50 protein-coding genes are annotated in these 57,671 nt (G+C 34.0%); 24 read left to right on the top strand and 26 right to left on the bottom strand.

Going from position 1 to position 57,671, the window contains the following annotated elements:
• Nucleotides 1–251: 251 nt before the first annotated feature.
• From VB776_RS13945 to VB776_RS13935, 3 genes are all read right to left on the bottom strand, one after another.
• Entirely contained in the window at nt 252–1,991 is a 1,740-nt protein-coding gene (locus tag VB776_RS13945; protein ID WP_323697322.1) for a hypothetical protein, read from the bottom strand.
• 30 nt (nt 1,992–2,021) lie between these two features.
• Complete coding sequence (locus VB776_RS13940; RefSeq protein ID WP_323697320.1) at nt 2,022–2,708, bottom strand: hypothetical protein; 687 nt, start codon at nt 2,706–2,708, stop codon at nt 2,022–2,024.
• 441 nt (nt 2,709–3,149) lie between these two features.
• Nucleotides 3,150–3,827 (bottom strand): helix-turn-helix transcriptional regulator, encoded by a 678-nt coding sequence (locus VB776_RS13935; protein ID WP_323697318.1) that lies wholly within the window; start codon nt 3,825–3,827, stop codon nt 3,150–3,152.
• A gap of 571 nt (nt 3,828–4,398) precedes the next feature.
• Here VB776_RS13935 and VB776_RS13930 point away from each other — a divergent pair.
• From VB776_RS13930 to VB776_RS13915, 4 genes are all read left to right on the top strand, one after another.
• A complete protein-coding gene (locus VB776_RS13930; RefSeq protein WP_323697317.1) occupies nt 4,399–5,478 on the top strand; it encodes an LptF/LptG family permease in 1,080 nt (359 codons plus the stop codon).
• Between the two features lie 117 nt (nt 5,479–5,595).
• Nucleotides 5,596–6,486, top strand: coding sequence for a DMT family transporter (locus tag VB776_RS13925; RefSeq protein WP_323697315.1), 891 nt, complete (start codon nt 5,596–5,598; stop codon nt 6,484–6,486).
• A 202-nt stretch (nt 6,487–6,688) separates the two neighbouring features.
• Nucleotides 6,689–7,396 carry a glycosyltransferase family 2 protein gene (locus tag VB776_RS13920; RefSeq protein WP_323697314.1) on the top strand — a complete coding sequence of 236 codons (708 nt, stop codon included), beginning with the start codon at nt 6,689–6,691 and terminating at the stop codon, nt 7,394–7,396.
• A gap of 143 nt (nt 7,397–7,539) precedes the next feature.
• Nucleotides 7,540–8,487 (top strand): glycosyltransferase family 2 protein, encoded by a 948-nt coding sequence (locus VB776_RS13915; protein WP_323697312.1) that lies wholly within the window; start codon nt 7,540–7,542, stop codon nt 8,485–8,487.
• Between the two features lie 72 nt (nt 8,488–8,559).
• Here the strand turns inward: VB776_RS13915 and VB776_RS13910 are convergent, their stop codons facing one another.
• Both VB776_RS13910 and VB776_RS13905 read right to left on the bottom strand, forming a co-directional pair.
• Nucleotides 8,560–9,519, bottom strand: coding sequence for an AAA family ATPase (locus VB776_RS13910; protein WP_323258697.1), 960 nt, complete (start codon nt 9,517–9,519; stop codon nt 8,560–8,562).
• Nucleotides 9,520–9,644: 125 nt separating this feature from the next.
• A complete protein-coding gene (locus VB776_RS13905; RefSeq protein ID WP_323697311.1) occupies nt 9,645–10,856 on the bottom strand; it encodes a hypothetical protein in 1,212 nt (403 codons plus the stop codon).
• A 254-nt stretch (nt 10,857–11,110) separates the two neighbouring features.
• Here VB776_RS13905 and VB776_RS13900 point away from each other — a divergent pair, with 254 nt between their 5' ends.
• From VB776_RS13900 to VB776_RS13865, 8 genes are all read left to right on the top strand, one after another.
• Complete coding sequence (locus VB776_RS13900) at nt 11,111–11,737, top strand: ABC transporter ATP-binding protein (protein ID WP_323697310.1); 627 nt, start codon at nt 11,111–11,113, stop codon at nt 11,735–11,737.
• Nucleotides 11,738–11,740: 3 nt separating this feature from the next.
• Entirely contained in the window at nt 11,741–12,994 is a 1,254-nt protein-coding gene (locus tag VB776_RS13895; protein ID WP_323697309.1) for an ABC transporter permease, read from the top strand.
• 206 nt (nt 12,995–13,200) lie between these two features.
• A complete protein-coding gene (locus VB776_RS13890) occupies nt 13,201–13,668 on the top strand; it encodes a DUF3299 domain-containing protein (RefSeq protein ID WP_407653831.1) in 468 nt (155 codons plus the stop codon).
• Nucleotides 13,669–13,972: 304 nt separating this feature from the next.
• Nucleotides 13,973–15,592, top strand: coding sequence for an acyl-CoA carboxylase subunit beta (locus VB776_RS13885; RefSeq protein WP_323697307.1), 1,620 nt, complete (start codon nt 13,973–13,975; stop codon nt 15,590–15,592).
• A 317-nt stretch (nt 15,593–15,909) separates the two neighbouring features.
• A complete protein-coding gene (gene rpmG / locus VB776_RS13880) occupies nt 15,910–16,092 on the top strand; it encodes a 50S ribosomal protein L33 (protein WP_184135005.1) in 183 nt (60 codons plus the stop codon).
• Nucleotides 16,093–16,214: 122 nt separating this feature from the next.
• Complete coding sequence (locus VB776_RS13875; RefSeq protein WP_309924211.1) at nt 16,215–16,367, top strand: DUF4295 domain-containing protein; 153 nt, start codon at nt 16,215–16,217, stop codon at nt 16,365–16,367.
• Between the two features lie 194 nt (nt 16,368–16,561).
• On the top strand, nt 16,562–17,533 hold the full coding sequence (gene ftsY / locus VB776_RS13870; protein ID WP_184135001.1) for a signal recognition particle-docking protein FtsY: 972 nt from the start codon (nt 16,562–16,564) through the stop codon (nt 17,531–17,533).
• 53 nt (nt 17,534–17,586) lie between these two features.
• Nucleotides 17,587–18,099: a carboxypeptidase regulatory-like domain-containing protein gene (locus VB776_RS13865; RefSeq protein ID WP_323697306.1), complete on the top strand. Its 513-nt coding sequence runs from the start codon at nt 17,587–17,589 to the stop codon at nt 18,097–18,099.
• Between the two features lie 68 nt (nt 18,100–18,167).
• Here the strand turns inward: VB776_RS13865 and VB776_RS13860 are convergent, their stop codons facing one another.
• The gene (locus VB776_RS13860) at nt 18,168–19,841 is read right to left on the bottom strand and encodes a glutamine--tRNA ligase/YqeY domain fusion protein (RefSeq protein ID WP_323697304.1); all 1,674 of its coding nucleotides are present in this window, start codon (nt 19,839–19,841) and stop codon (nt 18,168–18,170) included.
• A 304-nt stretch (nt 19,842–20,145) separates the two neighbouring features.
• Here VB776_RS13860 and VB776_RS13855 point away from each other — a divergent pair, with 304 nt between their 5' ends.
• Nucleotides 20,146–20,430, top strand: a complete 285-nt coding sequence (locus VB776_RS13855) for a TIGR03643 family protein (protein ID WP_323697302.1) — start codon at nt 20,146–20,148, stop codon at nt 20,428–20,430.
• A gap of 293 nt (nt 20,431–20,723) precedes the next feature.
• Nucleotides 20,724–21,191, top strand: a complete 468-nt coding sequence (locus VB776_RS13850) for an Lrp/AsnC family transcriptional regulator (protein ID WP_184134994.1) — start codon at nt 20,724–20,726, stop codon at nt 21,189–21,191.
• An 80-nt stretch (nt 21,192–21,271) separates the two neighbouring features.
• On the opposite strand, the gene bshC is transcribed toward VB776_RS13850, so the two are convergent.
• A complete protein-coding gene (gene bshC, locus VB776_RS13845; RefSeq protein ID WP_323697301.1) occupies nt 21,272–22,819 on the bottom strand; it encodes a bacillithiol biosynthesis cysteine-adding enzyme BshC in 1,548 nt (515 codons plus the stop codon).
• A 514-nt stretch (nt 22,820–23,333) separates the two neighbouring features.
• Between bshC and VB776_RS13840 the strand changes: the two genes are divergently transcribed.
• Complete coding sequence (locus VB776_RS13840) at nt 23,334–24,365, top strand: PorP/SprF family type IX secretion system membrane protein (protein WP_323697300.1); 1,032 nt, start codon at nt 23,334–23,336, stop codon at nt 24,363–24,365.
• A gap of 2 nt (nt 24,366–24,367) precedes the next feature.
• On the opposite strand, the gene VB776_RS13835 is transcribed toward VB776_RS13840, so the two are convergent.
• Genes VB776_RS13835 through VB776_RS13825 form a run of 3 tightly spaced genes read right to left on the bottom strand, consistent with a single transcriptional unit; the run spans nt 24,368 to nt 25,827 of the window.
• On the bottom strand, nt 24,368–24,703 hold the full coding sequence (locus VB776_RS13835; protein WP_323697299.1) for a hypothetical protein: 336 nt from the start codon (nt 24,701–24,703) through the stop codon (nt 24,368–24,370).
• Between the two features lie 12 nt (nt 24,704–24,715).
• Nucleotides 24,716–25,183 carry an NADH-quinone oxidoreductase subunit A gene (locus tag VB776_RS13830; protein ID WP_323697391.1) on the bottom strand — a complete coding sequence of 156 codons (468 nt, stop codon included), beginning with the start codon at nt 25,181–25,183 and terminating at the stop codon, nt 24,716–24,718.
• A 26-nt stretch (nt 25,184–25,209) separates the two neighbouring features.
• Nucleotides 25,210–25,827: a DedA family protein gene (locus VB776_RS13825; protein ID WP_323258711.1), complete on the bottom strand. Its 618-nt coding sequence runs from the start codon at nt 25,825–25,827 to the stop codon at nt 25,210–25,212.
• A gap of 283 nt (nt 25,828–26,110) precedes the next feature.
• On the opposite strand from VB776_RS13825, the gene VB776_RS13820 reads away from it, so the two are divergent.
• Complete coding sequence (locus VB776_RS13820; RefSeq protein WP_323697298.1) at nt 26,111–26,620, top strand: DUF192 domain-containing protein; 510 nt, start codon at nt 26,111–26,113, stop codon at nt 26,618–26,620.
• 103 nt (nt 26,621–26,723) lie between these two features.
• Here the strand turns inward: VB776_RS13820 and VB776_RS13815 are convergent, their stop codons facing one another.
• On the bottom strand, nt 26,724–27,275 hold the full coding sequence (locus VB776_RS13815) for a hypothetical protein (protein WP_323697297.1): 552 nt from the start codon (nt 27,273–27,275) through the stop codon (nt 26,724–26,726).
• A gap of 120 nt (nt 27,276–27,395) precedes the next feature.
• Here VB776_RS13815 and VB776_RS24575 point away from each other — a divergent pair, with 120 nt between their 5' ends.
• The 3 genes from VB776_RS24575 (at nt 27,396) to VB776_RS13805 (ending at nt 29,880) form a co-directional block, all read left to right on the top strand.
• Nucleotides 27,396–27,803, top strand: coding sequence for a MerC domain-containing protein (locus VB776_RS24575; protein WP_407653829.1), 408 nt, complete (start codon nt 27,396–27,398; stop codon nt 27,801–27,803).
• Entirely contained in the window at nt 27,770–28,978 is a 1,209-nt protein-coding gene (locus VB776_RS13810) for a GTP-binding protein (RefSeq protein WP_323697296.1), read from the top strand. The genes VB776_RS24575 and VB776_RS13810 overlap by 34 nt, the downstream gene beginning before the upstream one ends.
• 491 nt (nt 28,979–29,469) lie before the next feature.
• Nucleotides 29,470–29,880 (top strand): RrF2 family transcriptional regulator, encoded by a 411-nt coding sequence (locus VB776_RS13805; RefSeq protein WP_323258715.1) that lies wholly within the window; start codon nt 29,470–29,472, stop codon nt 29,878–29,880.
• 398 nt (nt 29,881–30,278) lie between these two features.
• Here the strand turns inward: VB776_RS13805 and VB776_RS13800 are convergent, their stop codons facing one another.
• Together VB776_RS13800 and panB are read right to left on the bottom strand one after the other, a co-directional pair.
• Nucleotides 30,279–31,004: an RluA family pseudouridine synthase gene (locus tag VB776_RS13800; RefSeq protein ID WP_323697295.1), complete on the bottom strand. Its 726-nt coding sequence runs from the start codon at nt 31,002–31,004 to the stop codon at nt 30,279–30,281.
• Between the two features lie 50 nt (nt 31,005–31,054).
• Entirely contained in the window at nt 31,055–31,870 is an 816-nt protein-coding gene (gene panB / locus VB776_RS13795; RefSeq protein ID WP_323697294.1) for a 3-methyl-2-oxobutanoate hydroxymethyltransferase, read from the bottom strand.
• 352 nt (nt 31,871–32,222) lie between these two features.
• Here panB and VB776_RS13790 point away from each other — a divergent pair, with 352 nt between their 5' ends.
• The gene (locus VB776_RS13790) at nt 32,223–33,962 is read left to right on the top strand and encodes a hypothetical protein (protein ID WP_323697293.1); all 1,740 of its coding nucleotides are present in this window, start codon (nt 32,223–32,225) and stop codon (nt 33,960–33,962) included.
• Nucleotides 33,963–34,385: 423 nt separating this feature from the next.
• Here the strand turns inward: VB776_RS13790 and typA are convergent, their stop codons facing one another.
• From typA to VB776_RS13765, 5 genes are all read right to left on the bottom strand, one after another.
• Nucleotides 34,386–36,194 (bottom strand): translational GTPase TypA, encoded by a 1,809-nt coding sequence (gene typA / locus VB776_RS13785; RefSeq protein WP_323697292.1) that lies wholly within the window; start codon nt 36,192–36,194, stop codon nt 34,386–34,388.
• A 331-nt stretch (nt 36,195–36,525) separates the two neighbouring features.
• Nucleotides 36,526–38,364 carry a sensor histidine kinase gene (locus VB776_RS13780; protein WP_323697290.1) on the bottom strand — a complete coding sequence of 613 codons (1,839 nt, stop codon included), beginning with the start codon at nt 38,362–38,364 and terminating at the stop codon, nt 36,526–36,528.
• A 153-nt stretch (nt 38,365–38,517) separates the two neighbouring features.
• The gene (locus VB776_RS13775) at nt 38,518–39,360 is read right to left on the bottom strand and encodes a phytoene/squalene synthase family protein (RefSeq protein ID WP_323697288.1); all 843 of its coding nucleotides are present in this window, start codon (nt 39,358–39,360) and stop codon (nt 38,518–38,520) included.
• Between the two features lie 24 nt (nt 39,361–39,384).
• Nucleotides 39,385–40,854, bottom strand: a complete 1,470-nt coding sequence (locus VB776_RS13770) for a phytoene desaturase family protein (protein ID WP_323697287.1) — start codon at nt 40,852–40,854, stop codon at nt 39,385–39,387.
• 276 nt (nt 40,855–41,130) lie between these two features.
• Nucleotides 41,131–41,637 carry an RNA polymerase sigma factor gene (locus tag VB776_RS13765; protein WP_323697285.1) on the bottom strand — a complete coding sequence of 169 codons (507 nt, stop codon included), beginning with the start codon at nt 41,635–41,637 and terminating at the stop codon, nt 41,131–41,133.
• Nucleotides 41,638–42,007: 370 nt separating this feature from the next.
• On the opposite strand from VB776_RS13765, the gene VB776_RS13760 reads away from it, so the two are divergent.
• Nucleotides 42,008–44,332, top strand: coding sequence for a TonB-dependent receptor (locus VB776_RS13760; RefSeq protein WP_323697284.1), 2,325 nt, complete (start codon nt 42,008–42,010; stop codon nt 44,330–44,332).
• A 411-nt stretch (nt 44,333–44,743) separates the two neighbouring features.
• On the opposite strand, the gene VB776_RS13755 is transcribed toward VB776_RS13760, so the two are convergent.
• The 4 genes from VB776_RS13755 to VB776_RS13740 all read right to left on the bottom strand — a co-directional run bounded on the left by VB776_RS13755 (nt 44,744) and on the right by VB776_RS13740 (nt 47,638).
• Nucleotides 44,744–45,256, bottom strand: coding sequence for a hypothetical protein (locus VB776_RS13755; RefSeq protein WP_323697282.1), 513 nt, complete (start codon nt 45,254–45,256; stop codon nt 44,744–44,746).
• Nucleotides 45,257–45,276: 20 nt separating this feature from the next.
• Nucleotides 45,277–46,341, bottom strand: a complete 1,065-nt coding sequence (locus VB776_RS13750) for an AAA family ATPase (RefSeq protein WP_323697280.1) — start codon at nt 46,339–46,341, stop codon at nt 45,277–45,279.
• A gap of 272 nt (nt 46,342–46,613) precedes the next feature.
• Nucleotides 46,614–47,213, bottom strand: coding sequence for a TlpA family protein disulfide reductase (locus VB776_RS13745; RefSeq protein ID WP_323697278.1), 600 nt, complete (start codon nt 47,211–47,213; stop codon nt 46,614–46,616).
• A 296-nt stretch (nt 47,214–47,509) separates the two neighbouring features.
• Entirely contained in the window at nt 47,510–47,638 is a 129-nt protein-coding gene (locus VB776_RS13740) for a DUF2256 domain-containing protein (RefSeq protein WP_407653833.1), read from the bottom strand.
• A 128-nt stretch (nt 47,639–47,766) separates the two neighbouring features.
• Between VB776_RS13740 and VB776_RS13735 the strand changes: the two genes are divergently transcribed.
• From VB776_RS13735 to bla, 3 genes are all read left to right on the top strand, one after another.
• On the top strand, nt 47,767–48,345 hold the full coding sequence (locus VB776_RS13735) for a YdeI/OmpD-associated family protein (protein ID WP_323697390.1): 579 nt from the start codon (nt 47,767–47,769) through the stop codon (nt 48,343–48,345).
• A gap of 213 nt (nt 48,346–48,558) precedes the next feature.
• On the top strand, nt 48,559–49,098 hold the full coding sequence (locus tag VB776_RS13730; RefSeq protein WP_323697276.1) for an NADPH-dependent FMN reductase: 540 nt from the start codon (nt 48,559–48,561) through the stop codon (nt 49,096–49,098).
• Nucleotides 49,099–49,140: 42 nt separating this feature from the next.
• Nucleotides 49,141–50,034, top strand: a complete 894-nt coding sequence (gene bla, locus VB776_RS13725; protein ID WP_323697275.1) for a class A beta-lactamase, subclass A2 — start codon at nt 49,141–49,143, stop codon at nt 50,032–50,034.
• Between the two features lie 143 nt (nt 50,035–50,177).
• On the opposite strand, the gene VB776_RS13720 is transcribed toward bla, so the two are convergent.
• From VB776_RS13720 to VB776_RS13705, 4 genes are all read right to left on the bottom strand, one after another.
• On the bottom strand, nt 50,178–51,947 hold the full coding sequence (locus tag VB776_RS13720) for a RagB/SusD family nutrient uptake outer membrane protein (RefSeq protein ID WP_323697274.1): 1,770 nt from the start codon (nt 51,945–51,947) through the stop codon (nt 50,178–50,180).
• Between the two features lie 85 nt (nt 51,948–52,032).
• Complete coding sequence (locus VB776_RS13715) at nt 52,033–55,437, bottom strand: TonB-dependent receptor (RefSeq protein ID WP_323697273.1); 3,405 nt, start codon at nt 55,435–55,437, stop codon at nt 52,033–52,035.
• A 204-nt stretch (nt 55,438–55,641) separates the two neighbouring features.
• A complete protein-coding gene (locus VB776_RS13710; RefSeq protein ID WP_323697272.1) occupies nt 55,642–56,763 on the bottom strand; it encodes a FecR family protein in 1,122 nt (373 codons plus the stop codon).
• A 90-nt stretch (nt 56,764–56,853) separates the two neighbouring features.
• Entirely contained in the window at nt 56,854–57,483 is a 630-nt protein-coding gene (locus VB776_RS13705) for an RNA polymerase sigma factor (protein ID WP_323697270.1), read from the bottom strand.
• Nucleotides 57,484–57,671 lie beyond the last annotated feature (188 nt).

The following is a 57,671-nucleotide window of genomic DNA, read 5'->3' as shown; positions in this document are numbered from 1 at the left end:
AACCATAAACGCTACACTACCAATTATCTAAATGATAAGCATTTCTAATGCAGTCACGGAAGAGTTGAATATATTTATTAGTCCGAAGTATCAAAAGAGGTGCCTTGGGTATGCCTAATTTTAATAATTTAAGACTTAGAGTCATGGCAGGCAACATCAATCTTAACAGTAAAGTTGTCTGAGAACCCAAAAATTTGAGTCATTCCAAATTTTCTCTTGAAATTTGGGATGACTCAAGTTAGTAAAAGAAATTAATTACAACTAGCACTAAATGTTCCTGTAATATTAAGGGTATTGGTAGCTGAGTTATAAGCCCCAGAACCAGTAATTCCAGTGCCTGCTGGTAAAGTGAAATTATTTTTTCCTAAAGTAAATAATCCTGATTCGTACCACTTGTTATTATTCCATGTATAAACATAATACTGATGGCCAACAGGTAATTTTATACTATAAACACCATTAGTATTGGTAATAGTTGAACCATAAGTATATCGAATAACGCCATTTACCAAGTATAAATATGTCCAGCCATCTTTACCTGTAAGTGCTTTTGTATAGTCATAGATATAATACCAACCAGAAGGTAAAATTTTAACATCTTTATTAGAACACTTACCTACTATATTCATGTTTATATTTAGGAATTCAGGAGGAGCTGGTGATCCCCAAGTAATATCAACTGCACCCTTTGTACATGGGTTAAATATAGGAGTTTCTGCCAATATGGGTAATCTAGGGTTTAACCATAAGTTAAAATCAGAGATTACTATTTTAGCATTAGGTATATTTGCCACATTAGGGAAAACAACTTTTTTTCCATCAGTTACATATTCCCAGTGTGCCGCAGCTAAATATTGATTTTGAGGTGTTACCAAAGCTACATCGTAATAACCCTCTCTGCCTGCTCCAATATGTAAAGTAACCGTTAGTGGTGTATTACAAGTACCTAAGCCGTAAAAGTAGAACCAGTCAAGATTAAAACAAGACAAATGAGTAGTTTCAAAATTTGCTACAAGTTTGCCACTCGAATTTTTAGTTAAAGTCACATTTCCTTCTTTTTTCCATGCTCCTGTCTCTTCATTTAAGCTCCATAATGGCACAATATCTCCTTCTTTAACATTTTCACCAGATTCAAAATTTGTAGTATTTGTATTTACTTCCATTGATACTTTTACAGGCTGTGAAAACTTCTTGACAGCTGTACCAGAAGCTTGCATATTAATTGACACTAAGCCAGCAGAAACAAAGTTGATACCATTACCATTGTTGATGGGTTGTCCTTGTTCGTCAACAACATTTGTAGGATTGAACCCACCAGGAAAAGCACCATACGAAGTAGGTGAAGTAGGGCTATAATAAACCATGCTTGAGCTTAACTGATTAGCGTTGATAGCAGTACCATTGGCGTCTAATATTTTTGTTCCAGCAGGGATGCTAATTGTTGTAGTTTCAGAAACAGTTGAACTTGGACTAATCTTAAAACTTGTTTCTGTACTAGCCACACCATTGTTAAGTGTAGCCTGTGCTATCGACACAGATGTTCCAGGAGCAGGATTTGATAATTCAATCGCAGAAATGTCAATAACTTTTGTAGTATCAGATTTAATCGTGATGGTTTGAGAAACTGGTGCAAAACCAGGGATTTCTGCATAAATGTTGAACGTAATTGGGTTTGAAGCTGAAGGAGTTGAGCTCTGTGTTAAAGCCAATGGTAACAATCCATGAGAGGCTTGAAAATTAGTGCTTCCTCCATCCATTTTAACCAAACTAGCATCTTTACCACTTATTTTAACCGTAAAATCAGAAGGTACATTTGCTGAAGTACTATTGGCATTAGCAAAATGAATAAGAACTGGAGACTTAGGAACCTCATCATTCACTGTCAGCTCAACACCATCTAATGGATTAATATTCTGGCAGGAAAATACAATTGATAGCCCTACAATGATGTATAATACAGGGCGAAAATAATTTTTAAATTGCTTTTTCATGATTTCTTATCATTTAGGATTAAAGTTATTTTACTTGTTTACACGGATTGCTAATCTAACATTCAGCATTGGCCAATAACGCCAGTCATTCATGTTAGCTTGTACTTTGGCTTCTTGTTCATTCATACTACTTAGGCGTTCTGTACCTGTTAATGATACTACTGGTTCTTTCAAATAATATGTACCTAATTCAAACCCAAAACCAACTCGTTTCTTAGGAACAGCTCTTCCAAAACCAATGCCCACAAAAGGGGCAATTCCTTTACCATAGTCTAGTCCAAATCTGAACGTTCCTACTTCTTCGGGCGTAAATACTGTCTCGCCAAAAGTATAATTCTCTGTTGGTGTGGCTAATACGCCTAATTCACCTTTCAATACATAACTCACGCCTCCAATTAGTTTAAAGCTACTTTTTTCAAATGGGAAATATTCTAACGATAAGCCAACAGCACCCATGTCAAAATTTCCATCTAAATCAACCTTCTCATCTGAAATATCCAATTGCGTATTCATGTTGTATTTGAAGTAATTGTACTTCAATTTGATACTCAAATGACTGTTGTATTGGTAAGAGACATCCAAACTAGGCGTTGTTCCTATGCCTAAACCAATCGCAAATTGTCCATCATTGGGGGCTTTCATCTTAACTTTTTCCTGACAAAAGGCACTCCCACCAATTGTACAGATTATCATTAAAAGCAATAGTAGTTTTTTCATGCTGTGATATTTATAAAGGTTTGTATGTTTGATTCCATTTTATGAGCATTCATTTTGCTTTGTCTAAAAGTATAGACATGCCTATCACCCATGCGATTTGCATGTTTTCTGAAAACAATTGACGTTATTACCTTATGATGCTCTGTTAAATTTGAAGGATATACTTGGCGTAATATGTGTAAAGCCTAGAATTCCTCTTACTTATAATGAAAAGATTACCGAAAGTAATGAAAAAATAAAAGTGACTATCACGCTGTCAATCATAAACGCTTGAAAACTTATTATACGGTCAATTTTTTACTCTTCCATTATAAAATAGCTTAAAATATGTCTTCTAATTGTCTCTCTATCGTATTCTCAATAAACTTTAATTGTAAAAGTAACGACGCCAACTTGGCTAATCAATACCCATTTCTGGGTATTTTTTGAACAAAAAGCCTCTTAAATCAAGTTAAATGCCCTTGCAAATTGACAAAGTTCAAAATAAGAATTAGTATTGAGTTTCTTCTTGATATTTTTCCGATGTGTATCAACCGTTCCTATCGAAATAAATAGCTTTTCTGCTGTTTCTATTGAGCTTGCACCCATTGCCAGTAATTTTAAAATTTCGCATTCACGTTTACTAAGACTTGAAAACAGCTGAATGTTATTTCTCAGAAAATTATTCTCCTCCAACAATCGCTCTGCTTTAAAAGTCATGTGGTGCATGGTGTCGATAGGAAATGCTATCGTAATGGCGAGCAGCGGCTTCCCCGATTCATCACGAGCAAAAACCATTGTGCTTGCCATGTGCCATTTCCACGGAGCATTAATTCCAAAACGCACCTGCTGAAAACAAGTACAAATTTCATCAGCAATATTGCGTTCCATCAAACTCAGTATTTTAGGAGCATAATCTTTAGCATCTTCTGGATTAAAATAACGATAATAATACTCTCCTGAAGCTAAACTGGTAATTTCTTCTAAAGTCACACCTAGCTCCTCTAATCCTCTTGGAGACATCCAAGCTACAGACCAATCTCGAAGGTCGTGTAAAACAACTACTCCTGGTAGCTTATAAGCTACTTTAGCGATTTCGATAATATTTTTGTCTATAATTTTCTGATTTGTATCAATCATCTAGTTCACAAATATTTAGTTTGATATGATAAATATAAGCTCTACAGGCTAAACGATTGAAGTAAATCAGCCATTTCTATCCAAAAAACTTATTATTCGGTTAATTTTTTCGTAAATGCTAAAAGATGAGTCAAGAATCTTAAAGCCATCTTTTTTAATCAAAAACAAGCACAAACCTATCCAAAAGAATCTCCAACCCATCTTTCAGATGGTTCATTGCGTCTTTTTCATAGCTCATCCCATCATTTTGATAGGTGAAGCTATCTAAATGATAGGTTGACGAATCTTTTTTGCGGTTTTTTGCGTGAAAAAGATAGGACATCCTATCTCTGAGATAGATTTACCCATCTTTTTCACGCAATTTCCCGTACAAAAGCGAAGAAAACCGCAAAAATTCAAAAAAGGATTGATACACTTCAAAAACAGTATTAATTCCTTCATTGAATGCTTGTTAACAATTTTTAAGCGTCCAAATGAATACTTCAAACCTGAGAGTTTTTTTTTATTCGTAGCTTTGTAAAATATTATGATTTGAATAGCCACGGTTGTCGCTATTGTGACTTACAGAAAAATGAAAATTCTCGATTTATACATCATTAAAAAATTCCTTACAACGTATTTTTTTGCCGTTTTAATCATCGTCTCTATCATTATGGTGATTGATTATACTGAAAAAATCGACAATTTTATCGATAATAAAGCTTCTCTTCATGCTGTTCTGGTTGACTATTACCTCAACTTTATTCCTTATTGGGCTAATTATATTAGTCCGCTGATGGTGTTTATTGCAACTGTTTTCTTTACCGCCAATTTAGCTGCACGCACTGAAATTATTGCGATTCTGAGTACTGGCGTAAGCTTTATGCGTTTTATCCGTCCTTATATTATTGCTTCTTCCATCGTTGGAGTTCTTACTTTTTTTATGGTTGGTTGGGTAATTCCTAATTCCAATAAAACCAGAATTGCCTTTGAAAGAAAATACGTAGTAGGCTCGTATTATTATAGTGGTAGAGACGTGCATATCAAAATCGGACCGCACGATTATGCCTATATGGAAAGCTACGATACAGGTTCGCAAACGGGTTATCGTTTTTCGTTAGATAAAATTGAAGGACATGAATTAAAAACCAAATTACTAGCTGACCATATTACTTGGGATTCTACCAGAAGAAAATGGTCGATTTTTGATTACCGAGTAAGAACTTTCTTACCTAATGGCAAACAAAAATTAACTTACGGAACAAAAATTGACACCACACTCAATTTACTTCCCAAAGATTTTGAAAGCACTTATCAAATTCATGAAACCTTGACCAATTCTGAACTAGAAAGAACAATTAATCAAATTAGAAGTCGTGGAGCAGATGGTATTGAGATTTTCTTGATTGAGAAATACTTACGTTTTGCCAATCCATTTGCCGTAATTATTCTGAGCGTAATTGGCGTAATTGTGTCTGCTCGTAAATCAAGAGGAGGAGTAGGTTTTCAAATTGCTTTGGGCTTTATGCTAGCCTTTCTGTATATTTTATTCTTTATGATGAGTAAAGGCATTGCACAATCTGGCGGAATGCCTCCGCTCCTAGCCGTTTGGTTGCCTAATTTAGTATTTACAGGTATTGGTGTCATTCTATATTATACCGTGCCGAGGTAGGTCTGAATGATTAAACTCAAAATCATTAGAGTCGGACTTAAGTCCGACCCTATTAAAAAAGGAACATCAACACAATTTTAACATGATTTACTATCAACATTTGGCAATAAATATTTCATGAAAACAAACAGTATAAAAGATTATTTCCAACTCCATTTAGTTGTACTCATCGCAGGATTTACGGCAATTTTGGGTGCCTTAATTTCTGCACATTCTTTAAGTGTTGTCTTTTTCAGAACACTGCTGGCATCGGGAGGTTTGTTGATTTATTTATACTTGAAAAACGTTTCCATCAAAGTTTCTAGCAAAGCTACTTGGCAATTATTAGCAACAGGTGGAATCATTGCTTTACACTGGTTTACGTTTTTTTATGCTGCCAAAATATCAACCGTAGCCATTTGTTTAGCAGGTTTTTCAACAGGTTCATTATGGACAAGCTTGCTAGAACCTATTTGGGATAAAAGAAAAATAAGAGTCATAGAAGTTGGTTTAGGCTTGATGGTAATTGTAGGTTTATACTTAATCTTTTTGTTTGAAGTAAATCATATTCTGGGGCTTTTTGTAGGTGTTTTCTCAGCATTTCTGAGTGCCCTTTTCTCTGTAATCAATTCCAGATTTGCCAAACACCATAGTCCACAAATCATTACTTTTTATGAAATGTTGGGTGCTACCATTTTTACATTTGTACCAGTTATGTATTTGTTTTTTGAAGGAAGTGCCGATTTCAAAATCATTCCACAAGGTTTAGATTGGCTTTGGATATTGATTTTAGCATTGGTTTGTACGGTGTATGCTTTTGCAGAAGGAGTAGAATTGATTCGGAAGTTTTCAGCCTTTACTTTCAACCTTACTTTAAATCTTGAACCCGTTTATGGTATCATTTTAGCTTATTTAATTTTCGGAGAAAAAGAACAAATGACAACAGGTTTTTATGCAGGGACATTCATCATTTTGGCTTCTGTTTTACTTTATCCATTACTCAAAAAGAGTAAATTCTCTAAGAATTGAGTACTCAGACAAGTAAAATCAAATCAGGTTTTGAATCGTCAAAAGGCTTAATCTAAACTTTTTAAGTTATCTTTGAAGTTAATTATCATTAAGGTTTATCGTATTCAGGGCGATTTGATTCTTTTCTCTATAGCAAAATCTATTCAATCACACAGTCTTAACTTGTTTATACTGATAAACCAATCCTAAATATCCTTATTCAATGAAACTTTCTATTGTCATTCCTTCTTATAATGAAGCAAAAACCATCCATTTAATTCTTGATAAAGTCAGGGCATTACAATTGGTAAATGACATCGAAAAAGAAGTAATTGTGGTTAATGACTGTTCTACAGATAATACAAATACTGAAATAGAAAAGTACATCAATCAACATAATTTCCCGATTAGTTATCATAGCCATGCTGTCAATCAAGGTAAAGGAGCAGCGATTAGAACAGGTATTCAAAAAGCAACTGGCGATTTAATCATCATCCAAGATGCCGATTTAGAATATGACCCTAACGAATATAATATCATGCTAATGCCTATTATCAACGGACATGCTGATGTTGTTTATGGCTCAAGATTTGCCAGTGGACGTGCCCATAGAATTCTATTCTTTTGGCATACGATTGGGAATAAATTCCTTACTTTTTTAAGCAATATGCTTAATAATTTGAATCTTACCGACATGGAAACTTGCTACAAATTGTTTCGTGCCGATATTATAAAAGGAATTCGTTTAGAAGAAAACCGTTTTGGATTTGAACCAGAAGTAACTGCTAAAATTGCAAGAATTAAGAATATTCGTATTTATGAAGTAGGGATTTCGTACTATGGAAGAACTTATGCAGAAGGTAAAAAAATAAACTGGAAAGATGGTTTCAGAGCGATTTACTGTATTCTTAAATACGGACTTTTCAAATAACAATTTCATTTTGACAAGTAGCATTTGTAACATAAACGATGTGGTTGTGTGGATTAAAGTATTATATCAATGTTTGACATTCACAATTCATCTCTCATAATTCATAACTATTATTTGCCTTCACCCACAAACATTTTAATTCCTTGAAAACCCCTCAAATTTCAATTATCGCCCCGCTCTATAACGAAAGTGAGACTTTTCCATTTTTAGTAGAAAGGTTAAATAACTTAATGGATTCGGTTCAAGAAAGCATTGAAATTGTTTTGATAGATGATGGAAGTCGTGATAATACAGCAGAGCTGATGCAGGCTTTGGCTTTGACCGACGAAAGATATCATTGCTTATTTTTAGCTAGAAACCACGGACATCAATTAGCTCTTACTGCTGGTTTGGCAGTTTCAAAAGGTAGCGAAGCCGTTATGGTAATTGATGGAGATTTACAAGATCCACCAGAATTATTAACCGAATTTTATCCTTATTTAAAACAAGGTTATGACGTGGTATATGCAGTACGAAAACAACGAAAAGAGAATTTTGTAAAAAGAAGTGCCTATTATCTTTTCTATCGTTTACTGAAAAGTATTGCTTATGTGGACATTCCATTAGATAGTGGCGATTTTGCTTTAATGAGTCGCAGAGTAGTCAATATCATGAATAAAATGCCAGAGGAAAGTCGCTATTTAAGAGGCATGCGTACTTGGGTTGGCTTTAAACAAATTGGTGTCGAATATGCTAGAGAGGAACGCCACTCAGGTGAATCGAAATATTCATTCAAACAACTTTTCAATTTAGCTTACAGTGGTATTTTTAACTTTAGTGAATTTCCAATCAAATTTGTATCACGCTTAGGAGTATTTTCAATCATCGTTTCATTGATTTACTTTATCAGCGTATTGATTAAAAAGTATTATTTCCAAGAAGTCATCGAAGGTTTTCCTGCTTTACTTTTTATGATTATACTTTTTAGTGGTGTACAATTATTTGCATTAGGAGTACTTGGCGAATATATTCTTCGGGTATTTTTCCAGTCTAAAAACAGACCATTATTTATTATCAAAAGCGAAATTCATAACAAGGAATTTGTAGAATAAATCATTGAGTGATGAATATTTACTTGGTAGATAAAAATAAGGGGAATGATTTCAAAGTCATTCCCCTTATTTTTATCTACCAATAGCCACTCTTCTCAGAATTGTATCAATTACTTGCATTGTTGTAATTCCATCAGCTTCGGCTTCATAATTGAGCATAATTCTATGGTTCAATACGTCTGGAGCAATTTCTTTAATATCTTCTGGCAATACATAATCTCTTCCATCTAAATATGCCAATACTTTTGCTGCCAAATTCAAATTGATACTTGCACGAGGTGATGCTCCAAATTGCACATAACGAGCTTCCTCTCTAAGTCCATAATCACCAGGTTTACGAGTAGCAAAAATCAATTCAATAATATATTTTTCAAGCGTTTCAGAAATCGTAATATCGTTAATCTCTTTTCGGATTTTAAAAATATCTTCTTTATCAAGAATTGCCTGAGGCTGATAATTAAAATCCATGTTCGACATCTTCCTCATTACTTCCAGCTCTTGCTCTTTATTCAAATAATCCACAAAAACCTTTAGCATAAATCTGTCCACTTGTGCCTCAGGCAAGGGGAAAGTACCTTCTTGTTCAACAGGGTTTTGCGTAGCTAATACCAAAAAAGGTTTATCGAGCGGATAAGTAAAATCACCAATGGTTACTTGTTTTTCCTGCATCGCCTCCAAAAGAGCCGATTGTACTTTTGCTGGTGCACGGTTTACTTCATCAGCCAAAATAATATTGGCAAAAACGGGCCCTTTTTTCACTTCAAAATCATCGGATTTACGGCTGTAAATCATCGTTCCAATCAAATCAGCAGGAAGTAAATCGGGCGTAAACTGAATTCTATGAAAATCTAGTTTAAGAATTTTTGATAAGGTGTTTACAGATAATGTTTTAGCCAAACCCGGTACGCCTTCCAACAAAACATGCCCGCCAGTAAACAAGCCAATGAGTAATCGATTAGTCAATTTTTCATGACCAACCACTACTTTACCCATCTCTTCAAATACTTGATTTATTTTTTCTCTTGAAGTCATATATTATATCAAGGAGAGTGCTTGTTATCATTGTAAAAAATCACGAAACAACCACACTCCCCTAATCAAAGCCTTTAAATTGTTCATTATAGAACAATTTTACGAAAAAAAATTGTAATAGCCTCTCATTTACTTTTTCCAAGTGAATAGCTAAGTGCAAGCGAAACTTTTTGGATATTACCAGTGATATAAACAAAAGGTCTAAACCCTGCATCTGTTTTACTGTAGGCTAGTTCAACATTCATTCTATTAATTTTTGTACCTACACCGAGTTTATAGCCAGCAGCATCACTCAAACTCTGATAAATAAAGTCTGTACTTTTTTGGGCTAATCTCTTTTCCAACATCAGCGAGGCATTGAGATATACATCAAGTTTTTTAGGAGCATTTTTATAGATTGAATACTGGGGTCCAATACATAATCCTAAATATGAAGTGTTTGTCGGAGCAACATAGGTTGAATACAATTTAACATCCTCCTCATAAAAACTATATAATAAATCAATTTTCACTCCAAATCTTCTTCTTTTCGAAGGCAAATCAAGTAATACTCCCCCACCTACCGATGCGGATTTCAAACCAGATTTATCATAGTTTTCTACATAATAGGAAAGATTTTTATCCACAACAAAACCATAAGTACCAACGGCAGCAATTATAAAAAAAGTAGATTTGAATTTTTCTTTTTTAGATACTTCAACTGGTTTATTATCCCCAAAAAAAGCATTATATTTAATTATCAATGGTGTTAAAGCTGTTTCACGGTAGAGGTATTTAAATACTTGACCGGTATAATTTGAACAGTCCTCACATAAATCATACAATTGTTTGTTGTAGGTATCAAGGTGTACTTCAAAAGTACCAGATTCCGTCTTTCTAAGAAAACGATGGTCTATAAGCTCTTGAATTGGTTCATTCAGTTTCTCAATAAAGAAATGTCCTTTTGTGTTCCCATCCTTCAAATAGTATAAATTTAGTCTTCCTTTTATCAATTGTTTCAAGAACACAGTAGTATCCACAAGTACTCTATCATAGCTATGTAATAACTTAGCAGACATGTGTGGGGTAATATCCAAGGATATTTTCTTACGTACATAAGTTACTTCATTATTAATCACAAAGCTCTGAATATCGCTTAGTCCATACTTAATAACATTTTGATTTTCTTGTTTGAATTTAATTTGAGAAGGGGCTTGAATCCACTTTTTGTTATCAATTTTACCTCTGATGGTATCGCCAGCATTGTTAACGATATAGCCCGCCATAAACTCTTTTTGAGCTTTGCTAGAATAGTGCGACAGAACTGTAATAAATAAAGCAAATAGAAGTTTTTTCATGTAATTTTTAATTGTGTGATTATAGAATTTATGATTGAAAATGCCTTATCGAACCTATTGAAATTTTAATTATACTTTAACGAGGTAATTTATAAAATTTACGTTAAAGCTAAACTATTATTCAAATAAAAACAACAGACCATACTATAGTTTTGTGAGTTTACTATTAAATTCCCATAGCCTAAATATTAAACTATTTCTCAAACTTCTTGCAATATCATTGCATTGGTTATCTTTGTAAAAACATCAACAGCATGATAGCCACCCAAAACTTAACTTTCTCTTATTCGTCTGAAAAGAACTTTACTTTCCCAGATTTTTCCTGTGCCGACCGTGAAACAATGCTTATTTTGGGTAAATCAGGAAAGGGTAAAACTACTTTTTTACATTTAATGGCTTTTTTATTGAAACCTACTGGCGGTAAAATTCAGATTAACAACCAAGAAATTAGCGATTTTTCGGTAAGTACTGCGGCAGATTTCAGAGCAAAAAATGTAGGAATTATTTATCAGAAACCTCATTTTGTTCATTCTTTGTCGGTCATGGAGAATTTACTTTTAGCCAATTATTTAGCAGGAAAATCTCAAGCAAAAGACCTTGCCAAACACTTAGCCGAAAGTTTGGGATTCGCAGAACATCTTCATAAAAAAACCACGCAATTATCACAAGGCGAACAGCAAAGAGTAAGTATCGCCAGAGCTTTGATGAATAAACCTTCTGTGATTTTGGCGGATGAACCTACCTCAAGTTTGGACGATGACAATTGCTTGAAAGTAGTAGATTTATTGAAAAAGCAAATTGAAGAAATTGGAGCAAGTTTGGTAGTAGTTACGCACGACCAACGCCTGAAAGATGTGGTGGAAAAACGTATAAATTTATAGCAAATGAACTTACTAAAAATATCTTGGAGTAACCTGAAAGACAAGCCACTCACCAGTTTTTTAAGTATTTTGTTGATGGCTTTGGGTATTGCCATTATTTCGTTGTTACTCTTGGCAGGTAAACAATTAGAAGAAAAATTTACCCGAAATGTAGCAGGAATCGACATGATTGTTGGGGCGAAAGGCAGTCCGCTACAATTGATTTTAGCCAGTATTTACCAAATTGACGCTCCGACGGGAAATATTTCTTTGGAAGAAGCCAACAGACTTACTCGTAATCCTTTAGTAAAATCTGCCATACCATTATCTATAGGCGACAGCTACCAAGGTTATAGAATTGTAGGAACAAACGAAAAGTACCTACAACATTTTGAAGCTGAATATGAAGCAGGAAAAGTATTTTCTGAAGCGATGGAAATGGTTGTGGGTGCTAAAGTTGCCAAAAATTTAGAACTAAAAGTAGGTGATACTTTTGCTTCGCAGCATGGCTACGATAAAGAAGGAGATGTTCACGAAGAAAAGAAATTTAAAGTAGTTGGTATTTTGAAAAATACCAATTCGGTACTCGACCAATTGATGGTGACACCACTCGAAAGCGTTTGGGCTGTACACGATTCTCATCACGAAGAAGAAGCTGGCAAAGGAGCAAATGCTTTAAAACTTTTAGAAGAAGATACAAGCACAGACGAAGAACATCATCACGAAGAAGAAGCCAAAGAAATTACTTCTATGTTGATAAAATTCAGAAATCCAGCAATGGGGATGATGATGGCAAGAAGTATCAATCAAAATACTACGATGCAAACGGCTTCGCCTGCTATCGAAATCAATCGTTTATTTGCTTTGATGGGTTTTGGAATTGATACTTTAAAAATTATTGCTTTGGTTATCATCATCGTTTCGGGTTTGAGCGTATTTGTTTCACTGTACAATTCACTCAAAGAGCGAAAATATGAGATGGCTCTGATGCTTTCGATGGGAGCAAGCAGAACCAAATTATTCTTTTTACTTCTATTAGAAGGATTGATAATCAGCAGTATAGGATTTGTAATTGGCATCTTTTTGAGTAGAACAGGATTATGGTTAATGTCGAAAAATGTAGAACAAAATTTTCATTATGACTTCAACGTTTTATCTTTGTTGACAGAAGAGTTTTGGTTATTCCTCGGAGCATTATTCATTGGTTTATTGGCAGCAGCCATTCCATCTTTAGGTATTTATAAAATAGATATTTCAAGAACTTTAGCGGATGAGTAGTTCGATATTAGCATTCGGATTTCAGATTTTGGCTATCATTCTTACCAAATAGCTTAATAAGCTAAAATTAAAAAAATCTGCGTGAATCAGCGGTTTTAAAATCTCTAAAATCAGCGGGTAAAAATCAACAATCTCCGCTCAGATTAACTAAAATTTGAAATTCGGAGTAAAAAATTCCAAAACTAAAAATCAACAAAAAACTAAAAATGAAAATAAAATCATTACTCGTATTCGGTGTTTTATGCTTGGCTTTATCAGCTGCAACACCCATGAAAAAGCCAGTGGCTTTGCCTGCGGAAAAACTTACTTGGGATATTTTAAAAGATGTAGTTTTCAAGAAAAAATGGTATCCACAAGAATCTATTTTTATGCTATATCCAACTTTTGGTCCAGGCATAAAAAAATTAGAAAATAAAGAAGTAATCATTAAAGGTTATGTAATTCCTGTTGACGCTGCTACCAATATGTATGTACTTTCGGCATTTCCTTACAGCCAATGTTTTTTCTGTGGTGGTGCTGGGCCTGAGTCTGTGATGTCTTTAAAACCTAAAAAGGGAGCTGCTCACAAGTACAAAACTGATGAAATGCACACTTTCAAAGGCAAGTTAAAATTGAATGCCGATGATATTTACGAAATGAATTATATTTTAGAAGAAGCTGATTTAATAGAATAATAAGCATAGTTTAATCGAAGCCAGAGGAATCAATTCTTCTGGCTTTTTTTATGTCGTAATTTTCAGAAAAAGTTTTTTAATTTTTATTCAACCAAATAATATTTTGATTCTAAAATAAAAACAGCCTATTAGCATATCAAAATACTACTTCAGAAACATCATAGAACACTTTATCCAGCTTATTCCCAAACATTCTACTGAAAATCTATTTTTATCGGAAAATTACACTATCAAAAAATAATTGTAAATTATCCAACAATAATACCATTTACAATTCATCAATAATCTCAAATCGTCCTAAATTATGTCAATCTCAAATAAAGTATTTCATAAAGAATTGCTTTCAGAAATGAAGCAACGTTTAATAAAAATAAAAGAAGGTGGTGGTCTTAAAAATATTCAAAAGCAACACGAACGAGGTAAATTAATCGCCCGTGAACGCATTGATTACTTAATAGACCAAGGAAGCGAATTTCAAGAAATTGGTGCTTTTGTGGGTTATGAAATGTATGAAGAACATGGCGGTTGTCCAGCAGGTGGAACAGTTGGCGGTTTAGGTTATATTTCAGGACAATTGTGCGTCATCGTTGCCAACGACCAAACCGTCAAAGCAGGTGCGTACTTTCCGATTACAGGAAAAAAGAACCTGCGTTTCCAAGAAATCGCCATGCAAAATCAATTGCCAATTATTTACTTGGTAGATAGCGCAGGTGTTTTTTTACCAATGCAAGACGAAATTTTTCCTGATAAAGAACATTTCGGTAAAGTATTTTATAATAACTCAATCATGAGTGCGATGGGAATCACGCAAATCTCTGCTGTGCTGGGAAGTTGTGTGGCAGGTGGTGCTTACTTGCCAATCATGTCTGACGAAACCCTAATGGTAAAAGGACAAAGTTCTATCTTTTTGGCTGGTCCATATTTAGTAAAAGCAGCTATTGGTGAAGAAATTGATGCAGAAACTTTGGGCGGAGCGAATACTCACAATACTATTTCAGGCAACGCAGATTATCAGTTTGATACCGAACAAGAATGTCTCGACCAAATTAAAAGAACAATCGGTAAATTAGGACAATTTGAAAAAGCTGGCTTTAATAGAAGTACTCCAAAAAATCCGACTAAAAATTTGGAAGAAATACTAGATATTTTGCCTGAACTCAGAACCAAACCTTATGATATGCGTGAAATCATCGAACGCTTAGTAGATGATTCTGAATTTGATGAATTTAAAAAAGAGTACGGAAAAACGATTATTTGTGGCTATGCTCGCATTGATGGCTGGGCCGTTGGCATTGTGGCAAATCAGCGATTGGTGATTAAAAATACCAAAGGCGAAGTACAAATCGGTGGCGTAATTTATAATGATTCAGCCGATAAAGCGGCTCGTTTTATCATGAATTGCAATCAGAAAAAGATTCCTCTAGTTTTCTTACAAGATGTTACTGGTTTTATGGTCGGTAGTCGTTCAGAACATTCAGGAATTATTAAAGATGGTGCTAAAATGGTGAATGCTGTTTCAAATTCTATCGTTCCAAAAATCACGATTATCATTGGCAATTCTTATGGAGCAGGCAATTATGCCATGTGCGGCAAGGCATTCGACCCACGTTTTATTTATGCTTGGCCAAGTGCTAAAATTGCCGTAATGGGAGGCGAACAAGCAGCACAAACATTACTCCAAACCCAAGTAGCATCAATGAAAGCGAAAGGCAAAGTAATCAGTAAAGAAGATGAAGATAATATTTTGAAGGAAATCAAAGACAAATACTACACGCAAACTACGCCATACTATGCGGCGGCACGTTTATGGGTAGATGAAATTATAGACCCATTAGCCACAAGAAGTATTATTTCAACAAGTATTTCAGCAGCGAATCATTCACCAATTACGAAAGAATTCAAAACGGGGATTTTACAAGTCTGACCAGACCCATCTTGAAATAATACAGATTTTAAACCGATTTTAAGAAGTGTAGCATCATAGAAAAGGCGAGCAAATATTCTCGAAAAATGAAAGATTCAAAGATAAATTGGGTTAAAAAGGGCTAAAATTGACTATTTTTCACTTTATACAAATATTTATTAAAAACTTTTGAAAACATATTTGTCTAAAACTCAAACATTTACTACCTTTGCAGTCCTGTTTCAAAGACACATCTTCGTTTTTCAGTTTGATTGGGTTGTAATTTACTGATAATCAATAGAAAACGATTTTTTATAACCAATTAAGCAAACAAAGCAATGGCTAAGAAAGGCAATAGAATCCAAGTGATTTTGGAATGTACTGAGCAAAAAACTTCAGGCGTTCCAGGGATGTCTCGTTACATCACTAAGAAAAACCGTAAAAACACTACAGCTCGTTTAGAGTTGAAGAAATACAATCCTTTCATGAAGAAAGTGACTGTTCATAAAGAAATTAAGTAATTCATTTTAGTTGTCAATTACAAGTTATCAAGTCTGTGTTATCGTAATTGCTGAGTTTACTCATCAATTAGGTTGTAATCAGTAGATAACTCAAAACGGATAACAATAACTTATACAAAGAAATGGCAAAGAAAGTAGTTGCAACCCTTAAGAAAGAAGGTGGCGTAAAATACGCAAAAATCGTTAAAGCAGTGAAAAACCCTGCTACTGGTGCTTACACATTCAAAGAAGAAATCGTTCTTCAAGATGAAGTAGCAGCAGCGTTGAAAGGTTAATTCTTTCGACTTAAAAAAAAGTCCCCTATCTAAATAAAGTTAGGGGACTTTTTTTGTTTTATATTTGGAAAATTTGTAGCTTATTCAATATTAGTTTAAAGAGAAAAAATTGGGTAATTTCAGCTAATGATATTGATTCTCCAATAGTTGACTGCTACAAACCAAAATGATAACTGAAAACTAATAACCAAAACATGGGCTTATTTGATTTTTTTAAGAAAAAAGAAACCTTAAATACCGAAGAAAAAGAAACACTTGATAAAGGATTAGAAAAGACCAAAGAAGGACTTTTTTCTAAATTGAGTAGAGCGGTGGTCGGCAAATCTAAAGTCGATGAAGAGGTATTAGATGAATTAGAAGAAATTTTAATCTCTTCGGATGTTGGCGTTGATACAACCCTTAAAATCATCCGTAGAATTGAAGAACGTGTAGCCAGAGATAAATTTGTAACAACAGCCGAATTAGACGGATTACTCAGAGAAGAAATTGCTGAATTATTAGCACAAAACAAATCTGACGATGTTTCAAATGCCTTTAAAGCAAATGTTAAGCCTTATGTAATTATGGTTGTGGGCGTTAACGGTGTTGGAAAAACAACTACTATTGGAAAACTGGCTTCACAATTTCATAAAGCAGGCAACAAAGTAATATTAGGAGCAGGCGATACTTTTAGAGCCGCTGCTGTTGACCAATTGAAACTTTGGGGACAAAGAGTAGGCGTAACGGTAATCGACCACGGAATGAACAGTGACCCTGCTTCTGTGGCTTATGATACCGTAAAACAAGCCGTGGAACAAGATGCTGACGTTGTAATTATTGATACCGCTGGGCGTTTACACAATAAAGTAAACTTGATGAATGAGCTTTCTAAAATCAAGCGTGTTATGCAAAAGTTTTTACCTGATGCACCGCACGAGATTTTATTGGTCCTAGATGGCTCTACAGGACAAAATGCTTTTATTCAAGCACAAGAGTTTACAAAAACTACCGATGTTACGGCTTTAGCTATTACTAAATTAGACGGTACTGCCAAAGGTGGTGTAGTTATCGGAATTTCTGATCAATTTAAAATTCCTGTGAAATACATTGGTGTGGGTGAAAAGATAGAAGATTTACAGGTTTTCAATAAAAAAGAATTTGTTGATTCATTATTCAAGAGAAAATAATCTTTGACATGATCAAAGTTAAAATCTTCATACTCATTTTAGGGTGTCTTTCGATGATTGGTACTTTTGGACAGAAAACTAAGAAAAAACTAAAAAGGAAAATTACACTTCCTGCTTCTGTACAAAAGATAATCTCAAACAAAGAAACATCCACTGGAGCTAAAACTGACTCCAGCAGTTCAGCCTTGGTGCAACAGGGAATTTGTGGTACTATTTTCTGGAAGGCTGGAAATATGATGCCTTCGCCTGATCAACCAACACCAAAAGCCAAACCTGCCCAAAGAGAGTTAGTTGTTTACGACCTTACAAATACCGCTGAAACAACCCGTGAAAACGGTTTTTATCAAACCATTGCTACAAAATTTATTAAAAGTGTAAAGTCTGATGAAGATGGTAAATTTTGTGTAAGTCTAGAAGAAGGACGATATTCTTTATTTGTTCGTGAAGGCGACAAAGGATTATACGCAAATTCCTTTGATGGCAATGGTAATATTTTCCCCATTAAAGTAAGTAAAGATAAAATATCAATTACCGTTTTTACGATTGATTATCAAGCTTCTTACTAAAAGAAAAAGGGTTCTAACATTTGTTCTTGTACAAATATTAGAACCCTTTTTTATGAAAAAATTTCTCCTTATTTACTTTTCTCTTTTACCCAAGTATCTTTCAAACCTACGGTTCTGTTAAATACCAAATGTTCTTCTGTCGCATCTAAATCTAAACAGAAATAGCCTTTACGCATAAATTGGTAATTAGTTCCTACTTTAGCTTCTTTCAAACTTGGTTCTACAAACACTTCTGGAATGACAGTCAAAGAATCTGGATTGATAAATTTCTTGAAGTCATCTCCTACTTGCGAAGCATCTTCCAAAATCAACAATCTGTCATATACTCTTACCTCTGCTTTAACGGCATGTTGAATTGACACCCAGTGAATTGTGCCTTTTACATTAATACCAGAAGTATCAGAACCAGAACGACTTTCTGGAATATAACTACAGTGAAGTTCGGTAATATTTCCAAATTCGTCTTTTATAAAATCGTCACATTTGATGATATAAGCACCTTTTAAACGAACCATCAAACCAGGACCAAGACGGAAAAATTTCTTCATCGGAACTTCCATAAAATCGTCTTTTTCGATATAAATCTCACGACTAAATGGTACTGCACGACTTCCAGAATTTACATCTTCTGGATTGTTCTCTACTTGTAGTTCTTCTACTTCTCCGTTAGGATAATTAGTAATTACTACCTTGATTGGATCTAAAACAGCCATTACTCTCGTAGCCAATTTATTCAAATCCTCTCTGACGCAGTAATCTAATACACCTACATCAATTAAATTATCTCTTTTGGCAACACCAATTTTCTCACAGAAATTACGAATAGATGCTGGTGTAAAACCACGACGACGCAATGCCGAAATCGTAGGCATACGTGGGTCGTCCCAACCGTTTACCACTCCTTCGTTCACTAATTGAAGTAATTTACGTTTGCTCATTACTGTATGAGTAAGATTCAAACGTGCAAATTCATATTGATGTGAAGGATAAATGCCTAATTTTTCGATAAACCATTCGTATAATGGGCGATGAACATCAAATTCCAAAGTACAAATCGAATGGGTAATTTCTTCGATAGAATCCGACTGACCATGAGCAAAATCATACATCGGATAAATACACCAAGTATCGCCAGTACGGTGATGCGGAGCGTGTTTAATACGATACATCAAAGGGTCACGCATGTGCATGTTCGGATGTGCCATATCAATTTTAGCTCTCAATACTTTGGCACCATCTCCAAATTCACCAGCTCGCATTCTACTGAACAAATCTAAATTTTCTTCCACAGTACGATAACGATAAGGGCTATCTTCACCAGGGAAATTAGGATTGCCTTTTTGAGAAGCGATTTGCTCAGAAGTTTGGTCATCTACATAAGCTAAACCTTTTTTGATAAGTGTTACAGCAAACTGATAAAGGCTTTCAAAATAATTAGAAGCATACAATTCTTCGCCAGCCCATTCAAATCCAAGCCAACGTACATCAGCTTTGATAGAATCTACATATTCTGTCTCTTCTTTTTCTGGATTAGTATCATCAAAACGAAGATTAGTTTGTCCGCCATATTTAGCAGCCAAGCCAAAGTTTAAGCAAATTGATTTAGCATGCCCAATGTGTAAATACCCATTAGGTTCAGGTGGAAAACGAGTCAAAACACGTCCACCGTGTTTACCCGATTGTAAATCTTCTTCTACAATTTGTTCAAGGAAATTAAGTGATTTTTTTTCTTCTTCTGCCATAAGCTGAATCGTTATCAATTTGTTGGTTATCGCATATTAGCATTTGTTTTGCTAATTAACAAAATCGTGACAAGACTATCTTACGAAATTACGGATTTTTTAGGGAATGAATCAGGGTTTTCTAGCAAATCAGATTTAAAAAACATTTTTTAACTGAGAAGGTTATAAGCAATGGGCTTTAGAATGTTAGTAGAACTAAGTTTCCAACTCGTAACTTATACATAGTTTAAAAATTCCAACTATCAGAATAATCATTGTTGAAATCATTTCCTCAATCACAACTCACTAATTCATATCCATAACATTGAAAGATTTAATACTTAGCGAACAAGACATTGATAGAATAATTGAAATGGCATGGGAAGACCGCACTCCATTCGACGCCATTCTGGTACAATTCGGACTGAAAGAACAAGAAGTAATCGAATTAATGCGAAGAGAAATGAAAGCGTCGTCGTGGCGAATGTGGCGTGAACGTGTACAAGGCAGAGCAACGAAACATCAAGCTAAAAGTCTTGCTGAAGACTTTCGTTTTAAATGTACTTTGCAAAGAAAAATTTCTTTCAACAAAATTTCTAAGCGAAAGTAGGCATTTATACAAAATAAGATTCTGTTTTGCATTTTCCTATTTTCATTTATAAATTCTGTTTTCACAGAATTTTATTAATAGATAGGTATATAATTACCGAATAATAAAAATATTATTCTAAAAAATTGCTTTTTTGTAGAATTTCTTATAAAAATCACAAAAAAGCTATTAGATTTGCAATAGATTTCCTATCGCACTAATAAATAACCCATTACTAACAATCATGTAATTCTGAAAACCATTGAAATTATCAATGGTGTTTTTGGCTTTCATCAATTCTAAACTCCGAAGAAATGAGTATTAAACTAGATCAAATAGACCATAAAGTATTAGAAATTTTACAACAAAATGCTAAAATTACTAATGCACAATTATCCAAAGAAATAGGACTATCACCTGCACCAACACTTGAACGTGTTAAAAAACTAGAAACAGCGGGGATTATTGAAAGTTATCACGCACAATTAAATCGTGAAAAAGTAGGCTTAGGAGTCACCACATTCGTTACTGTTACTTTGATAGGACATAAAAAACAAGTAACTGAATCGTTCGTTTTTCAGATAAATCAAATACCAGAAGTCATTGAATGCCACCATGTTACAGGCTCTGGAGATTTCTTATTGAAGATAATTGCTAAAGACATTGCTTCATATCAAAAATTGATGCTTGAAAAAATCAATGAAATTGAAGAAGTTGCAGGTACACAAACGATGGTCATTCTATCAACTTTTAAAGAAAGCAAAGTATTGCCTATTCCTTGAAATATGGTAAAACAATCATCTTAGCCAATAAAAAAGGTCGAAAGTGTTTCAATACTTTCGACCTTTTTTATTGATATATTTTACTCTTCTACAACGACATAAAATTTAAAATTCAGTGGGTCGAACACTTCCGAAACCTGATTTAAAAATTCAGGATTATTCAAATAGAAATTCAAGAAGTTTTCACTTCTTTCCTGTGGCGTTCCATTCGGGAAAAGCTTTTGTTTTACACCCAAAAGCTGATTTACTTCTGTTTCATGATTTCTTTCTTCTGCCTTTTTCAAACGCTTTTCTAGGTTTTCAAGGGCATTCAATACTTTTTGCTGTTCGCCTTTTACTGCACCTTCCAGTGTTTTATCAATTTTAATAGCTTTCGCCAAAATTTCATCAAAAACCTGCACAAAAGCATTACTCTCACTTGATAAACTTAAACTGTTTTCAGTATGTTTTTCAATAAAATTCTTTTTCAAACTGATTTCATCTAAGAACAAATCTTTGCTCGTCAAATCCAATTTTTCCATTTTTTTGGCTGTTGCTTTATTAACCACCAAACAAAAATTACGTGGCATTAAAATTGGAAATGCTACTTGATGAAAATCAAAAATACTCTTCAATTGTAACCAATAAGGCACTTCAGACGGCCCACCGATATAAGCCAAATTCGGAAGAATTACTTCTTCATAAACAGGTCTTAATACCACATTCGGACTAAATTTTTCTGGCTCATTCTCAAGTATCGTCAGGATTTCTGTTTCAGAGAAAGATAAATCTGTGTTCAGTACTTTGTAGCTATTATCTTCTTTTACGATACGCTCACGCAGACCATTATCTAAGTAAAAGAAATTGATTTCACGAGGAGAAATTTGGGTTTTATAGCCCAAAGATTCGAGACTTTCAGAAGTTTTTGAGACAACATCAAAAGCGGTATGATGCAATAAATCGTTTTTAATAATCGGTGCAAAAAGTTTTTTCAGGTTTCTATCATCAGCGTCGATACAAACTAAACCTTGGTTTCCGAACAATTCGTTGGCGTAACATCGGGCAGCATTCGCAAGTGTTTCGTTATTCAGATACGCATCTTTAAAAACAGCAGGACATTCTGTCATTTCTGCCATCAAACTTTCCAATTCCTTGGGATTCATTCTTCCGACTGCTCCTTTTTGAGCTGTCTCCCAAGCTAATTTTTTCCCGAATAAAGAAAAATGATTGATTTCTGCAAAATCATGGTCTTCAGTTGCCATCCAATAAACTGGCACAAAATTATAGTCAGGAAAAGCTTTTTTGAGCGATTTTGCCAAGTTAATCACCGTAACCAATTTATAAATCACATAAAGTGGTCCAGTAAAAATATTAAGTTGGTGTCCAGTAGTAACTGTGAAAGTATTTTCTGATAAAAGAATGTCCAAATCTGGTTGATTACTTATACCTGAATACTGCTGTTTTAACGTTTCTACTAAAACTTTACGTTTGGTAACATCAAACTGTTTGAGTGCAATTTGTTTTTCAAAACCTTGAATGGATGGATAATTCTCGTAAAAATCTTTCGTTTTTGTGTTTTGATTGATGAAGTCTAAGAAAAGAGACGAAAATTGATTTACAGTCTCTAAAGGTAGTTGATGTATTTGCATTATTGCCTTATGCGTTTGATATGTAAAATTCAGACAGTCTTGTTTGAATTACAAGTTTAACGTAGAAGTTTTAGACTTTGTTCTTTTCCTACAAAAAATTCAACAAAAAAGCCTTTAGAAAATTTCTAAAGGCTTTCGATATTCTCCATAAGCTATTTAATTATCTTTAATTTTCACAAAATGTATTTAAAATACACTTTATGAAATTCTAATTACTGTTCAATTTCTATTTATTATCATTTACGTGATAAAAAGTAATAAGGTTTCAAAAATATCAAATTATTTTACTTATATCTTTGATTATTAATTATTTAACTGACGACAATAAACTAAGCCCTCTCCCCCATTCTTTTCCCAATCAGCCTTCTGCTTAAGCCAATTAACCCCAGAAATTATCTACAAGTACTCTAAGAGACATCAAATTGTTTAAAAAGGTTGGACTGTCCTTAGAATATTACCAGAAAAACTTCTTTAATTCTTATCTTTATTTCAAAATGTGAACTTCAGCACTCTTATGCAAAAAATTATACTTGCCTTTTTGATGATTACTGTTCATTTTTTGGCATTTGCCCAAACCAAACCACAGTATAGTCAATACATGATGAATAGTTATTTAATTAACCCAGCCGTTTCGGGCATTGAAGACTATACAGATATTAAAACAGGTTACAGAAATCAATGGACTGATTTTGAAGGCGCTCCACTTACTTATTATGTTTCGGCACATTTAGCAATTGGTAAAACAGATGTTACAAGTACTGGAGCAAGACCTAATTTTAGCAAATCTATTCGTCGCCCAATGGCACTTTCAAATAATTTCAACGGTTCTGCCAAAGTACCAGCCCATCATGGCATTGGTTTTATCTTAGTTGCGGATAAAACAGGCGCAAATACTCAGAACAGTTTAAACTTAAGTTATACGTTGCATGTTCCCGTAACGAATAAAATAAAATTAGCCGTTGGAATTTCTGGTGGAATTTCACAGTATGGTATAGATTTTAGCAAAGTACAAGTAAAAGACAACCCAGACCAGCTAATTGTTGCAGGCTCTAAACTAACAGCCATCCAGCCCAATCTAAATATTGGTACTTGGCTATACTCCAGAACTTTTTTTGTTGGAATTTCTGCGAATCAATTTATTTTCAACAGCTTTAATTATAAAAATAAAGATAACAATACTCAAAATTGGATTGGAAATGCCATTCCTCATTACTTTTTAACGGCAGGTTTCAGACAAGAAATTAGTGACGATTGGACGGTTATTCCTTCAACACTTATCAAAAGAGTAGCACAAGCTCCTTTGAGTTTTGATGTAAATGTGAAAGCTGTATTTCGAGATAGATTTTGGTTCGGAACTTCCTACAGACATAAAGATGCTTTTGTAGGATTGTTAGGCGTCAATATCAGCTCCTTAATTAATTTGGGTTACTCTTACGACTTTACTTTATCGGGCTTGAAAGAACGCTCAAGAGGTTCGCATGAAGTAGTGATTGGCGTGATGTTGAATAATCGCCGACGAGTACTTTGTCCACAAAATTTATGGTAATCTTATTGGTACTTTATAAAATTCCATTTTTTACGATTGTTTAAATATTGTAGATTTTCGTCATTTTCATAAGCTTCCTTTTCAAAAATAATATTTCGGTAAGCTTGATAATGGGTTTGTCCTTTCAATCTATTCCAACAATATGCCATCAAATACCAACAATAGAAAGGTAAAATAAATAATTCAATTTGTTGAGCAAGATGAATACGCTCATGATTCAGCAATACTTTAGAAGGATTTTTTGATTTGACCAACACGAACGGGAAAATCGCCATGCCATCAACATTTAGAAAAGGACAATAAACGGTAAAAAAGAAGGCTTTTCTACAATTCTCCAAGATGCGAAGATTTTACTGGCTATACTTTTGATTAATTTTATCGTAAAGTGACTTTGGAATTTTTGATTCGTATTCAGTAGTTTTTACTTCAGGACGAACCCAATCTAAATGTCCTTTTATCCAAGCATAAGCCAAACCAATGAGTAATACTCCTACAAATACAAACATTTCAACCAACGAAAACCACCCCCACAAACCGTCAGTTTCTGCAATTAATCGCTTATTTCCAAAAACTGTTGCCCAAGGGAATAAAAAGATAAGCTCTACATCAAAAAGGATAAAAATCAAGGCGATTACATAAAAACGAATGTTAAAACGGACATTTGCATTTCCGTCAGGTTCTTCGCCAGATTCGTAAGTAGTGAGTTTTTCTTCATTCGGGCGATTGGGACGAATGAGTTTTGCGAGAAACAAAAAGACCGCAACAAAAACTATCGCTGAAATGATAAAAAGTAAGATATAACCAAAATCTGTAAGCATTGTCATGAGAATCTCGTTCTGAGATTTTATTTATTCCGAAAATTCAGATACCCTTTTACCACCGTAAAAGTAGTAATTGCTAAAAAGAAAAAGATGACGTAATGAACGTAATTGATAATCCAAGGGAATTCTACACCAAAATAATAGCCTCCGCCTACTAAAGAACCCACCCAAACGGCACCACCAACTACATTATAAAAAAGGTATTTGGGATAATTCATTCTACTAATTCCTGCCAAAATTGGAGCAAAAGTACGAATGTATGGCAAAAATCGACAAATTATTAAGGCTTGGCTACCGTACTTTTCAAAAAAATCACGAGTAGAATCCAAATGCTTTTGCTTGAAATACCAAGTATCTGGTTTATTTTCGAGGTTACTCCCAAAAAACCGCCCAAACAGAAAGCCAGTCAGTGAACCCAAAACCGCCGCTACAAAAAGGTATAACAAAACTGTTCCGATAGCATATTTCAAGAAGCCTGTTCCTACAAAAACACCTGTTAAAAAAAGCAGATAATCACCCGGAAGAAAAAAAGCAAAAAACAATCCGTTTTCGGCATATACTACAAAGGTAATCGCAAAAAGACCCGCACCAATGATTTCTTTAGAATCGGATAAGTATTTAATGATTTCGGATATGTCCATTTTAAAGTAGATGAAATGCCTTTTGGGCTGAAGTATAAAAAATACTTTTTGTCTGTAAAGAGGCTTTTTTCAACGTTAGTTAAAGTATAAACAGTTTTAATGTTAAAAATAGTCTGCCAATCTGTTTAATTGTATTGATAAAATAAAATGATTGGACAAGTGTTTTCGTTGAAATTGGATATATAACAAGTAAAATTACTTAAATTTCAATCAAATTTTATAATCCTAAAATCATTAATTAATCTAATCTTACTCAACAACATCCTTTGCCAAATTATATACAATGAAAAAAGCAGTTATTATCTTTTTAGTACTTTTACTACTTCTGGGTGGATTCTTCTCTTCTGGCTTGATTAGCTATTTCAATACGCCTTCCGACGAATCGGAAACAGCAATTACGAACCCAAATAACGATATTCCTGAGCCTGTTTTTACCAAAGAAGGAGAACTGGAGTTTCTGAGAATTAAAGAAAAGTTAATAATAGAAATTGCAGATAACGACAAAGAAACCGAACAAGGATTAATGTTTCGTCGTTCGATGCCCGATTCTTGTGGCATGTTATTCATCATGCCCAATAACGAACCACAAAGTTTTTGGATGAAAAATACTTTTATTCCATTGGACATCATGTTTTTAGATGAACAAAAGAAAATCGTCACGATTCAAGCCAACAGAATTCCATTTTCAGAAGAAGCGATTCCATCTTACGAAAAGGCAAAATATGTTTTAGAAGTAAATGCAGGATACTGCAAAAGGAAAGGAATTGAGAAAGGAGATTTGTTGAAATTTTAAGGAAGTTTATTTTTGACTTTAGGATTTTAAGACTTTAGGACTTGAAGTTAAGAAAGATTCATCACCTATAATCTTAAAGTCTTCAAGTCCTAAAGTCAACAAATCACTTAACCTCCACCTCAAATGTTCCGTCAAAATCTGTGCTACCAACTGTAAATGAACCATTTTTAATAGGCGTACCATTTACTGGTGGTTGGTGATGAAGTACTACTTGTAATTTCCCAGTGCCAACGGCTGATGTTTTCACTGTGGCAGTCAACCCAACATCAAAACCTCTTGAGTCTTTATCTTTTCCAGAAAATGTCAATAATGAAGTAGGATTAGAAACGTACTCAAACAAATGTTCATCTTTTTGCTCTTCAATTTCTTCAGTAACATTTTCAACTGGCGATTTTGTTTCGTCCAAAATCTCAACTGCTAAAGTGTAAGTCTTATTCGCTTCTAAAGAAATCTTGTCAATCGTTGGTGCATTTCCGCCAGTTCCATCAAGGTCTTTAAAGGAAAAAGTTTTCGTAACGCCATTCTCTGTAAATTTCAAACTTACTGTTGTTAAGTTTTCATTGTCTTCTTGTGGAACAGGTTCATCCTTTTTGCAAGCCGAAAGCAAAACCATTGCTAACATTGGCGTCAAGAGTAATCTTTTTGTCAATTTCATATCTGTTGATTTTACATAATTGCAATACTGTTGCAAAGATAATGTTTGTTCTGAATATTTTTGCACTATTGTTGCGAAAATAAAAAATCTTCCTTCTATATTTGCAACATTGTTGCAAATATGAAAAAATCCATCTCAAAATATCTTTACGATTACTTAGGCATAGCTGGTTCAAGCATCTGCCTTATACACTGTTTAGCAACTCCCGTTGTGATGTTCGTTAAAACTTTTTATGAAACCAAAATGGAAATTTCTTCACATGAAGCAATCCATTATTGGGATTACTTATTCCTAACAATCTGTTTTATCGCTGTTTATTTCACGACTAAAGAAGCTACTTCTTCCAAAATAACAATTGCTTTTTGGAGCTTCTTCACACTTTTTGCCTCCTCCATTTTGTTCGAAGAAGATTTCAAGTACTTGAATCTAGTAGGCTATTTTTCGTCAATTGCTTTAATAATTACTCATTTAGTCAACCTTAGAAATTGCAAGAAATGTCACATAAAAAACTCCCAGTTACAGTCCTAAGCGGATTTTTAGGCGCTGGAAAAACATCTTTACTCAATCATATCTTACACAATAAAGAAAACCTAAAGGTTGCCGTCATTGTAAATGATATGAGTGAAATCAATGTAGATGCTCAATTGGTAAAACAAGAAAACACTTTATCAAGAACCGAAGAAAAATTGGTTGAAATGTCTAACGGCTGCATTTGCTGTACACTTCGTGAAGATTTGATGCAAGAAGTAGAGCGTTTAGCCAAAGAAAATCGCTTCGATTATCTCTTGATTGAATCGACAGGTATTTCCGAACCGCTACCAATTGCACAAACATTTAGTTATATAGATGAGGCTAATGGTATTGATTTATCTAAATTTTCAAGGCTTGATACAATGGTGACCGTAGTTGATTGTTTCAATTTTGCCAAAGATTTTGGTTCAATTGATACAGTTTGGACACGTGGAATGAATGATGAAGACCCAAACGATACAAGAGCAATAGTGAATCTTTTGACAGACCAAATTGAATTTGCTAACGTAATTATTCTGAATAAAACAGATTTACTTAACGCCCAAAAACTTGGCGAATTAAAGGCTATCATTCAAAAACTAAATCCTAATGCGAAAGTACTTCAATCGTCATTTGGAAAAATAAACCCTAGTGAAATCCTAAATACAGGTTTGTTTGATTTTGAAGAAGCTTCTACTTCAAACGGATGGATAGAAGAATTAAAAAAAGCAAAGCATACACCCGAAACCGAAGAGTATGGGATTAGCTCGTTTGTTTTCAGAGATGCCCGTCCTTTTCATCCAGAAAGATTTTGGAATTATATTAATAATTATTGGCACGGCGGAATTATTCGTTCAAAAGGTTTATTCTGGATTGCTTCACGCCCAAAAGATGCTCTTAATTGGGGACAAGCCGGCGGTTCTGTTCGGGCAGACTCAGCTGGTACTTGGTGGGCAGGAGTACCAGCTTGGGAAAGAATATGGTATCCGGCATGGAAAGAAAACAAAGAAATCATCATGAAACGTTGGGATGAGCGATTTGGTGATAGAGTAAACGAATTGGTAATTATCGGTCAGGATTTAGACAAAGAAGCCATCATTGAAGAATTAGAGGAGTGTATTTGTACAGAAGACGAAATTATATTGATGGAAAAGAAAGGGAAATTCACAGACCCATTTCCAGTATTTCAATAAAAAACTTAATAAAATAAAGGTAGTGTGATACACAAACCCACAGACTTCTAGTTTGTGGGTTTTGTTGTGTCTAATAGAAATTAAAAAGCTGTAGCAGCTATTCATAAATCTGTATAAAAAAATCCCCAATTTGACTCAAAATTCACACTATCGAATAAAAACTGTGGATTTTCTTAGAAAAAGTGTTGTGAAAATTTTTCATGAATACTTGAAAATAAAAGTATCCAGTCCCTTTTTTCGAAAAACACATAAAAGCATATAACTATTTTATGATATTATTTATATTTTTCGAGAACTCCTCAAAATTATTTGGCTTCTATGAATTATCAATCGTATTATAAATTATGATAATTTATGTACTTTTGTCTATCAATCGAATGGAATTCCTGAACTTAGTAGATATAATATTAGCTTTTCACTAAAAGTGCAGGCATAAAATGTTTCATTACAAGTATTTTATGGACGAAGCAAAAAATTAAAACTTCATCATTATGATTTCTAAAAAAGCTAAATATGCTTTGAAAGCCTTAAAAGTACTAGCTCGTGAGTATGAAAAAGGGCCATTACTTATTTCAAATATTGCTGAATCAGAAAATATTCCTAAGAAATTTTTAGAAGCAATCCTCCTTGAATTACGCAATCATGGGCTTTTACAAAGCCAAAAAGGAAAAGGCGGGGGCTATTATTTGAGAATTCCACCAGACCAAGTAAGTTTTGCTAAAATCATTCGTATCATTGATGGTCCAATTTCACCAACTTTATGTGTCTCATTACATTTCTACGGAAAATGTGATGACTGTGGAGATGAGGAAAGTTGTTCATTAAGAAATGTTATGGAAAAATGGAGAGATGCCAATCTAGCCGTTTTAGAAGCCAACACATTGATGGATTTAGTAAAATAAAAATCGCCCTAGCTAAAACTAGGGCGATTTTTATTAATAAGGTTAACAACTTGACTTTTCAAAAGTTTAAAGACAAAAGGCTCATGATTTTGAATAATCATGAGCCTTTTTGATATATTGACAGAAAAAATATTATTTTATTGTAATATTTTCAAAGTAAAAAATGTTGATATATTAAGAATAATTAATATTTTTACAACACAATTAGCAATAACCAACCACTATCAATAATATAAATAATACAATGAAAAAATTTAATCAATTTATGATTTTACAATGGCTTATATTTCTGCCATTAATTCTTCCTCTTAGCATTGTATCGGGGATACTTCAAGGTATTAAGCATTCTATGAGCGACCTTTTCGAACAAATTTCAAATGATGTTTCTCATCACCCGCTTATTCATGAAGAAAATCCAGATTCTTTTGTTTGAAATCATCTGGATCAAGTTCTAAGAACTCTTCCCAGAAAGCATTTGCTGGTACAGCAGCCTTACAAATAATAGGTTCTTTTTTGATTGGATGAATAAAATAGACTCTTCTTGCATGTAAATTAATACTTGCATCAGCATTAGGACGGTCAAAACCATATTTTAAGTCTCCACGAATTGGACACCCCATTGAAGCAAGTTGAACTCGAATCTGGTGAGGTCTGCCAGTAATGGGTTCAACTTCAATCAAAAAGTGTTTGTTGATTTCCCCCAAAACTTTGTAGTTGAGTTCTGCTTTTTGTGAGCCTTTTACTTCTACTTCATGGGCTGTTACCACATTTTTAGCCTCATCTTTTACAATCCAATGTATTAATTTTCCTTTAGCATCTTTTGGTTTGCGTCTTACAATTGCCCAGTAGGTTTTTTGAATGTCTCTTTTTCTGAACAATTCCATCATTCTCTCTAAGCCTTTAGAAGTTCTAGCAAAAATTACTAAGCCACTTACAGGCCTGTCAAGACGATGAACTGGGTGTAAAAATACATCTCCTGGTTTGTTATATTCTTTTTTGATATATTCTTTAACCGCATCTGTTAATGTTCTATCACCAGTAGAATCCCCCTGCACTAAAATTCCAGCCCTTTTATTGACAATTATAATATGATTGTCTTCATAAACTACGTGAAAGTCTTTCATTTTCTATGTTTATTTTACGAGCTAATACTGTTACAACTCGATTTTATTAATTAATAACTTTCTTTTTCATTCGGGAAATCAAGTGATTTCACATCTTGAATATATTGAGAAATTGCCTCATTCATGATACCATCCAAATCTGCATATCTTCTCAAAAACCTTGGCTTAAACTCTTTGTTAATTCCCAACATATCATGAATAACCAAAATTTGTCCATCAGCATCTGGTCCTGCACCAATTCCAACCGTTGGAATCGAAATACTTTCAGATACTTTTTTTGTCAGACTAGAAGGTATTTTTTCAAGTACAACACCAAAAGCACCAATTTCATCCAACATTTGTGCATCTTCAATTAATTTATTGGCTTCAACATCTTCTTTTGCTCTTACACTATAAGTACCGAATTTATATATTGATTGGGGAGTTAAGCCTAAATGACCCATCACTGGAATTCCAGCACTTAATACTCTGATAATTGATTCTTTAATTTCAGAACCACCTTCCATTTTCACAGCGTGACCACCCGATTCTTTCATAATTCTAATGGCAGATCGAAGTGCTTCTGTAGAATTTCCTTGATACGATCCAAAAGGAATATCTACTACAACGAGGGCTCTTTTTACCGCTTTCACTACCGAAGTAGCATGATAAATCATTTGGTCGAGTGTAATAGGCAAAGTAGTTTCATGACCAGCCATTACATTAGAAGCAGAATCACCCACGAGGATTAAATCAACCCCTGCGGCATCTACAATACGAGCCATAGAATAATCGTAAGCAGTTAAGCAAGAGATTTTTTCACCTCTATTTTTCATTTCTTGTAAGATATGTGTAGTAATTCTTTTGATTTCGTTATTTACTGGCATGGTTTTTTAAGCTTTTTTTTTAGTTACAGAAGGATATAAATAGACACCATTTCCACACTTTAAAAATTCATTTGATTACAAAAAAATAAAGTGATTTTTTAAGTTTTAGAGAGAAAATAGTGATAACGTATAACCCGAGTAAATTTAAATAATGTACAAATTTAAGATTTATTAGTATCTAAAATAGTTAAAATAAAATTCGGTATGCTTTTTTTCAAAATAAGTGCTTTTTTCAGAGAATATCACTAATTATTTGCTTAAAAAGAGGTACTTTTACTTATAAATTTTATATTGATTATATCTAATAAATCTATTTCAGTACCCCATCATTTATACTTAAATCAAACAAGTTATGAAACAGATTTTTTCAAAGAGAAGTCTTTTGCAAAACAAGTCAACTCAAATCGGTTTGGGTTTACTTACTTGTCTAGCATTGAGCAGTCCATCTTTTGCTCAAGACTCTAAACCCTCAAGTACCAAACCAACGATTGTAAGTACAATCACAGACAATGGAATTACAACAACCACTTATTCGAATGGTCAAGTTGTAAAAACGGTTGCAGATGGATATTATCTTGATTCTGCTTTTTACAAAAACAGCAATGTTTTAAAAGCAGTACAAGGTAAGCGCTATTGGAAGATTACAGATAGAGTAGGTATTACGATTCCTGTAGGTAATACAGTAAATGGAAAAGATATAACGATGTTCTTGAAACCGGGTGCGTTTAACTCGCTTTCTGTTACTCGTCAATGGGGCATAATTGGTATTGGTATCACTGGAGGTTATCAATTCTTTCAGGTAGGTGACGATTATAGTGGACCAGACGGAAGAATCTATAAAAATATTGAAGCATTAAAATTATCAGGTAAACTTCCTGAAGACTTACCAGCATCTTCAGTATTATATGATAAAGTGTCAAGTCTTCAAGATTTCTATTTATTGATTGGTCCATCTTTAGATATTCCAATCGGTAAAAAATTTAATGTAAACGTTGATGCTCGTGGTGGTTTATTCAATACTTCAGCTCCACGTTTTGGTGCTTATTTACAAGACGGGAATTTTGGTGCACAGTCATTAATTTTTAGAATGAACTCTTCTGCTTCAAAAAATAAGCTTGGGGCAAGTATCGCTCTTGATGTAACCTACAAAATTGCCAAAACTTGGGCATTAGGTCTTAATGCACAAGGCTTTATTACAGAAACACCATTTACTACTGTTGGTGAAGACGTTTCCCAAGGATCTACTAAAACTTTAACGAAAGAAGATGTAAGTACTCATGGTGGTTATAACTTTGGCCTTGCTTTATCTCATACTTTCGGAGAAGACAATGGCAAAACAGTTTATACATTATTACCTCCTCCTCCAGCTCCAATTGTTGCTTTTGCACCAACCTTATTGGGTGAAAATGGTAAAATGTACGACTACAAATCTTCAGAGAAACCTGTATTCAAATGGAAAAGTAATTCTCCAAATCCAGACCAAGAAGAATATTTATTCAAACTTTACAAAGCTGATGGCTCTGATACCCCAATCTATCAGCAAACGACCAAAAACACTAGTTTAACATTACCTGATAATGTTGCATTAGTAAACGGAGATGAGTGTAACTTCTATTACTATTCTGTACAGTCGGTAGTTCAAAATAAAGTTTTCTCAGAAGCTGATGCAGCTAGTTTTGGTTATAAAGCTAAACCTGTGGCAATGATAGCTTCAAGTAAGCCTACTACTGACCAGTATATGTTCAAAGTATTTGGTGGAACAACTGCACCAAGCACAATGAAAGCAAAACCTCGTCGTAAAGTAACAAAACCTGTTGTAGCTACTGTACCTAAGAAATTGGTACCTCGTAAGAAATCTACTAAGCCTGCAAGCAACTATGTTAATTACGAAAACGTAACTGAAAATCCAAAAGTAAAATGGCCTGAAGATTTGCCTTTACCGAAGAATCCTTCAATCTATGAATACGAAGTTCAACGCTTGAATCCTGGAGATTGTAAGCCTGTAGGACCTGTAGCTAAATATAGATTCTATATTGACCCTAAAAATCCTGATGATATCCGTATTCTTCCTGACAAACCGAAGAAAAAATAATATCGGTTTGGTTCGATAAAAACAAAAAACGGCAGTCTGAATTTAATTCAGCTGCCGTTTTTTGTTATGGCTTATTATCAATATCAAATACTATTCTGCTGTTTTTTTATCCTTAAATAAAGTTATTCTAAGGATAAAGGAAAATTATCTTGTTAGAATAGCTAATTCTATTCCACAATTGAAGTCAATACCAGAAAAGCTTAATAACAAGAAGAAAATTGGAGAAAATATAACGTGAAAAGAAATGGTAAGGAAGTAATCAAAAATGTGGTAGATACTATTTTAAGAAAAATAAAAGTTTTTTTCATTTACCAAACAACCTTTATTAAAAGTCCCATGTCTATATAAGTACAAATAATAAAGCAATTAGTGGTAACATAAACAACCCCTCCGACTTGAATCAGAGGGGTTTTGTTTTTTGTACTAGTCAGCTTTTTGTTCCATACGTTTACGCATACTTGGATCCAAGTAAATTTTACGCATACGAATCGACTTTGGAGTAACTTCTAAGTATTCATCTTTCTGGATGTATTCCATAGATTCTTCCAAAGAGAATTGGATTTTCGGAGCAATCTTAACGTTTGTGTCTGTACCAGAAGCACGCATGTTAGTCAATTGTTTCGCATTCTGAAGGTTTACTTCAATATCGTTTTGACGGTTATGCTCGCCAACAACCATACCTGCATAAACTTCTTCAGTTGGGTCGATAAAGAAAACACCTCTGTCTTGTAATTTATCTACTGCATAAGGAGTAACAACACCAGAATTCATAGAAATCAATGAACCGTTGATACGTCCTGGGATTGGTCCTTTGTAAGGTTCATAAGCTTTGAAACGGTGTGCCATGATAGCTTCACCGAAAGTAGCTGTCAATACTTTTGAACGCATACCAATCAAACCACGTGAAGGAATGTTAAATTCTAAGTGTTGTAAATCACCTTTAGGTTCCATGATCAACAACTCACCTTTACCTTGCGTTGCTAATTCGATTACTTTACCTGCTGATTCGTCTGGAACGTCAACTACTAAAGTTTCAACTGGCTCTAAACGTTCTCCGTTTTCTCCTTCTTTGAAAATTACTTGTGGTTGACCAACTTGTAATTCATAACCTTCACGACGCATCGTTTCGATTAATACAGACAAGTGAAGAATACCACGACCAAATACTAAGAATTTATCTTCAGAATCAGTAGTAACTACTTTCAAGGCTAAGTTTTTCTCAGTTTCTTTGAAAAGACGATCACGTAAGTGACGAGAAGTTACAAATTTACCTTCTTTACCAAAGAAAGGAGAGTTGTTGATAGTGAACAACATATTCATTGTTGGTTCATCAATCGAAATTCTTGGTAATGCTTCAGGATTTTCATAATCAGTAACAGTATCACCGATTTCAAAATCTTCGATACCCATCATTGCACAAATTTCACCAGCACTTACTTCAGAAACCTTTACTCTTCCAAGTCCTTCAAATACTTGAAGCTCTTTGATTTTCATTCTTTTTACAGAACCGTCAGCTTTCATCAAAGCTACTTGCATACCTTCTTTGAAAGTACCACGGTGAACACGACCGATAGCAATACGACCAACGAATGAAGAATAATCTAAAGAGGTAATCTGCATTTGAGGAATACCTTCGTTTTCTGGTGCTGGAGGAATCGTATTGATAATTACATCTAATAATTCAGTAATATCTTCAGTTTTACGTTTCCAATCAGTACTCATCCAACCTTGTTTAGATGAACCATACAAAGTAGGGAAGTCTAATTGGTCTTCAGTAGCTTCTAAGTTGAACATCAAATCAAAAACTTGTTCGTGTACTTCGTCAGGACGACAGTTTTCTTTATCAACTTTATTAATAATTACGATTGGTTTCAATCCTAATTGAATTGCTTTTGATAATACGAAACGAGTTTGAGGCATTGGTCCTTCAAAAGCATCCACCAAAAGGCAAACACCATCAGCCAATTTCAATACTCTTTCTACTTCTCCTCCAAAGTCAGAGTGACCCGGAGTATCAATGATATTAATTTTTACGCCTTTATAGCGAACAGATACGTTTTTAGAAACGATAGTGATACCACGTTCACGCTCCAAGTCGTTGTTGTCAAGAATTAATTCTCCGAACTCTTGGTTATCACGAAATAACTTTGAAGCATGGATAATCTTATCAACGAGGGTAGTTTTACCGTGGTCAACGTGAGCAATGATGGCAATGTTACGAATACTTTGCATGATTTCAATTTGAAAATTTGAAACGGGCTCGCCCGTGCGATGAATTAATTTGAAAACGAAATTGTAAGAATTATAATCTTCAAACTATCTGATTTTCAAATTTACATTTTAGGGTGCAAAGGTAAGGATATTATCTTAGAAAAATGCTATTCACATGAAAAAATAACAAAGAAATAAATTGATGGGCAAAATTAGCCATAAAAAAGATAAACGATTGTAAATCAAGGAATAGAAGTATATTTAGAAAGAGAAAAACGAAGCAAATAATATAATATTAAAAAGAAAAAATAGCAATAATGCAATTTAACAAAAAGGAAACGCCCATTAAATCCTATTTTGAATTAAGTGGTACTTTCAGTTCAATCAATGTTCCTTTCTGGGGTTTTGTCAGAATCTGAATCTTTCCATTCATAACTTTTGCTCTTTCTTGCATATTATTTAAGCCATTGCCTTGCTTGATGTTGAGTTCATCAAAGCCAATTCCGTTATCTTTTACGATAATCGTAAAGTATTCTTCGGTGAAAAAAATTGCGATTTCAATATTACTTGCTTGTGCATATTTTACGCTATTATTCACAGCTTCTTTGAAAATGAGATAAATATTATACTGTTTCAAAGGTGAAAATTGGATACAACTAATGTCTGAAACACTGAAAGTATAATCAATATTTTTGGGTTCTAGCATCTCAGCAGTGAACTCCTTCATTTTAACAATTACACTATCTAAACTTTCTTCAGTCTGTTTGGTCGTCCAAACAATATCACTTAATGAGCGTTGTACTTTTTGCGAACTTTCACTAATTCTTCCCACAAGTTTTTTCAAAGAAGAATCTGTTTTATCAATTTGTGTTTCAACAACTTGACTCAGAATACCAATACTACTTAATGTTGAACCAATATCATCATGTAAATCTCGAGCAATGCGATTACGCATTTGGTCATTTGCTTGTAATTGATGAATTACTTCTGCTTGATATTTTTCTTTTTCTTTTCTGTCTTTATTAATTCTATGTGCCAAGGCAAAAGATAGCAGAACTACTTCCAAAGCAGAACCGACTTGCAGTGCATTTCTACTAAAACTATCACTTGGTAAAATATTAGAAAGCTGCATAATGAATATCATTGCACTGATTAGCATGATAGACCAAGCAAATAAAAAGAATAAAGCTTCTTCTGAACCTTTCATCCAGATATAAGTAGCAATGACCAATACATATACCACAATGACAAAAGCAACAGCATTCAGTAAAATAATACTTGTTCTACCCAAACCAAGCCAATAACTAGATACTATGATGAATACCAAAGCAATTAATATCTTCGCAATTTTGGTGGAGATAGGCAAATACTTCTCTACATTCAAAAAACTATTGGCAAACAATAATCCGAATGAAATTCCTATCGAAATAGAAATAGGACCAAAACGGTTAAACCAAACGGCATTTGACCAAATAAACTCATTGATAAAACCTTTGTTGTAAGCAAAAAAACTAGCAAACGACAATACGTAAATCACATAATATAAGTACACTTTTGTACGGACTGTAAAAAATATAAAGAAATTAAAAATCGCCATCACAAGCATAATACCGATATAAATACCCTGCATGATGTCTTTGGGATGATTATCTTCAAAATATACTTTTAATGGAGCAACTCTGAGTGGAAATAACAAAGGCAATGAGCTTTGAAAACGAATATAATAAGTACTGGTTTCTTGAGGAGCTAAATTGAGGTCTAATAAATAAAAATTGGTTTCAACATCTCTTTGTCGAATCGGAACATAAGTCCCTGATTTCAAGAATGATACTTTTTTTGTTGCATCAATTTTATAAAAAGCAATACTATCAATGGTAGCTTCGGCAATTTCAAGGTATAAATTCTGTGAGGTTTTGTTTTGCAAAGTTATTCTTGCCCAAATCACCGAAGAAGTAACGCCAAAATTAGGGTTTATCTGTAAACTTCTTCTAAAATATGCACCAATATCAGGGCGTTTACTTACTTCTTCAAAAGTTAATGAAGCCGTTTTATCTTCAAAGATTTCTATTTCTCTTCCAATTGCTAAGGCTTTATTAGGCATATCAAAAATCACTCGTCGTTGCGCAAACGCTTCAAAGAAAATTAGATTTGTCAATAAGAAGACGAAACAAAAACCTTTTATCTTTTTCATAAGAATGTTAATAGATTAAACTAATGAATAGTTTTTACTATTGATGGCTTCAAATTTACAAATATTATAAGATTAACAAACAAAAAATAATGTTACAAAAAAGCCACTCATTCTTAACGAACAAGTGGCGTAGTTATTAGTAATATCTGCTAGTTAAAGCGTGTTAAGCCTGACTTGGAAATAAGTACTGGCTAATAATAATATTTTCTGAAAATCGGGTACTCTGATTCTTTCATTCTGAATTTTGGAAGCCGGGCAGTTTTTTATTTTATCAAAAAGCCTCAAATAATATCTATAAGCCAAATATACTCCTGCTTTAGCACCTTGTGGCAAGGCGATGATTCCACGAAGGGCAGCATCAAAATCTGCCTGAATATCATCTTCAATACTCTTTTTATCTTCTAAAGTAAAATTTTTGAAATCAACATTAGGGAAATAAGTACGCCCTCTTTCTTGAAAATCTGATTTAATATCTCTTAAGAAATTTACTTTCTGAAATGCTGAACCCAAACGTCGGGCATCGTCTTTTAATCTATCATACATTTCAGTATCACCTTCGCAGAAAATTCTTAGACACATCAAACCAACTACTTCCGCAGAACCATAGATATATTCTTCATACCCATCTTGATTATAATCAGCAAAATACAAATCCATTTCCATCGAATGCAAGAAGGCTTCAATCAATTCATGGTCAATTTTATATTGATTTACCATCAATTGAAAAGAATGTAAAACTGGATTCAAACTAATTCCTTCTTCAATGGCTAAATAAGTTTCTGCTTTGAAACGACTTAATAAGGTCTTTTTATCAAAGCCATGAAAAGTATCGACAATTTCATCAGCGTAACGAACAAAACCATAAATGGCATAAATCGGTAGATGAAAACGTTTATCTAGCGTTTTAATACCTAAAGTAAAAGACGTACTGTAATGTTCAGTAATTAGCTTACTGCATTCTAGTGTTGTCTTTGTAAATAAATCCATGTGGTTCATTAAGCGATAAATTATGATGGTGGTTTAAATATTAAAAGCTTTGTTTACTTCTTCGGCAACAACCAATCCTGAAATCAAGGACGGCGGAACACCTGGACCAGGAACAGTTAACTGTCCCGTATAAAATAGATTTTTTACTTTTTTACTTTTCAAACTTGGTTTCAAAAGAGCAGTTTGCATCAACGTATTGGCCAAACCATAAGCATTTCCTCTGAAAGCATTATAATCAGCTTTAAAATCACTGTGAGCATAACTTCTTTTAAAAATCACTGCATCACGAATAGAAACACCACAGTATTTTTCTAATCTTTCCATGATGATATGATAATACTTTTCACGAATTTCTTCCGAATCCTCCAAATCTGGGGCGACTGGAATTAGTAAAAATACGTTTTCACAACCTTCTGGTGCAATACTTTCATCCGTTTTTGTTGGTGCTGAAGCATAAAACAATGGTTTCGAAGGCCATTGTGGTGCTGTGTAAATTTCATGTGCATGCACTTTGAAATCTTCATCAAAGAACAAATTATGATGTAATAATTTCGGAATGCGTTTGTTAATTCCTAGATAAAATAACAAAGACGACGGTGCCATTACTCTTTTCTTCCAATATTCTTCATCATAATTTCTGTACTCTTCTCCCAATAATTTATCTTCTACATGATGATAATCAGCACTTGCTACTACTACATCAGCAGTAAACTCACCTTGATCCGTAATTACTTTTTTCGCTGAACCATTTGTTACTTCTATCTTTTGCACATTTTGGTTCAACAATATTTTTACACCTTTTTCCTCCGCCAGTTTTACCATTCCTTCTACAATTTTGAACATGCCACCCATCGGATACCAAGTACCCAATTTCATTTCTGCATAATTCATTAAACTATACATGGCTGGCGTATTCTCGGGAGTAGCTCCTAAAAACAAAATCGGGAACTCCATCAGTTTCAAGATTTTTTCATCCTTGAAAAACTTCCTGATATGCGAAGCAAAAGATTGAAAAACATCTAAACGAACCACATCATAGAGTAATTTCAAACTTAAAAATTCTGTAATACTCGTTGATGGCTTCCAAACAAACTGATTAATACCAACATCATATTTATATTCGGCTTGGCGTAAGAATTCCTGAAATTTTTCTTTGCTACCAGCTTCCATACTTTCAAACAAATCTCCTAATTTATCTATACTTGCTGGTAAATTTATGGTTTCATTGCCTTCTAGGATGACTGAATATGATGGGTCAAGACGAACTAAATCATAATAATCGGAAGTTTTTTTATTAAACTTAGCAAAGTAATTATCAAAAACATCTGGCATCCAATACCAACTTGGGCCCATATCAAAAGTAAAACCCTCTGCTTGAAAAACCCTTGCTCTACCTCCTGCTACACTATTTTTCTCTAAAATAGTTACTTCATATCCTTTGTCTGCCAAGCTTGTTGCTACTGATAATCCTGAAAAGCCCGAACCTATTACTATTACTTTCATTGAAAAAATCTCCAGATGGATATTTATACGTTTTCTTATTAGCTTCTAACAAAGATAATCCTGATTTGTTTGATTGGTCTTTAATTACTCTTTTTTTAAGATGAAATGTGACTAACAAAAAAGTCGAACAACTGCTCGACCTTTTGTGACATTCTTCTGTTAACCAAAAAACTAATCAATTGCGTCTTCATGATTTATCGAAAACACAATATTGATTTAGTTGATTAGAGTTCTTTTTTGTAATGATGAAGTGTAACTCAAGCAATCAACTAAAAACTAATTCGCATACATGTGTAATTTATCTTTCAACTCTTTACGAGCAATATGAATTCTATTCTTTACTGTACCGATTGGAATATCTAATTTCTCGGCAATTTCATGATATTTAAAACCTCTGAAGTACATCATAAAAGGAGTTTTGTAAGCTTCTTCTAGCATTGATACAGCACGGTTTATATCATTCATGGCAAACGAGCTAATAGCTAAATTATCTGTACTACTTTCCATTGAATTGATATAATGTAAGTTATCAGAAGTATCAATGAAAGTATTTTTTCTCACCATTCTTTGATAATTGGTGATAAAAGTGTTTTTCATAATGGTATATAACCATGCTTTCAGGTTAGTACCTTCTGTGTATTTATCTCTGTTTGTAAATGCTTTCAACAAAGTATCTTGAAGTAAATCATTCGCTTCTTCGTAGTCTCTGGTGAGCTTCATCGCAAATGGTTTTAACGATTTAGATACTTTTCCGATGTGATATGTAAATTCTAACGTTGTCATAGTTTCGAGTTGTTGATTTTGTTTAACAAATATATGTATTAGTTAAACAAAAAAACAAATATTTTATCAATTAAATTTATTAATTTTTAATACTTATCAATAAAAACATTATTAAAAAGACTTTAACGATATTAAAAAATGCCTTTTAGTGTATACTAAAGGGTTTTTTCACTTAAAAGTACATTGTTTAACTTATTATTAAATTACATAAACAAAATAAGTCTTTTATTGAATGTTTAACAAGATGTTATCTAACATTCATCTTCTTATTATTAAAAACACTCTTTATTTTTAATGCAATAATGTTGCAATTATTGAAATCCATTTACAAATTATCAGTAAATTGCAGCTTCAATCTTCATCATCATTCATGAAAAGCATTTATCTCATATTTACGTTACTGATATTCACTTGGTTTTCGACCAAAGCACAATCTCAAAATTGCAATTGTTCCCTTAAAGGTGTTGTTCACGAAAAGGATATTCATCAAGTAGTGCCAGGTGCTGTTATTTATATAAAAGGCACTAACATTTCTACTTTTGCAGATGCTAAAGGAAAATACGCTTTCAAGAATCTTTGTCAAGGAAAGTATATATTGATTTGTCAGGCTGTCGGTTTTCAAAAGGTTGAAATCCCTGTGAACCTGAGTAATGAACATGAAGAAGATTTTTCTTTGGAAGACAAAGACGAACATTTACAAGAAGTAGTGGTAAGTGGCAAAAAGATAGAAAATGTTACCCAAGCAAAAGGTATTTTAGAAGGAGAAGCACTTGACCAAACTCGTGGACAAAATCTTGGTGAATCTCTAAAAGGCATTACGGGCGTAACGACACTTCAAACAGGAAGTTCTATTTCAAAACCCATTATTCATGGAATGCACTCTAATAGAGTACTAATTTTAAATAACGGAATCAGACAAGAAGGACAACAATGGGGAAGCGAACACGCTCCTGAGATTGATCCTTTTGTGGCTAAAAAGCTGACAGTTATTAAAGGTGCGGCTGGTGTGCGTTATGGTTCTGATGCTATTGCGGGCGTAATCATGGTTGAACCTGCTCCTTTACCTGATTCTGTAAGAATTCATGGAGAAATTAATACTGCTGGATTCTCTAACGGAAGAATGGGCGTTATTTCTGGTATTGCAGAAGGCGGTTTATCTGCCATCAAAGGTTTCTCTTGGCGAGTACAAGGTACTTATAAACGTGGCGGAGACTTAAAGACTGCCAATTATTACATGGCTAACACAGGCGTACAAGAAAGAAACTTTTCGGTAGCCCTTGGTTACAATAAAATACATTATGGTACAGAAATGTTCTTTAGTTATTTTGATACTCAACTGGGTATTTTTGCTGGTTCGCATATTGGTAACACAACAGACTTACAAAACGCTATCAATAACCCCCAACCTAACGAAGCTTACACGCCTGCCGAACCGAGTTATAATATTAATCGCCCTAACCAAGACCTTGCTCACCATTTATTAAAGCTTAAAAGTTTTGCGATTGTGGATAATTTGGGGAAATTCACGCTTACGCTGGCTCGTCAATATGATTGGCGTTTAGAGTATGACGTTCCTAGAGGAAATCGTAACTTGAATACCCTTAATTTTAAATTAACTACTTATACAGGCGAGTTACTATTGGAACATAAACCACTTTTCAACAAAATATCAGGTTCTATTGGTATCAGTGGGATGTATCAAGAAAACCTTTCTTCTTCTTACGAACTCAAAAAGCCTTTGGTCAACACCGTACTGATTCCTAATTACCAAGTAAGTACAGGTGGTTTGTTTATCATTGAGCGTTATTTAAAAAACCGTTGGGAATTTGAAACAGGATTACGCTATGATTTCAGAAAGGCAGAGGCTTATGGACTTACGTTTAATAATCAAGCCTATAACAATTCGTTTGACTTCAATAATTTCTCGGCTACTGCGGGAACGACCTATACTTTCAACGAACATTTAGACTTTAAATTCAATGCAGCATTGGCTTGGCGTGCGCCCAATATGAATGAATTGTTTTCGGACGGGATTCACCACGGAGCGGCAGCTTATGAGAAAGGAAATATCAATCTACAACCAGAAGTAGCCCATAATCTAAACTTTACGGCAAACTATACTAACGATAAAATCAATGTAGAAGTAAGTCCCTATTTGAACTTTATAGATGATTTTATCTATCTGAAACCTCGTTCGGTAGATGGTGTTTTGCAAACTGTGCTTACTGTACGTGGTGCCTTCCCTGCTTTTGATTATACTCAGGTTAATGCCCGATTTGCAGGGATTGATGTTTCTGCGATTTATCAAATCAGCAAACAGATAAGTATTTCAGAAAAATATTCGATGGTTAGGGCAAAAGATGTACTGAATAATCAATACATGGTGAACATTCCTAGCGACCGACTAGAAAGTACTTTAAAATACGACTTCAAAAAGCGTGGTGCATTTATCAGTATCAGCAATTCATTAGTGGCAAAACAAAACAGAGTAGAGGCAAATAGCGATTTTCTTGCACCTCCACCCGCATATAGTCTTTGGAAAGCCGATGCAGGCATCAGCATTAAAAAAGTAAACGTCGGACTCAGCGTTAGTAATGCCTTCAATGTCGCTTACAGAGAATATCTAAACAGATTCAGATACTTTACCGACGATTTAGGCAGAAACATTTCCCTCCGCCTTAAATATAGTTTCTAAACAAAGCCCAAAATCACCAATGCGATAAGCTATCCCGACAATGCGATAGCCTATCCCGTTAGTGCGATTACATATCCCGTCAATGCAGGAGCTAATAGTAGCAATGCAGTTGCTTATCCCGTCAGTGCAGGAGGCAATAGTATAAATGCAGTTGCTTATCCCGTCAGTGCAGGAGCTAATAGTATAAATGCAGTCGCTTATCCCGTCAGTGCAGGAGCTAATAGTATAAATGCAGTTGCTTATCCCGTTAGTGCAGTCGCTAATAGTATAAATGCAGTCGCTTATCCCGTTAGTGCAGGAGCTAATAGTATAAATGCAGTTGCTTATCCCGTTAGTGCAGGAGCTAATATTTACTTTACGATGGCTAATATGTAGCGGCAGGATTTGGTAGTTGATTATCTTATTTAGCAATCACTGGATTTCTATATCATTAATAAACTGCATTGCCTTACTGTGTTCCATTACACCATATTCGGTAATACCAAATATTTGAGCATAAGGCTTGAATTTACTTCTAAAAGAATTATTTATCAACTGAATATTTGCTTTTTGAGATAAACTACAGTGAATGATAGTGACAAACTTAAATGTAGTAGTAGCATTGGGGATGATTGGAAAATCTATATTTAAAATATTGGCGTATCGATACTGATGTTTACTTGCAAGAAACATAGATAAACTATCCACAGCCTTCTTAACAATATCCCATGTTTTCGTTTCTATTGAATCAGAACCTAAAGACGCTAAAGAAAAATCCTTTAACTCAAAAAGCCAATATTGATTTTTTTTAGCGTCATACCAACAAGCATCCATTTCTTTAAAATGATTTCCACTTAAAGCTTTATAACCATCACAATCAGCGAAACGGAAAAAGTTAGTATCTGGAAAACAAAGCGTTATATTGCTTTCAGTAAATTGATTCATTGTTCAATAGGGTTGCAAATTTATAGACCTAAATCAAGTTTAATTTCTTCATCAGCCATTCTTATTGCTTCATCAGAAATAGGGTTTTCAGGGAAATCCTCTTTTAAATCAGATATTAAACATTCTATGGACTTCCCTTTTTCACGACTCAACGAATAGCAATTGGTTTGAACATTTGAACGTCGTGCAGAAAGATGTATCTGTTTCAAAACGAAGTAATTATGTGTCGCTAAAAAAATCTGAATTCCAGCCTGAGCCATTAACATAAGCATTTCTACTAATTCTCTTGTTGCATCAGGATGTAAGGTTGTTTCTGGTTCATCAAAAAACAAGATAGAGTTTGCATTTAGCTGTCTGTTTCGAATTAATGTTGTCAAAATTCCTATTTTTTTTACCCCTTCAGATGTAAGAGATATTGGGAATTCAGTATTTCCCTTTTTAAAAATAACATCATCATCTTTTCCTTGTTCAAACTGCCCTTCAAATAATTCCTCAAGCCTTTTTATTATCCCACTTAATTCTTGTGTTATATTTCCTTTTTGAGTAGGAATAACTAAAGCTCTTATCAAATCCAAATAAGTATCATCAAAGCCGGGCATATGTAAATTATCTCTTGTTGCTCTTATGGCTTTCATAGAAGTGAGTACTTCCTTAGCAGGAATAAATAAACAACGAAAGTTTTCTGCTACTGAATTTATATTCTCTTGACAATCAATAATAGTATTTGTTGTAGAATCCCCAAAAGAAAAATGAAGCCTATCTTGATAATTAAGTTTTGTATGAGCGAACTCAATATCGATGGATAACTTCTCTTTTGTTATTTTACTGACTAACTCACCTAACCCTTTCTTACCAGGTTGATAAGTATCTAATAGTTTTTCTGCCAAGAGTTTTTTAAAACTTATATCTTCATTCTGTTTTCGCTTGCTATAAATATCAATTGTTTTTGTAGCTGCATATAATAGTTTTAATAGACCTGTTTTTCCTGTATCATTTTTGCCAATGATTACATTTATGGCGGCAAATTCTTTACTTCTGAATTCACTATAACCCATAAAATTTTTAAGAGTTACTGATTTTATCATTATCCTATTATTAAAGTTCTTATGCTACACAAAGTTAGTCTTTAACTTTACGGTTTTAAATCATTTTATATTTAATTTTATATTTTAACATCAACTGATGTAAGTATTAAGCAAAACCATGATCCAACTAGTATCCAACTGGTGCGAGCATTAAACCCCAACTGGTGCAAGTATTAGCGAAGCGTTAATGTACCTAAAAAATTTCTTTTGAAAAGAAATAGAAAAAAGTCCAAACCACAGGCTTGAACTGGTTGTGACCGAATAGCCTAATTTCACTTCAAAGTATTTGAAAGAACATTGGGTAAGAATTTAGCAGAGGAAAAGACTTTAACAATAACCCCTTTTCTATTTACAATGATATGCGTAGGGAATTCATTAATCTGTAAATCTTCATTTATGTATTTTTCTTTGTCAGCAACAACAGCATATTTGAAAGTTGTTTTATGTAAGAACTCTTTAAGTTTTTGAGATTTGTCTAAAGCAAGGCTTAAAAATATTATATCATTTCTGTTACTGTATTTTTGTACCAATTCATTCAGTTGAGGCATTTCTTGAATACAAACTTTACAGCCTATAAACCAAAGTTTCATGACAATAACTTTCCCTTTGGTATTTTTATCATTATAGCTTTTCCCTTCTAAATCTGTAAAATTGAAATCAGGTATTTTTTTACCTTCATACATTAAGTTTTTAATTTCAATTTCAGCCATTTGTTTAATGACCTGCTTTATTTCCTCACTAATTTTCGCATCAATTCTATAAAGTTGATGGTGTACCTTATTATTTATCAACACTCTTACAGGGATATATTTACCATTTAATAAGTGTTGCAAGAAAACTATTTTCTTGATTTCTTTCTTAGATTCATCCAATGGAATAAACTCATTACTCAGATTGGTACTTTCATTATAATAATACCAATAAGTAGTAAAATCTTTGAGGAAGTGTAAGCTTTTAGGAAGAGATTGGTTTTGAGCAATACCTGCGGATATGTATAAGAATAGTAGTGTTGAAAATAATATATTTTTTGACAGTTTCATCGAAGTTAAAATAGGGCTTTAAAATAGAGGACACATACAATTTATATAAAAGAATGAACTTCGCCTAAAATTGCTACAAAGATTTTGCCTCTATGAGGCTTAGCGTTTTCAATTATTTTTAAAAGCATCTACGCCCTCCTGCATCGTTCTGAACAGTATTTTACTTCTTCCCAAACTCTTTCCCATTTCTTTCTCCAAGTAAATGGTTTTCCACAGGTGACACAGATTTTTGTGGGTGAGTCGGATTTCTTTATCATTTTCATGGCACAAAAATTTATTTCTAAGGAAACAGGCTTTTTGATAAAATGTTTTTCGATGTACTATTTGAGGAAAATATCAAAAGACAAAGTAATTTTAAACCACTAACTATTTGACATGAAATATGATGAATCCTAAAGTTGATTTTTATTTTGAAAAAGCCGATAAATGGCAAGAAGAATTGGAACAATTAAGAAAAATTATCCTTGAATGTGAACTGACCGAAGAGTTGAAATGGGGTGTTCCTTGTTACACTTTTCAAAAGAGTAATGTTGTATTAATCCACGACTTTAAAGAGTATTGTGCTTTACTGTTTATGAAAGGGGCTTTGCTAGATAATAGCAATGGACTGCTGATTCAACAAACGGAAAATGTACAGGCGGCACGACAAATTCGTTTTACCAATCTTCGGGGAATTGTGGATAATAAAGCTATTTTAAAAGCTTATATTTATGAAGCCATTGAAGTAGAAAAAGCAGGATTGAAAGTAGAGCTAAAAAAGACAACAGAGTACAGTATTCCAGAAGAGTTTCAACAGAAATTAGATGAATCTTCAAGCTTAAAAATAGCCTTTGAAGCTTTAACTCACGGACGACAAAGAGCGTACCTTTTACATTTCGCTCAACCCAAACAAGCCAAAACACGAGAAGCAAGAGTAGAAAAATGTATCCCTCAAATTATGGATGGGAAAGGGTTGAATGATTGAGGAATAAGTACTGTACAAAGGTTTAACATTTTTTCAGCATGATAAAATATCACAACATTCCCTTAAAATGTAGCGGCAACTCTTGCAGTTGCCGTTTCAAGTGTGGCAACTGCAAGAGTTGCCGCTACAACATTTTAAAGAATGGTGAAACCCTTCATACACGATAATAATGAATTTAGATTATAAACATTTTTTAAACTCAATAACCTTACAATGAAAATACTCGCATTCGCAGGAAGTAATAGCAAGGCTTCCATCAATAAAAAATTAGTTACGCACGTTGCTTCTTTTTTCAATGAACACGACATTGAAATCTTAGATTTGAATGACTACGAAATGCCTTTGTTTAGTGTGGACAAATTGGCAAAAGAGGGTATTCCGTCATTGGCAACAGATTTTGCTAAAAAGATAGATTCAAGTGATTTTCTATTGATTTCATTCGCTGAAAATAACGGAGCATATACTACTGCGTTTAAAAATATCTTCGATTGGGTTTCTATGATTCAAGGTCGCCCAGTATTTGGCAATAAACAGATGTTTTTGTTATCTACTTCGCCCGGACCAAGAGGTGGAGCAAGTGTGATGGAAATTGCCAAAAACAGAATGCCTTTTAGTGGCGGTAAAGTATTGGACACTTTTTCTTTGCCCAGTTATAACAAGAATTTTGTAGAAGGCGAAGGAATTACCAACAGCGAATACGCATCAGAAGTAGCTTCAAAAATTGCAAAAATCAAAGCTGAGTTATTGAAGTAATCAAGATGCTATTTACCATTTAAACCTTTTCAATCAACAATCATGAACAAACTAATTTTTGTAGTATCCTTACTTTTTACATACGTTACTTCTTCAATTTTTGCACAAACAGATGTTTTAAAAACAAACATTGAACAACTCATCAAAACGAAAAAAGCTACCGTCGGTGTGGCAATTTATGGATTTGAAAGTAAAGAAAGTATTACAGTAAATAATGAACTGCAATATCCCTTACAAAGTGTTTTTAAGTTTCATATTGCTTTGGCAGTATTGAATCAAGTGAATAAAGGTAAGCTTCGTTTAAATCAAAAGATTTTTATTAAACCGAGTGATTTACTACCTAATACTTGGAGTCCGATGAGGGAAAAATATCCAAATGCAAATGTATCTTTAAGCATTGCCGAAATTATTCAATACACAGTTGGTGAAAGTGATAATAATGGTTGTGATATTTTATTAAGATTGATTGGTGGCACTAAGACAGTAAATGACTATATCCACAAAGTCGGCATCAAAGAAGTAGCAATCGTAGCCAATGAAGAAGAAATGCACAAAGCTTGGGATGTTCAGTTTAGCAATTGGACTAAACCGATGGCAGCTACGGAATTGTTAAAAATATTTTATGATAAAAAAATTACGTCTAAAGCAAACTTTGATTTCCTTTGGAAAGTAATGATAGATTCGCCAACAGGTAAAAAAAGAATCAAATCACAATTACCTGAAGGTACTTTGGTTGCTCATAAAACAGGAACTTCCGATACTAATGAAGAAGGTATTACTTCAGCCGTAAATGATATTGGCATTGTTACTTTACCGAATGGCAAACATTTTGCCATCAGTGTTTTTGTAAGCAACTCAAAAGAAAACGGCGAAACCAATGAAAAAATCATTGCTGATATTTCAAAATTAGCTTGGGATTACTTCGTTGCTAAATAGCAAAGAAATTCGTGAAAGATTTAATACAAAAGCCCAAACAATTATCAATCGTTTGGGCTAAATCAATCATTCATTACAAAATGAATTGTGCTTTTTGCACCTACTCATCTTGCTTCATTCATAGTTATTTAGGTTAATATTTTTTACCATCCGGGGTTTTGTAGCATTTGTCTATTTCTATCAATTTCTGATTGTTGAATTGGCCAGAAGTAATGTTTTTTCTGGAAAACACGAGTTTCAAATACCACTCTTTGATAGAAATCAGCATCATTAAAACTTGTTCCTTTATTCACATTCATACCATACATTGGTCCGCCTTGGGTATCATCTGCAATTCTCCATCTACGAACATCAAATACTCGATGCCCTTCAAAAGCTAATTCTATTCTTCTTTCATGTTGAATTCTTTTTCGCATTTCAGCTTGAGATAAACCAGTAGGCAATTCGGGAAGTCCAGCTCTTTCACGAATTAAATTTACATACTTTGCGATATCGGCATGTCCAGCATTGTACTCATTCAAGGCTTCTGCATAGTTTAAGTACATTTCACCCAATCTGAAAAATATCCACGCTTGTTGTGTATAACGACCATTGGGAACATCGCTATCAGCACTGACAAATTTGGTTAAAAGATAACCCGTTTCGGTATGATCATGCGAGCCATTTCTTCCAGAAAGTCCTGTTGCATACAATTGAATTGGCGTGTATGAAGAACTCCCACTAAAAGGCCATTCGTCATGATTATACAATACAGATACATAAAAACGTGGTTCTCGGTTGAGATACATATTCCAATCGCCTACTTTAGTATATTTTGTATTAGCCGTAGAAAAACCAGACTCAACATAACCAGAACCCGCTTCATTAATCAATTTTCCATTGTTCATGTGATAAGCATCAACCATTTGTTGGGTAATTCCTAAACCATTCCAACCTTTCATTTGGCGAGGTGCCGCATGTTGTGTAAACTCATTGGTACGAGCACTTGGTCTAGCCCAAATTACTTCGCTGTTCCAACGGTCAACAAATAAATCACGATAGGAAGTCAAAGGATTTAACTGTCCATTTGCATCCATTTTTTTATACAAACCAGTTGGCATCATGTCAATTACAGCTTTTGCGGCATCAGCAGCTAATTTCCATTTGTTGGCATCATACGTATTGCTAATTAATTTTTTACCATCTTTCGCATTTTTAAAATCTTCAAAATCTTGGTTATTACCGTTAAATAATGGACTTGCACCATACAACAATACTCTAGCTTTTATCGCCATTACCACTCGTTGATCCATACGTCCGTACTCTCTAACATTAGTCTGAACAGCAGGAAGTTCTTTCGCAGCTAAATCCAACTCAGCAGTAATATACTTTACACATTCTTCATAAGAATTTCTTGGTAATTGCGTATCAGTATTAGAAGCATCAACAGGTATAATTTCAGGTAAAATTACAACTGGCCCATACTGACGCATCAATAAGAAATAATAATAAGCTCTTAAAGCACGAGCCTCCGCTTTGGTTCTTGTATTAATGCCCGGTGTTACCGTTTCGCATTCAAGGCATTTATCTACTTGATTGATATATACCGATGCCGAGCGAATGGCTTTATAATAATTGGTATATGGATTATAGGGAATAGAGGTTGGCGACCAGTTTCCAGTATTGATATTATTTGCTCCAATGCCTGTCCAAACGAAATCAGCTTCATCCGAAATGGGCGAAAGGTTATCATAAGGACCAGCTTCGTCGGGTAAAAAGCTGTAAATACTTGCCAAGTATTTCTCGGCTTCTAGTCTTTTTGCAAAAACATCATTAATTGTCAACATATCATCTGGTTGTTTGTCCAGATAGTCGCTGCAAGAGAAACAAAAAACACTCAATACAGCAAAAGATAATATAGATAGTCTTTTCATAATTTTATTCTTGTTAGAAGAAATCATCTGTTTTCTTAAAATGTCAACAAATAGTATTTCTTTTATTTTTACTATTTAACTCGTGCTACAAATTGATATTTACTCCTACATTAAAGTTCTTTTGGATAGGATATACAGAACCTCTTCCATCACCCAATTCTGGATCCCAGAATGTAAAGCCACTCCAAGTATGTAAGTTAAATCCTGCAACGTACACTCTAAAAGTATTCACATTTAGCTTTTTAGTGAATTTTTTAGGAAGTGTATAACCGATTTCTGCCGATTTCAATCGCAGATAACTAGCGTCTCGTTGCCACCACGTTGAAGAACGATAATTGTTATTATTAGGACCAAAGGAAAGTCTTGGAAAAATCACATCTTGACTTGGGTTTTCGGGCGTCCAACGGTTTACGGCATTAGCGTTTACGTTTCCACGAATTCCACCTTCAACAAAAGGAAACCATCCCGTTCCACCAAGCATAAAATCCATTGTTTGAGCACCTTGAAAGAAAGCAGAAACATCAAAACCTTTATAGCCAACAGTAAAACCGAATCCATACATTATTCCAGGAGTAGGAGGATTACCAATAGCTACTTCATCAAATGAATCTACGACACCATCTCCGTTGAAATCCTTGTATTTAATATCACCAACACGCACAGCACCAAATGTTTGAGTTGGTGAGTTTTTAATCTCTTCTTCACTGGTAAATAATCCTTCTGCAATTAATCCAAAAGGTTGTTGATAACGTTTGCCTCTTCTATTTTGATAGGTGTATTTCCAATCTGGAGCGTCATCATTCAATAATTTGTTTTTAGTGTATGTGACATTTCCTCTTAAAGCAAGGCTTACATTTCCTACTTTTTTATTGTACTCTAAACTACCGTCAACCCCTTTATTTTCAAACTCTCCGATATTTCCCCAAGGATTATTCTGAAGTCCCATAATAGCTGGAAGTGAATTTCTTTGCATAAAAATTCCAGTTCGGTGTCTTTTAAATACATCCGCTTGTAAATAGAAACCTCTTAAAAATCGTACTTCTAATCCAATGTTTGTTTCTACTTCTTTTTCCCAAGTAAGGTCGGCACCCCACTGGTCTTCACCTCTACCACCAAAAGTATTATTAGCATCAATACCGAATCTATATTCACCGTTTCCTCCACCTACTGTCGTCAAATAAGCAAATCTTCGTCCACCGATTTGGTCATTTCCTTTATTGCCATAAGAGCCTCTTACTTTCAAATATTGCAACCATAAATTATTACGGAAGAAAGGTTCTTGCGAGATAATCCAACCTACTGCATAAGCAGGAAAATAGCCAAAGCGTTTGCCTTTTTCAAAGTTTTCAGAACCATTATAACCAGCATTGTATTCAAAGAAATATTTTGATTTATAACTATATGATATACGTCCAACCAAACCTTGCAATCTTGAAGGCAAAGCACTGATGGCATCGTTAGCATCTGCACTTTGATAATCTTGTTGATTATACAATACAAGCCCACTGATTGAATGATTACCAATCGTTTTATCATAGTTAAGATTTGCTTGCATATAAATTCTTCTATTACCTCCTGATGATTTAGCAAAAGCTAAATCCGCATTACCAGTCACAAATTTATTCAGTATCAAAGAACTATCTGCGGCTCTTCCAGTGGCGATATAAGTATCAACATTGGCTCTGGTTCTCTGAATATTATGGAAATTATAGCCATCAAATGCAAACTTTGCTGAAGCTTTCAAGCCTTTAACCAAGTTTGATAAATCATGATTAATCGTAATATCAGACTGAATATTATTTCGCCATTCTGTGGCAAAACCTTTTCCTGTTAAAGAAGTGTATGGATTCGTAATTCCGTTTACACCACCATACACAAAGCCTGACTTACTATCGGCAAGTGGATAAGTTGGCGAATAACCAACGGGCGTGTTAAACATAATATCGTTCCAAATCGCTGCTGAACTTCCACCCCCAGGATAATTAGAAGTAATTAAAATACCTCCAAGACCTAATTTCAATTCTGTATTTTTGCTTAATTTAACATCGGTATTTGCTCTGAAATTATATCTTTTCAAGCCTGCATTGGTATTGTAAGTATTCAAGTTATCACCATTCCAAATACCAGACTCATCGTAATAAGTAGCAGAAATAAAATATTTCGCCGAAACAGAGCCTCCACTAATATTTAGGTTTGCTCTTCTAGTTTTTGAATTGGGTTTTAGCATTAAACCCAACCAATCGACATTTGGATATAAATACGGGTCTGCTCCTGATCTGTATTTTTCAATGACGGCAGGCGTGTAAGGCGTTACATAATTAGGATTTGAGGCTAATTGAGCTTCATTGTATAATTCAAGATAAGTTGGTGCATCTACAAATTTTGGTTTACTCGTTGCAGAGTTTACACCTGATTCATATTTGAAATTAATAGAAGGTTTATCGTTTGTGCCACGTCTCGTAGTTACTAATATTACACCATTTGCACCTCTAATTCCATATACTGCCGTTGCAGAAGCATCTTTTAAAACAGAAAACGTTTCTATTTCTTCTGGTTCGATATTGTTGATTGGTCTTTCAACACCGTCAACAAGTACAAGCGGTGAAGCTCCTGCACCAAATGTACTGATTCCTCGAATCCAAAATTGAGCATCATCATAACCCGGCTCTCCACTTCTTTGAACAGCAATTACGCCTGCTACTTTACCTGCTAAAACATTATTCAACGAACGTGGTGCCGCAGATTTTAAATCATTTACTTTTACGGTGGTAATGGCACCTACTACACTTTCTTTCTTTTGTTCACCATATCCTACTACTACAACCTCATCCAAGGCTTTCATATCGAGACTCATCGCTACATCAATCTGAGTTCTACTATTGATAGTAATTTCTTGTGTCAGATAACCTACAAATGAAAAAATCAGGGTATTATTTCCGTTTGGGACTTGAATTGAATACTTGCCATTAGGTAGCGAGGTTACCCCTCTTGTAGTTCCCTTAATAGCAATATTTACGCCTGGCATTGGCTGGTTTTTCTCATCAACAATTGTTCCCGTTACTGTTTTTTCAAGCTGTGAAGTAATAGATAAAAAATTAAGCGTATGAGTTGAAATTAAACTTGATTTGGGTATATGTCTGAGTAAAATCGTTGAACCCGAAACTTCGTAAGAAATTTCTAGCGGTGTCAATAATTTTGATAAAACTTCTTTCAATGATTCATTTTGGACATTAATTGAGATTGTTCTATCGACACCAATCATCTGCGGACTATAAATAAAGCTTACAGAAGTAGCCTTCTTGATATGACGAAGGGCAGATTCTAGTCCTTTATTTTCTAATTTCAAGGTAATCTTTTGATTAAGAAATTCTTGTCCACGGTTTTCATGTGCAATCGCTAGCGTACTGCACATAACTATCAATAAAACCTGATAAAAGGAAAAGCGCATGATTTTTAGAAAAATCTTGATTGATTCTGTGAAAATTTTCATAAATTGAATGGTCTTTTGTTAAAATTTTAGCAAAAAATCCCCTCTGCCCAACTTTTATAAAGTTGGGAGTTGTTGTCAGCAATAAGTTGGGGAAATACAAGCCGGAGATGTTGGAGCATCTTCGGCTTTTTTTGTTGGGTGATAATAGTAGATTTTTTTATTTCATAGTTAATTAAGTTTTGGTTGTTTTAATTGAGTTGTTTATTAATTACACCTTTTCCCATAAACCACTACCTGACCGTCGATTAGTTCGTAACGGGCTTCAATAGCTTTACAAATGAGGTCTAACTTTTCAAAGAGTGTTCCTTTTTCTAGCTCCGCCGTGAGCTGACATTTCAGTAATAATTCATTATCATAAGTAATCGAAATACCATAAATTTCTTCCAGTGAATCAAATACTTGACTAATAGGTGTACGCTCGAAAATCAAGGATTTATGAACCGTTGAAATCGGCTTTATTGGTTCAGGAATAGCTACAAGAGAACGCTTTAAGCGGTTTTCATTACGATTAAATACCACTTGCTGATTAGGCGTAAGTATCAATTCGGCTTCTTCTGTCAATAATTGTTCGGCTGGTTCTTGTTCTTTATTCAATGAAAATACCGATACTCGTCCCGTTTTAACAATTACCTTTACTTCTTTATCTTTTTCGTAAGAACTAATCGTAAAACTTGTCCCTAACACCTTAGTAGCGAGTTCATTCGCATAAACCACAAAAGGTTTTGTTGGATCTTTCACAACATCAAAAAAAGCCTCACCACTCAAATAAATATCCCGACGTTTATTCGAAAAAGTTTTAGGAAAACTTACTCGGCTACCCATTTTTAAAATTATTTTACTTCCATCTGGAAGTGTCACAACTTTGGGCATTTTATCATCATTGAGTACTTCTTGAAATAAATCTTTCTTACTTTCAATACGCTGTTGATAAGCCGAATAAGTTCCAAAAGGTAAAGAGGTATTTTTTGATAAATAGAAAACAAGCCCAGCAATACTTACAAAAAGTATTGCTGCCACTTTCCATAGCCAAGCCAATGACAATTTCCGTTTAGTTTTAACAGAAACTTGGCTCGCATCCATTTCTTGCCTACTTTTTGTCAAGCGTTTTAATTCTTCTCGCAATTCATTTTCTGATAAATTATCTTGTGCATCACGTACTTTTTTAATTAAGTCACAAGCATCAGCAACAACCTCAGCATATTGAGGATGCTCATGAATCCATTTTTCCCAAAAAACTGCATCTTCAGAAGCATTTCTGAGTACCCATCGGCAAAAAGAATCATCTAAAATGAAGTCTTTTATAGTGTAATTTGTATAATCTTGCATAGATAAAATTGTATTTTACAATCCTTATATACTGAAACAGTACGATATGATTTGCTAATACTCTTTTTCTATAAATTATTTTTAAAAAAATTATTGTAGCTGGCAGAGTAATTTAAAAAGAGGCATTGGAAGCAACTTGATAATTGAAGGTAAATGTTTCTTTAATTGAGTTAAAGAACGATAAAGGAAATTGGCAACAGTTTGCTTTTCAATATCCATAATTGAAGCGATTTCTTCATTAGATAAGCCTTCATAATATTTTAAAAATATTACTTCTTGCTGACGTTTAGGCAGTTGTGCAATCGCTTGGCGGATTGTTTGCTCGCTTTCGTGTAAAAACTCTTCAGCAATCCATTCACTTTCAACGGTTAATCCATCTGTGAAGGCATGAGTATCACCCTGTATATCAACAGAATCTCCTAAACGTTTTTGGATTTTTAACTTTCTGAATAAATTATTACGAAGGGATTTTATCAAATAAACAGTAACGTAGGGATTTTCTACCAGATTTTCTCTTCTGGACCATAATTCAAGAAAGAGGTCTTGGATACAATCTTTTACTAATTCAGTATCTTTCGTAAAACGAGTAGCATAGTTGTATAATTCTCGGTAACGCAAAGCCGCAATTCTATCAAAGGCTTCTCCATCTCCACTTCTAAAACGGATCCACAATTGAGCTAATTCAGCTTCATCGCTTGGAATTCTATCTACTTTAATCATAAATACCTTATAAATACTTCAATAATAAGCTAAAATTATCCAATTTTTCTTAGAAACATAAACAGATAATACTCTACCCGAAGATTTTGTTTCTGAAAACAAAAAGGCTGAACTTTGAGCTACCACGCATCAAACCAGCCTTTAAGGATGAAACAAATCATCAAAGACGAAATTATAAAATTGTTGGG

Origin of the sequence: Arcicella gelida (genome assembly GCF_034931025.1) — a bacterium.
Classification (GTDB): domain Bacteria; phylum Bacteroidota; class Bacteroidia; order Cytophagales; family Spirosomataceae; genus Arcicella; species Arcicella gelida.
This window is presented reverse-complemented; position numbering and strand designations above follow the sequence as displayed.

Excerpts from the sequence above, each read along its gene's own strand:
- VB776_RS13825 (WP_323258711.1), bottom strand. The coding sequence starts at position 25,827 with ATGGACATATCCGAAATCATTAAATACTTATCCGATTCTAAAGAAATC.
- bshC (WP_323697301.1), bottom strand. The coding sequence starts at position 22,819 with ATGCAAATACATCAACTACCTTTAGAGACTGTAAATCAATTTTCGTCT.
- VB776_RS13930 (WP_323697317.1), top strand. The coding sequence starts at position 4,399 with ATGAAAATTCTCGATTTATACATCATTAAAAAATTCCTTACAACGTAT.
- VB776_RS13920 (WP_323697314.1), top strand. The coding sequence starts at position 6,689 with ATGAAACTTTCTATTGTCATTCCTTCTTATAATGAAGCAAAAACCATC.
- VB776_RS13780 (WP_323697290.1), bottom strand. The coding sequence starts at position 38,364 with ATGAAAAAGATAAAAGGTTTTTGTTTCGTCTTCTTATTGACAAATCTA.
- VB776_RS13775 (WP_323697288.1), bottom strand. The coding sequence starts at position 39,360 with ATGAACCACATGGATTTATTTACAAAGACAACACTAGAATGCAGTAAG.
- VB776_RS13860 (WP_323697304.1), bottom strand. The coding sequence starts at position 19,841 with ATGGCAGAAGAAGAAAAAAAATCACTTAATTTCCTTGAACAAATTGTA.
- VB776_RS13925 (WP_323697315.1), top strand. The coding sequence starts at position 5,596 with ATGAAAACAAACAGTATAAAAGATTATTTCCAACTCCATTTAGTTGTA.
- VB776_RS13705 (WP_323697270.1), bottom strand. The coding sequence starts at position 57,483 with ATGATTAAAGTAGATAGAATTCCAAGCGATGAAGCTGAATTAGCTCAA.
- VB776_RS13905 (WP_323697311.1), bottom strand. The coding sequence starts at position 10,856 with ATGAAAAAACTTCTATTTGCTTTATTTATTACAGTTCTGTCGCACTAT.
- panB (WP_323697294.1), bottom strand. The coding sequence starts at position 31,870 with ATGCCAGTAAATAACGAAATCAAAAGAATTACTACACATATCTTACAA.
- VB776_RS13720 (WP_323697274.1), bottom strand. The coding sequence starts at position 51,947 with ATGAAAAGACTATCTATATTATCTTTTGCTGTATTGAGTGTTTTTTGT.
- VB776_RS13840 (WP_323697300.1), top strand. The coding sequence starts at position 23,334 with ATGCAAAAAATTATACTTGCCTTTTTGATGATTACTGTTCATTTTTTG.
- VB776_RS13940 (WP_323697320.1), bottom strand. The coding sequence starts at position 2,708 with ATGAAAAAACTACTATTGCTTTTAATGATAATCTGTACAATTGGTGGG.
- VB776_RS24575 (WP_407653829.1), top strand. The coding sequence starts at position 27,396 with ATGAAAAAATCCATCTCAAAATATCTTTACGATTACTTAGGCATAGCT.
- VB776_RS13885 (WP_323697307.1), top strand. The coding sequence starts at position 13,973 with ATGTCAATCTCAAATAAAGTATTTCATAAAGAATTGCTTTCAGAAATG.
- VB776_RS13760 (WP_323697284.1), top strand. The coding sequence starts at position 42,008 with ATGAAAAGCATTTATCTCATATTTACGTTACTGATATTCACTTGGTTT.
- VB776_RS13910 (WP_323258697.1), bottom strand. The coding sequence starts at position 9,519 with ATGACTTCAAGAGAAAAAATAAATCAAGTATTTGAAGAGATGGGTAAA.
- VB776_RS13740 (WP_407653833.1), bottom strand. The coding sequence starts at position 47,638 with ATGATAAAGAAATCCGACTCACCCACAAAAATCTGTGTCACCTGTGGA.
- rpmG (WP_184135005.1), top strand. The coding sequence starts at position 15,910 with ATGGCTAAGAAAGGCAATAGAATCCAAGTGATTTTGGAATGTACTGAG.
- VB776_RS13715 (WP_323697273.1), bottom strand. The coding sequence starts at position 55,437 with ATGAAAATTTTCACAGAATCAATCAAGATTTTTCTAAAAATCATGCGC.
- VB776_RS13900 (WP_323697310.1), top strand. The coding sequence starts at position 11,111 with ATGATAGCCACCCAAAACTTAACTTTCTCTTATTCGTCTGAAAAGAAC.
- VB776_RS13865 (WP_323697306.1), top strand. The coding sequence starts at position 17,587 with ATGATTGGTACTTTTGGACAGAAAACTAAGAAAAAACTAAAAAGGAAA.
- VB776_RS13770 (WP_323697287.1), bottom strand. The coding sequence starts at position 40,854 with ATGAAAGTAATAGTAATAGGTTCGGGCTTTTCAGGATTATCAGTAGCA.
- VB776_RS13755 (WP_323697282.1), bottom strand. The coding sequence starts at position 45,256 with ATGAATCAATTTACTGAAAGCAATATAACGCTTTGTTTTCCAGATACT.
- VB776_RS13850 (WP_184134994.1), top strand. The coding sequence starts at position 20,724 with ATGAGTATTAAACTAGATCAAATAGACCATAAAGTATTAGAAATTTTA.
- VB776_RS13790 (WP_323697293.1), top strand. The coding sequence starts at position 32,223 with ATGAAACAGATTTTTTCAAAGAGAAGTCTTTTGCAAAACAAGTCAACT.
- VB776_RS13800 (WP_323697295.1), bottom strand. The coding sequence starts at position 31,004 with ATGAAAGACTTTCACGTAGTTTATGAAGACAATCATATTATAATTGTC.
- VB776_RS13820 (WP_323697298.1), top strand. The coding sequence starts at position 26,111 with ATGAAAAAAGCAGTTATTATCTTTTTAGTACTTTTACTACTTCTGGGT.
- VB776_RS13765 (WP_323697285.1), bottom strand. The coding sequence starts at position 41,637 with ATGACAACGTTAGAATTTACATATCACATCGGAAAAGTATCTAAATCG.
- VB776_RS13750 (WP_323697280.1), bottom strand. The coding sequence starts at position 46,341 with ATGATAAAATCAGTAACTCTTAAAAATTTTATGGGTTATAGTGAATTC.
- VB776_RS13710 (WP_323697272.1), bottom strand. The coding sequence starts at position 56,763 with ATGCAAGATTATACAAATTACACTATAAAAGACTTCATTTTAGATGAT.
- VB776_RS13895 (WP_323697309.1), top strand. The coding sequence starts at position 11,741 with ATGAACTTACTAAAAATATCTTGGAGTAACCTGAAAGACAAGCCACTC.
- VB776_RS13805 (WP_323258715.1), top strand. The coding sequence starts at position 29,470 with ATGATTTCTAAAAAAGCTAAATATGCTTTGAAAGCCTTAAAAGTACTA.
- VB776_RS13890 (WP_407653831.1), top strand. The coding sequence starts at position 13,201 with ATGAAAATAAAATCATTACTCGTATTCGGTGTTTTATGCTTGGCTTTA.
- VB776_RS13815 (WP_323697297.1), bottom strand. The coding sequence starts at position 27,275 with ATGAAATTGACAAAAAGATTACTCTTGACGCCAATGTTAGCAATGGTT.
- typA (WP_323697292.1), bottom strand. The coding sequence starts at position 36,194 with ATGCAAAGTATTCGTAACATTGCCATCATTGCTCACGTTGACCACGGT.
- VB776_RS13935 (WP_323697318.1), bottom strand. The coding sequence starts at position 3,827 with ATGATTGATACAAATCAGAAAATTATAGACAAAAATATTATCGAAATC.
- bla (WP_323697275.1), top strand. The coding sequence starts at position 49,141 with ATGAACAAACTAATTTTTGTAGTATCCTTACTTTTTACATACGTTACT.
- VB776_RS13875 (WP_309924211.1), top strand. The coding sequence starts at position 16,215 with ATGGCAAAGAAAGTAGTTGCAACCCTTAAGAAAGAAGGTGGCGTAAAA.
- VB776_RS13830 (WP_323697391.1), bottom strand. The coding sequence starts at position 25,183 with ATGCTTACAGATTTTGGTTATATCTTACTTTTTATCATTTCAGCGATA.
- VB776_RS13810 (WP_323697296.1), top strand. The coding sequence starts at position 27,770 with ATGTCACATAAAAAACTCCCAGTTACAGTCCTAAGCGGATTTTTAGGC.
- VB776_RS13945 (WP_323697322.1), bottom strand. The coding sequence starts at position 1,991 with ATGAAAAAGCAATTTAAAAATTATTTTCGCCCTGTATTATACATCATT.
- ftsY (WP_184135001.1), top strand. The coding sequence starts at position 16,562 with ATGGGCTTATTTGATTTTTTTAAGAAAAAAGAAACCTTAAATACCGAA.
- VB776_RS13730 (WP_323697276.1), top strand. The coding sequence starts at position 48,559 with ATGAAAATACTCGCATTCGCAGGAAGTAATAGCAAGGCTTCCATCAAT.
- VB776_RS13735 (WP_323697390.1), top strand. The coding sequence starts at position 47,767 with ATGAATCCTAAAGTTGATTTTTATTTTGAAAAAGCCGATAAATGGCAA.